The organism is Beijerinckia indica subsp. indica ATCC 9039 (assembly GCF_000019845.1).
Lineage (GTDB): Bacteria > Pseudomonadota > Alphaproteobacteria > Rhizobiales > Beijerinckiaceae > Beijerinckia > Beijerinckia indica.
Map to the genome: position 1 here is coordinate 57,051 of NC_010580.1, position 54,863 is coordinate 111,913.

The following is a 54,863-nucleotide window of genomic DNA, read 5'->3' on the forward strand; positions in this document are numbered from 1 at the left end:
TTGGTAATGCTCAATGTATCGATCATAAGGGCAATATCGCGGTTGATCACGCGTTTTAGTGAATCCATCTTTGATTATTGCCTTGTTGAAACCGGAAAACAAGCGTGCGGTCTCTTCGGGATGTTTGTATACATAGCTGTCGTAGCAGATCCGTTGTCATAGCCATCGCCGTAGCAGTCGACGGGATGGCCGTAATAATTCCTCACGAATATTGCACGATCGTCCCGGTTGGAGTTGGACACAGAACCGTGTTTTGCCGCTGGTAAAAGGGGTATAAACTTGAGCAATAATCCTAAAGCCGAAATGCGCCGCGACCGCGCTATTTCTGAAAGGTGTAGGTGGGAAGGTGTTGCCGCGTTTCATGCTGGTAAATCTTTGGAAGACAATCCTTACGAACACGATCGTTATAATTATTCTGACGAGCTCCATTATTGGCGAGATGGGTTCATGACCGCCAAGCGAGAAGCTGAAATCCCGCGTATAAGGCCTAAATCGGCGGAGGACGCCTTAAGATTAAGGGAAGAGCACGAAAAAAAATGACCGAAGCTGGGGGCGAGCCTTTTGGCCGCCAGACATAAACAAAATAGAGACATTCAATGTATGCGTAAAGTCGCCGATCGTCACAGTCGGCTAATCATCGGTGTGTGTTGTGTGCGTGGTTGAAGCGCAGGCGGAACAGAGGTTCGGGGTGGCCCAGGAACAATTGGCCGAATCCGTGGTGCAAGCGTCTTCCTCGGAGCAGCCACAGATCATGCAGACTTGGCCAAGCTGAGAGGGAACAGGGAGGATGTCCTCGTCGAGGATCTTGCTGAGAGCGTCTCCTGCAATGGAGTAAAGCGCATCCTGCAGTAGCGGCTCGACGGCGATGAACGGACGCGTCGCTTTAGGGTCAGGACTCAAATAAATCAGATCCAATAAGCTACGGTAGCGACGAGGCAGAGTGCAGAAAAGAAGTTCTGTGCGAGTTTGTCATACCGTGTGGCAATCCGCCTGAAGTCCTTCAGACGGCAGAAACAGCGCTCAACGACATTGCGTCCTTTGTAAGCCTGTTTGTCGTGGCGGATTTTCTTCTTGCGGTTTGACTTGCTGGGGATTGTGGCCTTGATGCCGTGCTCTTTGAGAAAGGTTCGTATGGCATCTGTATCGTAACCTTTATCAGCCAAAAGTTCCTTGATACCCGGAACGAGGCTGACGCAGGCCTCGGCCATTACACAGTCGGCGGTATTACCTGGCGTGAGGATGAACGCCCAGGGACGGCAGAACTGGTCGACGATCGCGTGGATTTTGCTGTTACGGCCGCCCTTCGTGAGGCCGATCGCCTGCGCTTCAGCCCCCCTTGTCCACCGGCCGCACAGCGGTGGAGTTTCACATGCGTGCTGTCCAACGCGGCCTGTTCTGGGGCTGCCTCGGGAGCGGCCGCATGCGCGAAAATCTTCTGCCAAATGCCGCGTTCGCTCCAGCGGACAAAGCGATTGTAAACCGTCTTGAAGGGACCATACTCCTTCGGACAATCTTTCCAGCGGCAGCCCGCTGTCAACACATGCATGATCCCGCTCAAGATACGGCGATCATCCCCACGCTGAGGCCCTGGCTGGTTCGTCGGCAAATGCGGGACGATCTTCGCCCATTGTTTGTCACTGAACCAGAATAAATTCGTATCCATCGACTTGGCCTCCACCCTAGACCAAGCCATTGAATCAAAATAGGGTTGATTAGGTCTTAACCCTAGGATCGTCATAGGCATCCTGGCCGTTCCAGGCAAGGATGAGCTCAAGAGCCAGTCCGCCGATCTCGATCTGGACATCTTGTGGAAGCTGAACGAAGGCCTCTCGGCCATTAAATCGACTGGAAAATCGCTGGGTCATGGGCGTGCTTTCTTTCATTCAGCGGCTTGCGAAGCCAGAAGGATTTGTTCCTCGGCATGAGACTGCATATCGTCAATAACGAGAGCGATCGCGCGGCCGACGACTGATGCGGGTGAACCGTCTTCGTCTGCATTCATGGCAGCATGCACGACCTCGAGAGGCATGCCGTATTGGAGGCCGATCGAAACACCAATCACGGCATCTCGAATGTTCGCTTCGATCTTGCTGCCGGGTTTGTTGCAGGCGATGAAGAATTCACCGACCTTGTCGTTCGGCAGGCGGGAATAGGAGACGATCCAGTGAACACCTTCAGCTTCGAACGGAATGGAGGTCGATTCACGGCGGTTCGGAAAACGGTGTTTGACGGCTTCTGTCATTCTTTCCTCCTTTTGACGTCTTCACGATGCGAGAAACAGCTCCAACGGCCTTCAATGCCGTGCAGGAGGCTCACGCCGAACCCGAAATGAGCCGGCTTGCCGCAAATCAGGCAGGTGTGAGCCTGGAGCTGGCGTTCGGTCCGAGGGGTTTCCACGGTTGTGTCCGCGTCATGTCTGGGTGTCTTTGAAAACAGATCCGGCATGGCAACCTCCTTAGAAGGAGCGGGCACGGCGCGGGTTGTGCCAGGCATTGGCCTTCCTTTCGCGCTGCACGGGAGGCAGGCCGTCATCGCGCAGCCAGCCCTCGATCCGATGCTGCGGCGGAATATCGGCGATGAAGCTCGAAGGATCGGCCAAGCCGCGCCGGTATTCGCAGTAGGTGATCGCCGCGCGGCGTTTCGCCCTTGTGATCGCCACATAGGCGAGGCGGCGTTCCTCATCGAGATCGCTGTTGCCAGCCGGGAAAATGCCGTCCTCCCAGCCCGGTAGAAAGACATGCTCGAATTCCAGGCCTTTCGACTTATGGAGGGTCATCAGCTTGAGACGGCCTTCCTCGTTCTCGTTTGGCCGGCTGCTTGCGAGAGCCGCATGGTCGAGGAGCTCATGCGCGTCGTGGAAGCTGCCGGCCAGATGCAGGAGCTCGCTGATATTCTCGAGGCGGGCTTTACCGTCTTCAGCCTTGCTGGCTTGCAGCATGGCGCGATAGCCGGTTGCATCGAGCAGCAGGGAGAGCTGGTCGGCGAGCGTCAGGCTTGGATCCTTCGCGACCTTTTCGATCGCCGCGACGAACATCAAACCGGCCTTGCGGCAGGCGGATGAGAGAGTGGCGGTCTCGATCGCCCGGAACAGCGACAGATGCCGGAAATTGGCTTCTTCCTCGAGAATGGCCATGGCCTTCTTGCCGAAACCGCGCCGCGGCTCGTTGATGACGCGCCGCAAGGCTTCATCCGATTGGCGGTCATCGGGCGTCGTGGCGATCCGCAGGAAGGCCAGAGTGTCCTTGATCTCGGCGCGCTGGTAGAAGCCGACATCGCCGACGATGACATAGGGAATCTTGGCCCGCACGAGACACTCCTCGAAGCCGCGCGAGAAGAAATTGTTGCGGTAGAGGATTGCCATTTCGGCGAAATCGACGCCTTCGGCATGCCGTTTCTTGATTTCCTCGACGATGCCATGGGCTTCGCCATCGCAATAACGGTAGGCCACGACCTCAATTGGCTGGCCATAGCCTTTGTTGGTGAAGAGGGTCTTGCCCAGCCGGTGCGGATCACGGGCGATCACGGCATTGGCGGATGCCAAAATAGCTCCGGTCGAGCGGAAATTCTCCTCGAGGCGGATCACCGAGGCCTGCGGAAAATCCTGGGTGAAGCGGCGGATATAGGTGATGTCCGCGCCGCGCCAGCCATAGATCGCCTGGTCATCATCGCCGACACAGAAGATGCGGTGATGTTCAAAGGCGAGCGCGCGCAGCCATTGATATTGGGCGTAATTGACGTCCTGATATTCGTCGGCGAGGATGCAATCGAAACGGCGCGCCCAACGGGTGCGATAGGCGGCATCACGCAGGAGCGCGCGCGTCGGCCAAAGCAACAGATCGCCGAAATCAGCGCTGTTCTGGTCGCGTAAACGCTGCTGATAGAGAGCATAGATCCTGGCGGCGTTGAAGAGGCTCGCCGGATGGATCGGCTCTCCGATTGCATTGGCCTCGGCAATCTTCTTCTGGACATAGGCAGGCGCCTCGTCCGGTGACAGAAGAAGGTCCTTGAACTTGCTGATCTGGTTGATCATCCGTTTGATCGGCTCGGGGCCGGATTCATTGTCCTGCTCATCCGTGTTCAGGTTGAGGGACTGCATGATCCTCTTGATGAGGCGCCGGCTGTCATCGGCGTCGAGGATCTCGAAATTGGGGCGCAGGCCCGCGACTTCTGGTTCTGCCCGCAGCTGGCGGGCGCCAAGTCCATGGAAAGTGCCAAGCCAGGATGGGGTACTGCCACCCTGCAGGGCCGCGCGGATCCTGTCGCTCATCTCGGATGCCGCTTTATTGGTGAAGGTCACGGCCAGGATGCGGGACGCAGAAAGGCCTTCCACGGCGATGCGATGAACCACGGCGCAGGTGAGCGTCGAGGTCTTGCCGGTGCCCGCGCCAGCCAGCACGACGACCGCGCCAGGGGCGGAAGCGGCTTCGATCTGCCGGGGCGTCAAGCCCTGTGTCAGGACCGTGAAAGCTTCGGAGGACGGGGCATACATCGGCCGATCGTCCATGAAAGACGCATAAGCGTCGGGATCGTAATGATCAAACTCGTTCGACATGGCAATTCCATCCATAAATTGTGAGGAGCTCGCCGGCAGGCTCGCAGTCGAGAGAAAACAGGGTGAAGGCGCGGTCGAAATCGTCGACGTCTTCATAGGGCTCGTCTCGATCGCCGAGGACGATGCCGGTGAAATCGGTATGGTCGGCCTCGACGTAGACAAAGGGCGTGTTGTAATCAGGCTTCCAGTAGCGCGCGCGAATGTGTGCGGGCAGGCGGGAAAAGATGGCAAGATGCGCCTCGAAGATCCGCTTTTTCTCGGTAAGGATGGGAAGATCACAAGGTTTCGACATGGCAATTCCAGGGATAGACACAGAGCAGTTCGTCGAGATGATTGTCGCTGGTCACGAGGACCGTGAATGCTGTCTCTAAGATCCAATCACCATCCGCATCCTGGTCTCCTGAGATGACAAGGCCTTCGATCGCGCCGGAACCATCATGCGGCTCGACAAACACATATGTGTCCGTCAGGCTGCTCTGGTTGGATCGCCAGGTGGGTTGGAGAGAGGTTCCTTCGGGCAGGCGGACGAAGGCGATAGAATGGCGGTCGTGCAGATTGTCGTTCGCCGTCGCAGAAGGCATGAGAGCCGTCGTCATGGGCGGCTCCTATTCTGCAGGACCTGGTTCCAGTCACCGCCCTCAATCGGCGGTCGCAGGCGCTCGAAGCGGACTCCCGCTTCCGCCGCGAGGATGGCGTGGATGCCGGCATAGCGGGCGCCGGCCGGATTAGCGTCGACGGCGCTGATCAGCACGGGATCAGAGTAACGCTCGGCCATCTGGGTCAGGAGGGACTTCAGGGCGGTGAGCGTATGCGGCCCCATGCCGCCGCTGGTTGCCGCATAGAGCGTGTCGTCGCGCTCGCCATGCATGGCGGCAAGGCTCAAGGCGTCGATCGCCGCCTCGGTGAGGACGAGACGGCGCGGAATGTCCGTCGTTCCGAACCGGAACAGCGTCTTGCGGCCACCTGTCAGGCCGCCCTTGTAGTCGGGTCCACGCACATCGATGTGGCAGACCGTCCCGCGTTCGTCACGATGCGCGAACCAGGCGCTGCCGACACGGCCATAGCGCACGACATCGGCTCGTATGGCGGAATTCAGGATGGCGGCAGGCAGACCGCGTTCCTCAGTGAGGTAGCGCCAGCCTTTCGATCCGGGCCAAAGCTCTGGCCGCCTGTTCCAGCGCCAGGACACAGGCCGATTGTCGTCTTTGACCTTGGCTGGTCGTTCGGGCGATGGCAGGGAACTGGAGAATTCAACACGAGCCAGAGGCCGCAGGATCTTGCGGACAAGGCCAAGATTGGTGCCCGGCTTGAGATATTGGACGAGGCTGATGACATCGCCCTTGACGTCGCTGTGAGGATCCCACCAGCCCTTGCCGTCGTGATTGACGATCAGGGTTTCCCCCTTGCCGCGGCGGTATTTGAGGGCATTTCGTGTGCTCTCGGCCTTGTCGAGTGTCCAAGGTTCGCCCACGCGTTCGAGGACAAGGCCACAATGGATATGTTCACGAAAGTGCATGAGTTCAGGATCACGGCTCATCGGCTTTCTCCCCTCTTCTGGCCTGGGTTCAGGCCCGCCTGAACCCCTGCCTCGCGGCGAGTAGCGGGTGTGCAAGCGGAGCGCGTGGCTTCGCGGGGAACCGGCTGCACGGAGCGCGCAGCGCGGAGGAAGCTGGGCGGAAGACAGGCCGGAGCGCGCCGAGGGCGGAGCCCTAAGCCTTTTTTCGTCAAGGAAAGAACCGATGCCGAAGAGCGCTTCGGGTGCGAAGAAGGCTGGGATATCGAAACCTCCATGATGGATCGGATCGATTTCACCAGCCGCTCACGCGAAAAAGCATGGCCGCGACGATTTTTTCGCGATTTTCTCTTGCGCTTTTTGATGGGCTTTACCGCGCCGCCGCGCGGGGCTTGGGACTTTGTCTTGAGCATCGGGATCTCCTTTTTCTGAAGACCCCTTCCCGCCACCACGGCCCGGCAGGACGCGGCAAAAGCGGCGCTTGCGCCGGGATTGCGGGAGACCAGCGCAGCGGCTCCCGCAACCCACCTTTTGGCCAGCGGACGCCGGCTGTGGTCCTTTCCTCTGTTCCTGTTTTTCCCTTTCTTTCACGTCCAGGTTCTGCTTCTGTACTCGGGCGAACGGGAGAGGCCGCGCTAAGACGAGGACAGATCCATGGAAGAGCTGGCGATCCTGCTCGAGGCCCGCGCGCCGGATTTGAACCGGCATCGGTTCTGGCGCGTCAGGATCGACCGCGATCTCTTCGGATGCTGGAATGCGCGCGTGACCTTCGGCCGGATCGGCGGAGCCGGCCGCACCCTGCGCTATGATTTCGAGGATCAGGACGAAGCCCGCGCTTTCGTGCGCAAAGGCCTCAAACGCCGCCAAGGCGCGCCACGGCGCTGCGGCGTCGCTTATCGGCTGGTCGAGGCGTCGGGCAACGCCGAGGACCTGCTCAGCAGGGAAATCTGGGCGCCAGCCTGCGAACCGCCTACTCCCAGCAGGCCCGCCTTGCCGCCATCCGGGCCAAAGCCGGGTGCATTGCTCTCCCCTGCCCTGGCGCCGACCTTATGGGACTGGCTGCGGGCACGATCAAAAAGCGGTTCATAACTCGCTTTGAGGGATTGAATGGGAGAGGCGCGGCGCTATTTGTTCTCTTTATGTTCTCATTTCGCTCGTTTCATCCCCTGCGGGTGCGCCGTGGTGCGCGGCGGCCCCTGCCCTATTTCCTCGAGGGCCTGTGCGCGGGTTTCCCCTCGCCGGCCGATGATTATCTCGACGAGAGCATCGATCTCAACGATCTGTTGATCCGCAACCAGCCGGCCACTTTTCTCTGGCGCGTCGATGGCCATTCTATGCGGGAGGCCGGGATTTTTCATGGCGATCTTCTGGTCGTTGATCGCAGCCTGGCGCCAGCGGATGGCGATATCGTCGTCGTCATCGTCAATGGCGAGCGTTCGCTCAAGCGGCTGCAGATCCGCAAAGGCCAGCTCACTCTCAGCTTTGAGAACAAGGATTATCCCGAAGGTCTCGCCTTGCATGAAGGTGATGAGATCGAGATTTGGGGCGTGGTGCGGTGTTCCATTCATTGGCATCGGGCGGGCGGATAATGAGCCGGATTTTCGCGCTGATCGACGCCAATTCCTTTTACGGCTCCTGCGAACGGCTGTTCGATCCCTCATTGGCCAAACGGCCGGTGATTGTCCTTTCGAATAATGACGGTTGCGCCGTTTCGAGGACGAGTGACGCCAAGCCCTTCGTGGCCATGGGGCAGCCCTATTTTCAGATCAAGGATGTTTGCAGGCGAGAGAATATCGCGGTCTTTTCGTCTAATTATTCGCTTTATGGTGACGTTTCAGCCAGGCTCAACCAGGTTTACCGGCAATTTTCGCCGGAAATCGAGGTCTATTCGATTGACGAAAGTTTTTTGGATTTCTCCGGCTTCGGCGATCGCAACCTTGAAGCCTATGCGCGGGAGCTCCATGAAACGATCTTCCGATGGGTCGGAATTCCGACTTGTGTTGGGATCGCACCGACAAAAACGCTGGCCAAGCTCGCCAATCGCGTGGCTAAGAGCTCACCGGACTTGGGCGGGGTCTGCGATCTTCGCGATCAGGGCAAGCGGGAGGAAGTGCTCAAACGCGTGCCGGTTGAGGATGTCTGGGGCATCGGCCGGGCGTCGGCAGCCAAGCTCCAGCGCCTGGGCGTGATCACGGCGGCCGATCTCGCGGCCCTCCCCTCGCCGTTCGCCCGCAAGCTCCTTTCGGTCGTGGGTGAGCGCATCGTCCATGAGCTTCAAGGTCAGCCCTGCTTGTTGCTCGAACAAGTGGCACCACAGCGCAAAGGCTGCGCGGTGACGCGCTCTTTCTCCGCGCGGGTGACGGAGCTCGATCAGATGCTTGAGGCAGTCTCGGCCTATGCCGTGCAGCTCGGGGAAAAATTGCGCCACCATAGTCTGGCGACGGAAGCGCTGACGGTCTTCTACCATACCTCCCCTTTCGATACGGGGCCGCAGCGCTCGGTCCAGAAATGCGTCACCCTGCCCGAGGCCTCGGCCGATACATTGACGCTGCTGCGCGCTGCGCGGGACGGGGCGCGCGCGATCTGGAAAGAGGGCTATCGCTATGCCAAGGCGGGGCTCGTAACGATGGATCTTGTCCGGCTCGAGGATGCGCCGAGGGCTCTGTTCGATGCCTATGACCGGGAGGCCTCGGCAAGGCTGATGATGGCACTCGATGCAGTGAATGCAAAGTTCGGGCGGGGAACGCTCCATCCGGCCGCGGCAGGCATCAAACGCCCGTGGTCAACGCAATTCAACATGCGCAGCCCGCGTTACACGACATGCTTAGATGAATTACCTCTCGTCTTTTAAAACACTAAGAGAAAGATTATTCATTGCACCACCACTAGCATGACACGTCTATTTTTAGTCAAACTCTTACTCCGCTGTAATATCACCAAGAAGGCTCTCAAGCTCGCTTAGACGAGTCGCAACCTGTTCTAGCTCGATTTGGAGCCGCTGCTGTTTCTTACGAAGATTATTTCTTTCTTCTTGAAGAACTGAGCGGTCGATCCTTCCTGGAGTAGCAGCTTGATATTTTATCTCTTGTCGGAGGAGGCTAATCTCGCGTCTAGTCACATTAGGGCGAATAAGATCCCTCTCATTAGCGACTTTAAGTTGGTAATCATCAAGTAGTGTGATCTGATATGCAGTACCGTAGCTACCAGGGCAACGATCGTAAGGTATTCTGCCGCTATCAACAGCTCGAGCTATTTGCCGAAACTGGGTAGCTGTAGCATCAGAAAAAGGGAATATGCGATCCGTGCCGTACCGCAGTTTTTGATACTCTAGCTTGCTGAGGATCGATTCAAGCGAAAGTAACGCCCGCCCAATAGATAAAAACGAGTCTCTAGCATCGGACCAATTCTTCTGAACCTCTGCACGGACATCGAGAATTTGTTGAAGCCGCACATCATCGGTGGCGACTGGCGTACCCGCGAAAATCTCCCTAATAGAATCAAGCAACGATCCATCGACGACGATATGGCTAGCAAATTCTGTAGCTCGCTGATCGAAAACCGGAACATCTTCTTCATCTGCTAGAAATTCTTTCAATGCAGACTTGGTTCTTGTACGCGGCGCTGTCACAGGCCCAATCTCCTACGCACGAATGCCCAAATTTCCTCAAACGAAGCCTGCCCCTTGCTCTTGGTATAATCAAGCAACGTCAGACCTTTCGAACTTGGTACGTGGACATCCTCTAATTGAGGTATCTCGACTGGGCAAACCTCTGCAAGTTTGATGAGGCGCCCTCGAACCCGCGCAAATGAGGTCGTACGACGATTAGCACGATTCAACACAATAACTGCATTTTTATTGTGCTCGATCATCACCTGAATCCAGGGCGCAACACTATCCATATCATCCTGAGTGCAAACAGCCGGCACCAGAATCATATCTGATTGACTTGAAAGTTGAGTAATAGCGGCAAGATGATCTTCGACACTCGGAGGAGTATCAACAATCAACAAGGATTTTTCTTTGCCATCAGCAATAGAAGAACGCCAATTCTTTAAATCTCCATGAACGACTTCAGCATCCACAAATTCCGGGAACTTTACTCGAGTGGCCTTACGCCGTTCTCCCCATTTACAAAAAGTACTCTGGCGATCGTAGTCAACACCAAGAACGGATATCCCGTCCTGAGCAGCACTTACCATCAGATGGCGGGCTAGAACAGACTTACCGCTGCCACCCTTCGGAGAGGAAACAAGGAGTATTTTGGTCATAGTAGAATCGGCCCGCAGCTCAGTTCATAGACCCATATCTTAGGAAAATACCCTCAATATCTAAATCACGCCTTAACATGCTAAAAACGATTAGACACTGTCTAATTGATCAGTGCCGGACAAAATAGCGGAGTTTAACCTCGCAGAGGCTATCCCGAGGAAACGATTGCCAGGGTGTGCTTGCCGCTTGATTGATGAAAGGTGACAAGACGATCAGCGACAAGCTCGCCAAGGTAAAAATGGGGGAGGGAAGGTCGAGCAAGTAGCCACTCATATCGCCGAGGCAAAACCGGGGCTGCACGGCTTCATTCGCTCCAATCTCTGCCGCATGCGATAATTCTATGAGGCTTATGTTTCGTATCCAAATGTCTCGGCGCTGCTGAGACATTTATCCTGGACGAATCACCTCTCCATCCTCTGCCAGCGCAAACGGCAGGAGAAACGGGACTTCTACATCGATCTGGCGATCCGCAAGAGGTGGAGTTCACGCTAGCTCGAACAAAGGATCAAGGGGGCTGTTCGAGCGCTCGATCCTGTAGCTCGCTAAAGTCTTGGAGGCACTTAATTGATCGGTTCGAGCCAAAATATCCGGGCAAGCTGAGCTTTTACCTAGAAGTCCTTGACCGTACCGAAAAAAGTCGCACGAGGTACCATCGATCGGAGTGCTTCTCTACGCCCACAAGGACGACGAGATCATCGAATATGCGCTGAACCGTACCCTGTCACCGACCTTGATCGCCGAATATCAGACCCGCCTGCTGAACAAGAAACTACTGCATGAATTCTGGCTGCTGGACAAGACGAGCGAGGAGGGCTCAACCTAAGCGGAGGCCACAACACAGCGCTCTGGGCTGGGAGCGGACTGGCAGCTTTCGACGTGTGATGAAGCAAAAGCGGACGGCATGCCCAGCAACGTTTATAGGGCTTTGCCTCACTACAGACGTATGGCGCCAACCACGGACTCCTGCAAAGCCACCATGCGCCCATCCAGTTGGTAGAAAGTATTCACTGAAGCGGTTTACATTCGCACCGAGCGGCTAAGATTTGTTTATTCAAACCCGGTGACCGGATGCGGCACATAGGCCACCTCGAGCGCGGTGATCTCATCGTCGGTCAGCACAATTTCCAGCGAGCCGATGGCATCAGCGAGGTGATAAGGCTTGGACGCACCCACGATCGGCGCTGACACCTCGGGCTTCGTCATAACCCAGGCAAGCGCCACCTGCGCCATAGGCACGTCGCGCGAGCCGGCGACACGCTCGACAACGCTAGAGCGGTTTTGCGTAGATTTGAATCGAAGAAGGATTCCCTGAGAGGCTTTGTTGATGCATTTTGATTGATCTCAACTGGGATGGATCATGATGCCGAGAGCCTATTCGACAGATTTGCGGGAACGTGTCCTTGCGGCGGTGGACGCAGGCATGTCAGCGCGTGCGGCGGCGCGGCATTTCTCCATAAGCCCAGCATCAGCGGTCAAATGGGTCCAGCAATGGCGGCGTGATGGGATCCGGGAAGCCGGTCCGCAGCGGGGGCATCGGCAAAGTGTATTGGACGACCACGTGGATTGGTTAATGAGTATGCGGACTGAACAGCCTGATCTCACGCTTGCCGAGATCCAGGCCCTTTTGCCGGAGCGTGGGATCAGTGCCAGCCTCAATTCGATCTGGCGGTTCTTCAAGCGCCAGGGTCTGTCTTTTAAAAAAGACCCTGCACGCCGCCGAACAGGACCGTCCAGATGTCGCTCAAGCGCGCGCCGAATGGAGCAGCAGTCAGGCCGCGCTTGATCCCAAGAGACTGGTTTTTCTGGATGAAACCGGCACGACCACGGCCATGGCACGGTTGCGTGGATGGTGCGAGAGGGCAAGCGTCTGCTTGCCAAGGTTCCTCATGGTCACTGGAAAACCATGACCTTCGTGGCGGGCCTGCGCTGCGATGGTGTCGCCGCGCCCTTTGTCATCGACTGCCCGATGAACCGCGATGTGTTCCTGACCTATCTCCGCCAATGTCTCGTTCCGACCCTGAGTGCGGGAGACATCGTCATTATGGACAATCTGCCGGCGCACAAGGTTGCTGGTGTGCGGGAGACGATCGAAGCAGTCGGGGCCAAGCTGCTTTATCTGCCCCCTTATTCACCCGACCTCAACCCAATCGAAATGATGTTCTCGAAGCTCAAGGCTCTGCTGCGTAAAGCCGCAAAACGGACCATTCCAGCTCTGTGGAAAAAGATCGGCGCACTCCTTGAGACAATCACACCACAGGAATGCACCAACTTCTTCAAACACGCTGGATATGCCTGAAACTTACCCGAAAATGCTCTAGCTTATTCGGTCCGCCGATCTGTCCAAACGATCGGGGCCACCTCAGATTATGACAAGCCTTGATTGTCTCTCAATTGAGAGACATAATAAGCTGTCTCATTGGAGGTCTCACATGGCCACTCAAACCTCGATGCTGCATATCCGTGTCGATGACCAACTGAAAGCACAGGCAACTGAGAAATTGGCCAACGTCGGTCTGACCGTTTCTGATGCTGTGCGCATCCTGCTAACCCGGATCGCCAAGGAAGGTGGCTTGCCAGCCGGCCTGACGACTGAACCGGAAGCCTATGACGCCTGGTTCCGTGCCAAGGTTCACGAGGCGATCGCCGACCCTCGTCCAGCCATCCCGCACCAGCAGGTCATGGATGAGATGCAATTCCTGATCGATAGGAAGCGCCGTGCCCGTTCTTGAGTAGCGGGAAACGGCACGTGCCGATCTGCTGGCGATTGTGGACTACATATCGGACGATAATCCAGACGCGGCCCAGCGGCTCAAGGATGACATCGAGACCAAGGTCTCGAAGTTGCCTGACTATCCAAAGCTCTACCGGGAGGGCCGTGTCATCGGTACGCGAGAAATGGTCGTGCGCTCGAATTACGTGATTGTGTATACAGAGGATGCTCGCGCTGTGACGATCTTGCGTGTTCTTCATGCGGCTCAGCAGTGGCCGCCCATAGGGGAAGAATAAGGCGGGTGCGGCTGTCCAATTTTGGCAGATACTAGGAAAGGTTCCTTTATAATCGTGTTTTATGGAGTGGCTTTTGCCGTTCTCGCCTTAAATTTCCGACCTTTGGAAGGAGCGCTTTCTCAGCGAATTACCGTTTCTGCAATGCGCTTATCCTCGTAATAAATCAGTCCGGTGATCCGAAGAAGAAATCCGCCGAATGGAAGAAAATCGGCACTGGAAAGGCTCGATTTTTTCCACAATCCGCTCATCCAGAGAAAACGACAGCGATACTAGCGGGGTCCGTTTTACCAAGGGCTCGATAAGCAATTGTTATCGAACCTTTGATATCTATCTCCTGGCAGAAATCCTACGACCGGGAATAATCAGATTATGCTTGCCGGAAGACCGTTCAGCTCAGGATTGGCTGAATTTTTCCACTGGTGATATCACCTCAAAGAAACAGTTCGAATCCTTCCTAACCTGGCATCCTCGCCGGTTTACTACACAACCCGATATTTCCGACGATTGCCACATGACACCAAGCAGCATAGAGACCATTAATTTTACTCCATAGCCCGACTGTCCGCTATTGGCGCGAGCAGCCGATGATCTGACATTCCTCTTGAGAAGTTTGGGTCGAGCCTGCGCACTTTCCAAAAGCGCTTGGTCTAGGCTCAGGACTCATTGATTGAGGAAGAAGGCGAGGCTAGCAGCGATACAGATCGCTGAGAAGAAGGTATGGGCGCATCGGTCGTAGCGTGTGGCGATGCGTCTCCAGTCCGTGAGCCTGGCGAAGAGGTTTTCAATTTTGTGGCGGGCGCGGTAGAGATCCTTGTCATAGGGCAGCGGCGCCTTGCGGCTTCTCGTTGAAGGAATGCAGGGTAGGATACCTTTGGCCTCGAGAGCTTGCCTGAACCAGTTGCTATCGTAACCTCTGTCGCCGATGAGGGTCTTGGCCGATGGCAGCGTCTCGATCAGCAGCCCAGCGCCCTTTGATCTCTCATCTGGCCTTCGGTCAGCACCATGCGGCGCGGCCTGCCAGTTTCATCACAGACGACATGCAGCTTGGAGTTCAGGCCGCCTTTGGTGCGCCCGATAAGACGGGGAAGAGCCCCTTTTTGAGGAGGCTCGCCGCGGTGCGATGCGCCTTCAGATGGGTCGAGTCGATCATGATACGCTCCGGCTTTAGCCCCTCACCGGCGAGTGCCGTGAAGATACGGTCGAAGACACCGAAGCGGCTCCATCGGATGAAGCGGTTGTAGAGGGTCTTGTGCGGTCCGTAGTCTTTCGGCGCGTCTTTCCATTGTAAGCCATGCTTGATGACATAGACGATGCCACTGATGACCTTGGGTCGTCGACGCGCGGCACGCCATGAGCCAGAGGGAAATGCATCGCAATCCGCGCCATCTGGCGCTCGCTCAGCAAAAACAAATCACCCATCACGATCTCCTTCCAAGACCGTGAATCACAGATCAATCCAAATTAATAGGTCCTGAGCCTAAATGTACCGGCGATAGTCGGAACTAATCGATTGGCCATCAGGAATATATTTCAGCACCTCTCCAACCTTACGTGCCGCGCGGATTGGCACTGGCAGGCGCTGGTTCATCTGGGTTGAGTTCCAGTTTATTTTGGTCAGCGAGAAGACTTCCTCGGCGATCTGAGCAGCTGTGCTGTCACTACTCGGGTGCGGGCAAAGCAGCAGCGGCCTGGGAACATAGAGCCCCGGATAGGTCCCGTAGTAAGGTATGCTCCCATTGGTGTAGAGGAGCCCCTTGCCGTCGAGATCGACGAAAGTACCTCGCAGGACGGGATAATCACCGTCGCGCAGAATCTTGGCGTCGTAGGATTCCTGGACCCATACCAGGTCGCGCAGCTCGGTCTCGGCTTCCTCCAGCGCACGCAGGATGCCGTCAGCCTCATCATCACGAAAGCGCGACGTTTTCAGGATGATCACCCGCGCCGGAGAATGCTTGTGATGGTCGCGATAGGCTTTGAGAGCGCCTTTCACGAGCTCGTAAGCATCCTCTTCCGTCATGTAGGGATGGCGCCCGCGGCTTTCAGTTTGGGCGCGCTTTCCCTTGAGAATGAACCCGCGCCCGCGCTCGTCGAACATCTGCGCAGCGCTGGTCCACAGCTGCTGTCCACTCACATCGCGATAGAAACTGATACCGATGTAGCAGGCGCGAAACTCGCCCTCCTTAGGGAGCCTGCGCCATGGGATGCGTCCTGACCCTTTGTAGTAGAGGGTTGTCAACAGGTTCCAGCTTCGACCTGCCTCATCCTGTATCTTACGCTCACTGCTCACCTTCACCTTGCGCGGAATCTTCGCCTTCTCGTCGATCACATCCTCCCAAAGGATCTGGATCGGGAAGTTGAGCGACATCGCCTTGGCCTTGAGGAGGCCGCGAAAGTTCGGCGCATCAGAACCACCCGAGTCATCCTTTTCGGTCGTCCCTTCAGCATCTATCTTCGCATTCCACACCCGCTCGATCAGTGCCACGGGCAAAGCGACCAGCGCGACGTCTGGCCGGTCGCCGCTATCGTCGAGCACCTGAAGCAGGTCGACGACAGCATCGACCGCCATTTCCACTGCCTTGGCGTGATTTGGCTCTTTCCTGATTTTGTCGATCTGCGCCTTGCTGAGCGTGGCAGTAGCTTCGTCTTCGATCACGAACTGGCAGCGAAACGGATTGTTGTTCTGAAGGCCAGGGAAGTGCGGGTTCATATTCGGATGGCTGTCGGCCGTAGATTCGATCCCGTCTGCTGCCTTCGCGAGGAATTGCTTTGCGGACCCCACAGTTCTTGCGTCGCCAACGACGCCGACGCGAATCTTGTCGCCGAGCGGCACCTGGAGCGGACCAGCCTCGGTCAGACCTAGGCGTGGGTCAGGATGGCTATGCTGGTCCCCAAACTCCAGCAGAGGCTCGTCAAATATCTGGCTCTCAAACTTCATCGAACAGCAGCCCCACCTGATTGTCCGGCTCCTCAATCTTCGTTTTGGGCTTACCCCACGCATCCTCCGGCACGGTTGTGGGCAAATCGATCTCTGGCGGCGCCTCGAACCGAAGTATAGGCGGTTCACCGTCGTCTTCTGACGCAAATAGGCCCGACTGCTCCTGATCACGCAGCGACAGTAGGCGATGCCACATGATTAACTGGCCACGAAGGGATGCGTTGTTATCCAAGCGCTTCTTGCCCGACAACAGTGCGTGCGGATGGCTGTGCCGATGGAAGCCGTTCGTAGTGAAGTGATAGGTTGGGCTCACCATCAGGAACCACTGATCGAGCATGCCTTCGAACTTCGGCACGAAGGCATGGTGTCGCACGTATGAGACCTTCTGCGGATCTTTCGGTTGCATCGCGACTGTGACCACATCTGCGTGCGTCTTATTCTTCGCGGACTGGTAGTGGAACGTCCGCCCCTGATTTTCGTGGAGCGCCCGGATATAAAAGAGCTTTCCCTCCTTATCCCAGGCGAGGTCGTCTCGCATCTGGTGCTGCAGGGTCTGGCGAAGCAGGAAAGCGAAGTTGTGCTGTTCGTCTATGTCTTCATGGAACGCCAGCAGGCAGGTCTCGATTGCCTCAACCTGATCGAGGTCGACAATTGCACTGGTGACGGCTTCGCGCGGGTCGTGGAATGACCAGAAGGTGCCGCCCTTGATCGTCCAGTCGAAACGTGTTGGATCGTCCTGGTCGTGGAGCTTGGCAATGGCGCGCTTGCTGTCGAGCGGAGTGCTCGCCACGAACATTTCCGTTGGCAACACGATCGGCAGGAGATTGACGAGCGCCGTCTCCCCGCCGCCCAGCGGCGGAACGTAATAGCCGAAGCCATTTTTCGGTACAGTGAGCTGCGCAAGCCGATCGACGGCTGCCTTGTCGAGCGCGTCCGTCGCCTTGTCGAAGGTCACGCGGCGCTGCTCCACACCGGGCTGGCTGGAGATCGGTCTCCAGAACAACGTTTCGTCGCTCTCGCGATAGAGAACCAGGATCACCGGAAGATTGGAGGTCCGCCAATAGTAAAGATCTTTGCTGTTAAGCAGGTAGGAGAACCCGCTGTCGGTCTCGGAGGTGTAGGTTCCGGCCCTGGTGGATTTCACCTGCACGGCGATCATCCGCGCCGTGGGCTCTCCCTCAATCATAATCTCGGCGATGCCATCGATGCCGGCCTCAAGCCGCCCGCGAAGGTCAAACTGGAAACCCATCGACAGGAAGCGCTTGCGGACAGCCGCTTCCCCAAGTTCGCCAATCAACTGACTATCGGTGATCTTCTTCGCCATGACTCATGCATAGAACATTTTGGCAACAACATTAACGTGTTTTTCGCACTGCAACCCGTCCATCGTCACGTTCGGCGGTGAGCCGCCAAAAGGGCGTCGGTACGCACACTTCACCTCGATCGATGGTCGCGCCGTCCTTATTTCCGTGATAGAATTAAGAAACGGGGCTTAAAATGACGAGGGCGAAGCTGCATCGAATAGATCAATTGCTTGCTCGTCTTGGGCAAACGGAAAAGATGCCTGACGTTTCGGTGCCGTGTTTCGAATGTGTCGCGTTAAATCGGCTGCCAGCTCAGTTGCACCCCTAACGGTTCGTCGATCGTTGCTATCTCGCCCATGACCCTGACGCTCGTCCCAATAGATCATGGCGAACTCTGCCACGGCTGGACATGGAATATCAACGACGAGGACATGCTCGCCGAGCGCGTCGCGCGCATCGTGCTCGGCCAGTATCGCCATGTCGCCAAGATCCTGAGCGGTGCGGGCGTGCCGGGGCCCGTTGCTAACACCGAACAGGCGAATGCGGCGATCAAGCAGCTGACCCTCGCCGAGGGCGATGATCCCTGGCACCGTGACGGCTGGCTGTTCCAGGCGATCTCGTGGATCGCCGCGCACCAGCAGCCTTCAGCCTCGCTCACCCGGATGCCGCATATCCGCAAGGCCGACAAAGGCTTTGACGGCATACAGCTCGAACTGAACGAAGCCGGCACTGCAGTCATCGCAGTCGTCGTCTTCGAGGACAAAGCCACTGACAAGGCCCGCGACACCATCCGCGACGATGTCTGGCCGGGTATCGTCGCTCTCGAAAAGGGTGAGCGGCTGAACGAACTCAGCCAGGAAGTGAGTGGGATGCTCGATGCGCGCGCCGCCGCCGATCCCGAGTTCGACCTCGATACCGCGATTGCCAACACGCTGTGGCACAATGCCCGGCGCTACCGCGTCAGCATCACAATCGGCAACACCCACAACAACGCCGATGCTCGCGCCAAGCTGTTCAAGGGCTTCGACAACTCAGCGCCCGGCCCTGCCAGCCGCCGCCGTGCCGACACTATTTACCTACCAGAGATGCGGAACTGGATGGCGAGCTTCGCCGCGTGCGTGATCCTCAAGATCAAGGCCATCGCCAATGTTTGATCCGACCACTGCGGCATTGATTCGGGCGGCACCTCCACTCGAGGGGCTCGACCTCGACAATCTGCCCAAGCGGCTGACCGAGGCCTTTGCCGACATCGTCTCGGCGCGCATCCGCCTGCGCGGTGCGCCCGCCGAAGCGGACGACGAAGCGTTGTTGACAACAGTGGCCGAACTTCGCCGCATCGCTGCCGCCCACGAGACCTATGCCGCCTTGCTGCCCGACCGCGAGAATCGCGCCTCGGCGGCGTTCGTCGCGGCCTCGGCACACCAAGCCGTCTCGCTGGCGCTGCGCGGGGCTGAGGCCACCAGCCAAGTCGACATGTCGGCGGTCAGCCCCGACATCTGCGCCACGCTGCTCTTCCTCCTGGCGGAAGCGCATGCCGATGCCGCCGATGCCGCCAAACGCATCGTGCCAACGGCGGATGCCGGGCCGATCGAGCGCGCCCTGCTGCTTGCGATCCGCAGCCTCGCGCAAGGGCGGCTCGGGGAGATCGTCGATGCCGACGAGCCGGAGATTGATGTCGATGGCGACGATCTCGGCTTCCGCGCCCTCGACGCGCTCCGCCTGCTGCTGCTGCGCGGCGTCACCAATCTCGCGCGGCAGCTGCGCCTGCGCGTCGACCTCGCTCCCGAGGTGGGCGGTATCGTGCCGTCGAGCGCGCTGTTCGCGCAGGTGCGCGTCCTCGCTAGCGAACCGATCGATGGCGCGGGCGTGGCCGGCGAGACGCTGCTCAGCCTCTATCCTGGCCCCTTGCATCTCGCCAATTTGCTGCTCGGGCTCGAGGGCGACCTGCTCGGGACCGCGCTCAGCCGCATTCCGACACCGGGCGGGGTCGATGATAATGAATGGTGGCAGACGCTTCGCCGCATGGCTCGGCAGCGGCCCTATCTCTGGCGCAACCACCGCGAGGCGATCGATAAAGGTTATCTTGAGCAGGGCGTGTCCTCGGCGATCAGCTTTCCGACGGGCGGCGGCAAGTCGACGCTTGCAGAGCTCAAGATCGCGACCGCGCTGTTGCGCGGAGAGCGGGTCATTTTTCTCGCGCCCACCCATGCACTCGTCGGACAGACCCAGCGCTCGCTCAAGGGAACCTTCCAAGACTACAGCATCCTTGCCGATGTCAACGAGGATGTCGGCTTCGGTGACGTCGTCATGCTCGGCGAAGTCACCGCCATGACCCCCGAACGCTGTCTGATGCTGCTGTCGGTCGATCCCGATGCCTTCGCGGACCTCGGGCTCATTGTCTTCGACGAATGCCATTTGCTTCATCCGCGCGAGGAGGATCGGAGCCGTCGCGGGCTTGATGCGATGCTCGCTATCCTCAACCTGACGCGCATCGCTCCCTCCTCCGATTTGCTGCTGCTCTCCGCTATGATGAAGAATACGCAGGAGATCGCCGGCTGGGTCGCATTTCTGACTGGGCGCCAATGCCTGACGCTTGACTTGAGCTGGAAGCCGACTCGACAGGTGCGCGGTTGCGTCGTCTACCCTGCCGAGCAAATCACTGCGCTTAAGGCTGTCCTCGCTCAGGCACACATCGACTATCCGAAATACGACAGCCCACCAGTCGAGGTGAAAAATGTGCTGCTTGCGCAGCCCTTTGGATTGTTCAGCTTGCTTCAGACTTGGTCGACCACCGACCGCAGCGACTATGCGCTCCTCCAACTGCTCGCCGATTGCCATCTGCTGTCGAGCGGCCGCGCCAAGGGCGGCAACTGGTACCTAACCCCCAACGGCAACGAGACCAGCGGCGCGATCGCCGCCGCTGCAGCGAGCGCGGGCATGAAGACGCTGGTGTTCGTGCAGACGACAGTCTTTTGTGAGAGCTGTGTCAAGAATTACCCGGCCCGCGTCGCCGCCAGCCAGATCACGCTTACCGAGGAAGAGCAGAAATGGCGCACCCTTGCCGAAGAGGAGATGGGGGGAGCCGGCTATTGCTACATGAAACTCGCGGCTGATGGCACGCTTCGAACGGGGGCCGCCAGCCATCATGCGCTGCTACTGCGCGAGGAGCGTGAACTGCACGAAAGCCTGTTTCGCCGTCCGGAAGGGATCAAGGTGCTATTTGCGACCTCGACTCTTGCCCAGGGCATGAACTTGCCAAGCGAAGTCGTCATCATTTCGGGAGATAGCCGCTTCGATCCGCAAGCCGACAAAATGCAGAAGCTTGAGGCGCACGAACTGTTGAACGCGGCAGGTCGTGCGGGACGCGCCGGCGAAGGTGCGCAGGGTTTCGTCTTGCTTGTGCCGAGCAAGGTCATCGACTTCGACGACCAGAACAACCAAATCAACGGCCATTGGATGGACCTGCAGGCAATCTTCGAGCAGGCCGACCAATGCCTCGTCATCGACGACCCGCTAAAAGTGGTGCTCGACCGCATCCACGATGGCGTCACTCAGACCGGCGCCTCAGCCTATCTTTTGAGCAAGCTGCCGCTCGCAGTCGCCGGCGCCGAAGTCGACCCGGCCGCGGTACTGCTCAACAGGAGCTTCAGCGCCTATCGCGCGCTAATGGCCGCCGACACCGACTGGCTAAGCACAAGAGTCGCCTCAGCTCTAGCCGCGCGAGCCGCTCTGGAACTCCCCGAACCCGATCGCTGGATCGAGCAGGTCTCTGGCGCAACCGGACTCTCTGTCGCGTTGCTCCAGCAGATCGTCGAACGGCTCGATGCCGGCGCCTTCTCGGGATCGGCGCTCGAGGTGGTGGCGGCGCTGCTCGACTGGCTCGACGCGCATCCGAGCCAGTTGCTCAGCTTGGTGCGGCCGGAGAGCCTAGAGGAGATGTTCGGCACGCCTTATAAAAACCTCGCGGACCATGAGGCACGCGGAAAGCATGCGTTGTTTTGGCTGCGAAAGCTTTGGCCGATTTGGATGTCTGGCGTGCCGCTGTGCGAGCTCGAAAAGGCATTTCTCGGGCGCACCACCAAGCTCAAGCAGTGCAAGAATGCCCGTCATTTCGCGTCGCGGCTCGTGCCCGACCTTGCATTCCTGGCGGGCCTTCCTGGACGCTTGCTCGCGGCGCGGCTGCGCGCCGTCGAAGACGAGACACCTGTCTCCTCCGTTTTGGCGTCACTGAGCGGCGTCGTCCGCGAAGGCTGCGATAGCCCCGACAGTTTGGCACTGCGCCTCCATTTGACACGCTCAGTATCGCGCGTTGCCGCCCGCAAACATTATGATGCTATCCGCCAGCATATCCAGCCGGGCAACCCAAACGAGGGCTTTGAAGAAACCTTGGAGCGCATCCGCCATGCCGATGTAGTCGCCAGCTTCGACGATCTCGATAACCTCGACGGGGATGGATGAACGGGAGCCTGACAAACTAAGTCTCTACACCATCGAACGGCAGCTTCGATGATTGCCATCCCAGGCGTCGAATGGCCAATATGGGGCGCAAAGCGGAAAATGCGACCGCCGAACGTCCGATATGGCCGCCGTTAGCTACGTAATCACCGCCGAGCTTTGTCGATTGCCGCACGAATCGAAATGTCTATCTATTCATCAAAGGCTTATGGTGATCTCGTAGTTCTCATCTGGTTCCGGCACGGCCCGCCAACCCCACCGATTTCCCTCTGTCGCCCGATATTCCCGCTGATTGCCGCATGACACCAAGCGGCATAGAGAACCGCCGATTCTACACCGTAGCCCGATTCTGGGTGACTCGCTTGCTACCCTGATCGCCGAAAGTCAGACTGCTACCCACGCGGTGCGTTCATGACAGAAGCTGGCCGAGAGCAGACTGACAGGATTTAGAGGCAAACTGGAAAAAGCGGACGGTGCTGAGAGGTATAGATCAAGGGCCCTGTAGCTATCGACTCGGCTCGGTAGCTGAGTTCCTCTCTTCATCAAGGACCATCCAAACGCGCTTCGAATAGACTTGAAGATCGCCCTACACGTATGCCCGATCCGCATAGGCCAGCAGATCCGCTGCATCCCCCCATCGCTCCTGGTTCCCTCTCCTGGGCCCAACACCGCCCCTGACGATCGTCAGAACCTAAAGTAGTAAGGGCATATTCGGCTCGCGCTCCTGGAGCATATAGGCTTCGCGGATCTGCTTCAAAAACTGCGCCTGCCCGCCGTAACTTGGATGCCGGACCGCAATGACCGGGAGACGGCCATCGATACGGCCAACCGCTTGTGCGGCATCGTTACCGATCGCGAAAATCCGTCGCGGACGCAGCACTTCGATCAGCAACGCGAGAATTTCCTCACCGGCGCGCCGCTCTTTCGAATTATGCGTCCGATTGGTGAAGGGTTCGCCGGGTTCATGAGGATGGAGGGGGAAGACGTTCCAGAGGAAGATGCGCGCGTCGATCTGCGCGAGCATCTTCCAGATGATCGCGGCCGTACGCTCGGCGACCACCGCGCCGACTGTGGGTCGTTCGACTTCCAAGCCCCAACGGCTCAGATGCGCACCGGCATGCACCTCGTCGGTGAGGGCGAGCCCGGTACGCCTGCCACCGCGGTAGCCGAGATCGCGCCCAACCCAGATAGCGTCGACCGGCGACGTCGACGCGCTTTCGATCATGGCCTCGAGCGCGGCCGCGCGTACCTGGGCGGCATCGGCGCGGTCGTACACGACGCAGCGGTCGGTATAGGGATTGAAGGCATTTTCGAACTGCAAGTCGCAGACTGCGCGCACGAAGGGGTGCATGGTCATACCGGTTCCTCAAGAGGCTCGTACGAGATAGTACGTGCTTCCCGGTCGCCCACGATCCAGCCGCCTTGCGCATCGCGCATCTGCCTGAAAATGGCGTAGCCGTCTAGAATGGCGCGTTCCCATAATTTGGGCGGGCACTCCGCGACTTCGTAACCTGCTACGAAGTCGCCAATCGTCTTCAGAACACCGAACGAGATGCGCGACTGATTTTCAAAGAAATTCAGTTCTTTCGCGCGAGAGAATATCCAGGCCGTAAGCCCTTCCTCCACGACGATTGCACGGCCGCTATCCTGCTCCTCGTCATAATCCCTCTTGCTCTTGCGCTTCTGCTTGATCAGCGCCCGCATGACCGGAGACCAGTGGAGGATCGCCGCATGGGCAAAATGAAAGACGTCGTGAAACCGGTATCCATCGCGATCGGCAATATTGTCGGTGAGGGGATCGCCGATGAAGACATCGTTCCATTGCAGATAGGTCCGACCGCTCGCACGCTGGCTGACCTTGATCCGAAACCTTCGCGGCAACTGCTCCTCGGCTTCGAAATCCTTGTCGAAATCGGGGAGGCTCGAAGGCTCGGGCAATAGAAACGCACCTCGGGTCTTACGAATATTCGCGCGCACGACCGTCGAGAAATTCAGCTCCGCCCCGTGCAGCGCCTCAAGGTAATGGCCCACAAAGCGAATAAGGTCTTCCTTGGCGGGAGCGGCCCCAAGGAGCGCGGTCGCGGCACGCCCAAGCTCGAACAGAGCCGAGTCGAGTTGCACCGATTCCTTGGGGAGAATGATCTGGGCCATGGCGCCATGGCTGTAATCGCTCGCAGCGGCGACATGTTTGTAGGCGCTCGCCCGGCTCGCTTCGGTGAAGATATCCTCGAGCGAGAAACCGAGCCGCTGGCAAAGCGCAGCGAAATACCAAAGGGTATCGCCGAACTCCTCTTCGGCGGCCTTCCGGAAGCCGGGAAAGGCCGCGCCCTCGCGAACATGTTTCTTGGCGGCGGACATAATACCGCCGACCTCGCCATAAAGTCCGAGAAGGACAGGTTCGAGATCGTTGCTCCCGAGGACGTCGGTGCCGTCGATTGCGGCGACATAGTCGCGAAGCATAACAGAACCGCCCTCGCCGTCAGTAGTTACCGCCGCCACGAAGCTGCCTCCATTCATAGGGTGCGTCCTGGTAGCCTGTCGCGCCGAGGGCATCGAACCAGCCCTCGAACGCGGCAATCAACCCGGGGTCATCAAAGACATTGCGGCCGATGCCCTCCTTACACAGGGGACGCCCGGTCGCATCGACCAACTTTTTGGGAATGGGCGGCCCATAGCCGCCGAAATAGACGAAATGGTCGCTCACCAAAACGCGGTTAACGCTAGTGTCACGCGCCACGTGCCGTGGATGACGCTCGCCCGCATCGGTCGTGTGGAATGAATCCCTCTGTAGCCACTCATCGTCGGCGTCATTGCGAAAATAGATGTTGTCGCCACAGCTCTGTTTGCGACTTCCGTGCCGGTAAGGCTTCTTCTTCGCGAAGCGTGGATCGGCATCATAGTCTTGGAAGCTCAGCGCTCCGGTGACGCGCAACGCGTAGACAAGATATCCGCCGCGCTTGATGCGGCGCTCGTTGCTGCCGCTTCCGACAACCCAGTCACCGATCTGAGCCGCCTTACGGATATCAGGCTTGCACGTCGCCAAGCTGCAATGACCGTAGAAGGGATTGGGCGCGAAACCACTGTCGTAGCGGACCACGTACGAATAAAGGCGCGGCATCAGCAGGGATGCTTCTTGAGCGGAACCGTGTCGCAGGGACCACCGTCGGGTTTTTCCCAACCATCCTTGCCGTTGATCGCATCGATGATCGCATCGCCGTTCCAGCCTACGACGGCGTCAGCATATTCCTCGAGCGCCGACGGCAATTCGCATTCCTTCTGGCCATGCTCCCAGACGCCGACGATACGCTTGCCCTGCTTGGCGGCATATTCGATTTCCCAATTGACCCAGTCGCTGTCTTTTGTCTCTGGTGACACATAACAGATGAATACGCCCGCCCAATTGATGGCGGGAGCTAGTATCTGAGTCTTGATGTAATTCTCGTCGGACGCATTGTTGAATTTGCCCGTGTGAATGGACGAGTCCCGTATTCCCATCCCTTTTGGCTCCAAGAGATCTTTCAATTTCTTCAGCCCCGCATCATCTTTGTGCACGTGACTAATGAAGACGTTTTTCGTCTCTGGCATATTATACCCCTTGAGAGTCCATCACTATTTAGAACAAGAAATAGGTCAGAGGAAGATCTCGCTCGCGGAATCGAAACTACAAATTGATCCTCTTTGGGCGGAGCAATCGGGCGCCGCATTGCAGTCTGCGGGTTAAATGAGCACAACTTGTCTGTGCCGATCTGCATTTGTCAAACCTCTTGAAGGCACCGAGCTCTCATGCCGCTTCCAGGAATTGATGAAGATCGGGGGCGCTTCCTGCAAATTCCTAGCGGCGGCAGCCGTCAGCCCTACTATCGAAGGCTCCCCGTGGTGTACTATGATGCACCATGGCTAACTACGAACTACTCGTACTCGGATCACCACCGCCGGGAACCGGCGACATCCTCACTACGCGACTCATGGAAGTCGCCGACCAGTTCGGCATGACGATTCCAGACGATCTCGCCGTGCGCTCGGCCGCAGACGCGGGAAACCGGAACGCCACGGCATCGATCGCAGCACTCTACTTCGGAGGTGACCCTGCAGTGGACGCAGGTCTCGTCGACGAGCTTGAGGCCGCCTGCGTCCCGATCGTGCCTGTCGTCCCCGAGGGCGGGAAAGTGTCGACGACGATCCCGGCCGAACTCCAAGCTATCAACGCCTTCTTTATCGCCCCCTCGGATGCCGGTCTGTACGCGCTCGCCGCGCTGGCGCTCGAGTGCCTCGGGCTACTCCGTCGGCAGCGGCGCGTATTCGTCAGCTACCGGCGTGACGACTCCCGGACATTGGCGGTGCAATTGCACGACGAACTCAGCGGACGCGGCTTCGACGTCTTCCTCGACACGCACGACATCCTACCCGGTGACGTCTTCCAGGAACTGCTGTGGCATCGGCTGGCCGACTGCGACGTCGTTATCATGCTCGACACCAAGGACTACTTCGGCAGCAAGTGGACCAAGCAGGAACTCGGGCGAAGTTTGGCCCAAGGCATCCAGATCCTGAGGGTCATCTGGCCGGGTCACACGCCAACGCGCCATCTTAGCCTCAGCGACGCCATGCAACTGACCGATGCGGACTTCGACCCAGGGGGTCAGCTCGTCGCGCGCCGGATAGACGAGGTCGTGCGGCGTACGGAGAGCCTACGCAGCCGCAGCGTGGCGTCGCGCCACCGTGAGATCGCTGGCTCGCTGCGTGTCCAAGTCGAGCGGATCGGCGGTAAATTCGAGGGCATAGGCGCCCACCGCGCCATGGCACTCACGCTGCCGAACGGACTTGCGATCCAGGCCTACCCGGTGGTCGGTGTGCCGACGGCCGAGCTCCTGAACGACGTTCACGATAAAGCACTCGCAGCCAAGCACGGCCGGTTCCCCTGCCTCGCGTATGACCACCACGGCATCAGACCGGCGTGGCGATCGCACCTCGAATGGCTCGATAAGCAGGTCAAGGAGGTGCGCGCCCTCAGGGTGTTCGATGCAGCATGGGAGCTCGCCGAATGGGACAGCTGAAAGCAAAGGCGGCGGTCTTCCTATCCGCCGGAGTTCCCGATCCAGCAGCCCCCCACTTCCTCGGCGAAGGCGACTCGGTGGCGATCTCGGCAGCCGTCGCCGCGCTCCTCGAGGTGACGCTCGGGCGGCGAAAGCTGGTCTGGGGAGGCCATCCCGCAATCACTCCGATGGTGTGGGCCTTCGCGGAGTCGATGGGCGTGGACTACGGCGAATGGGTGCTGCTCTACCAAAGCCGCAGGTTCGAGGACGAGTTTCCTGAGGAGACGGCCCTCTTCAGCAATGTTGTGTTCACCGAGCGGGTCGGCACCGACATTAGCGCGAACCTCGCCTTCATGCGCAGCCTAATGATCGAGGAAAACCAATTCGAGGCCGCAGTGTTCATCGGCGGCATGCAGGGAATCGTCGACGAGTACCGCCTCTTCTCGGTTCGGGCACCGAACGCGATTATCCTGCCGGTGGCCTCGACCGGCGGCGCCGCACGCGTGCTGAACGAGATGCTTGGCGGCGATCCCGCACTGGCAGGAAATCTCGATTACGTGCAACTGCTGTATGAAAGGCTCGGTATCGACCCGAACGAGCAGCGATACGCCAAGCCCGCGGACCAGCCCGCCGAGGTCGCCGCGCGGATCGAGATCCCGGGCCGATCCCGACGCTGAGCTAGAGGATAGACCGCCCGAATGGTGGCATCCGACACACGCCGAACATGTCCCAGCAAAGGGCCAGCTCACGAAACGGAATTTTTCGCACGTAAATATCACTCCAGGATCCTCGCCGCTTTCCCCAACCGGCGTTCGGCATCGTTATAATAGCGGGCGGCCTGCTGGATCGAGCGATGCTGTGACTGCTGCATGGCTTCGGGCAGGGAGACCCCGGCCCTGCCCGCCTCGGTGAGATAGCCGGAGCGCAGCCCATGCGCGGAGAACAGTCTGGGGTCGAGCCCGGCCTTGGCGCAGCGCTGCTTGAGGATCTGGTTGACCGCCTGCGGGGTCAGGGCACAAGGGGCGACATTGTCCCAGCAGTCGATCGGCCGGAACAGGGCGCCTTTGGTGATGGCAGCTACTTTCATCCAGGCGCGCAAGGCCTCGACCGGAGAGCCGACCAGCAGGACGCGGGCATCCTCATCGGCATCGCTGGTCTTTGTGCGACCGAGTTGAATCGACAGGCAGGGCAGGCGGGGAGACATGGGGTCCAGGGGATCCGCCGGCACGGGCGCTTCCTCGTGCAGCTGCTCGACGCGCAGACCCGCCACTTCGCTGCGCCGCCGCCCGCCCGAGGCGAAGGCTACAAGAAGCAAAGCCCGATCGCGGAGATCGACCAGCCTCCCGCCATGGCAGGTCTTCAACAGTTCGGTGAGCACATCCTTGGTGACCGCCTTGGCGCTCTTGCGCTGGCGCGGCCGCGGATTAGCCCGCACGGCGAGCCGCCAGGCCGAGCGCAGGGTGGGGGAGGTAAACGGTCCCTCGAGACCGCGCCAGCGGTGCAGAGTGCGCCAGCTGGCGAGCCGCCGCTCGACCGTCGCGGGCGCATGCGGCCCTTCGACCCGCAGCTGTCCAGAAGCGCGCAAGGCTGCAGACACTCCCTCCGGCATGCCGTGCTCGGGATCGATCTCGCGCCGGATCGGATCCCACAGATGATGCGCCAGGAATTTCAGGACCAGGGCTTCGGGGACCGGCCACGGCAGGGGAGAGCCCGTCGCCGCCTGCGCCCAGGCTTCGAGATAGGCACAATCGGAGGCGAGCGCCCGCAGGGTGTTGGCGCCCATCCCGATCTCGACGAGATGCTTGAGGGTCGCGACATCCTCGTCGGTCAGCTGGGTGGCCAGGCCCTCCCGCCGCTCGCCGGGCAGGATCGACGCCAGAGCATCGAGCCGCGGAACTGTCCCGGCCTCGAGAGGTTTTTCCGGCAAGGGCAGGGCGGATTTTCTCATGAGGACGCCAAAGGCCCGAGCACCGGCACCTCCTCGGCTCTCGCGGCCGCGGCGAGCTTCTGATCGGTGGTTGCCAGGGGAAGGGTCTGCGCCAGCGCCAGCGCGAGATAGCTGGCATCATAGCCGGACAGACTACGGCGCTGCGCCAGGGAGAGGACAAAGGCATCCTGATCGACAGGTTCCTCCCGCAGCGGCAGGGCGCGCAGCTGTTGCATGGAGAGGAGCGCTTCGCCCGCCCGCAGACGCCCACGCCGTTCCGCCGTCAGGAACAGATTGCGCGTCTCGAACCAGAACAGGCCGGGAACGCAGCCAGCCTCTTTGCCGAGAGCGGCCATCACTTGATCGGAGGCCTCCGACTGTTCATCCGGCAGGAACCAGGCGGCGGCGATCGAGGCATCGACGACGAAGACCATCAGAAACGCCGGCCTTCGTCGCGCCAGGCGTGGATTTCCTCGGGGGTGGTTTTCGCCCGATGCGCGCGGGCGGCCTTGATTTCGGCGATCACCGTCTCGACGCTTTTTTCCGGCCGAAAGCGCGTCAGCCGGGCAATCGGCTCGGGGCCGCGGGCGATGATCACCTCCTCACCGGCCTCGACTTTGGCGAGGAGGTCGGACAGATGGGTCTTGGCTTCCCCGATCTTGACGGTGATGGTCATGAAAAATCCTCTCCGGAGAGACGTTCGATGGTCCGGATTTACGAGGACAACCGCTATTTAGTCAAGGCTTGACCAAATGATTAACGATAAGGGGACCTTATCACATGTTTGATGTGCGCGCTAGAAAAGCCGCAAGTGATGGAAGTTAAGCTTAATATCACTTCCATTTATAAAACTATATGATAATTTATCAATGGTTTAGTTATTAATTAAAAGGTGCGCTTCAATTCTTTCCCGAAAAAGATCGCAGTTTTGCCCTTCCGCTTCCTGCTTTCAGCGCATACGGAGCACCCCTCCATGGCCAATCCGCGTGCTACCCATCCGTTTGTTCTCCGGGCCGACAAGACGATGAAGCGCGAAGCCTCGGCCGGCGCCCTGGGTCGACGTCACGCGTTCCCCCTCAATCAGGCGATCGAATTTTCTTCCAACGCCAATACCTGGCCAAGCGCGGCCTCCAGGCAGGCGTGGCGACTGGCCGAGACGGCCGCACTGTTCCGGCTGAGGAGGTCTTCGCCGGCCTTTGGCCGCGGTGAAGACCCTTCGCCGAGCCCGTTGCCCGCGATTGAATCCCTTAATCGATTGCCGCATCGAAGGAAGGACACATGATGGATTGGCAGACCTTGCCCTGGCCGCAGCTCATCGGCCCGCTCATCGCGGCTGAAGATGCTTTGGCGCGCCTCGACAGTCGCCTCGCCGCTAGCCCGATCCGCGACGGCTGGATCGCCCGCATGGATGTCCTGGAGGCTTGCGCCAGTATCAGTCTCGATGGCGGCCTCGTCGACCTCGCCGATCTCGTCCTGCGCGACGCGAACATGGACAGCGCGCCTTCGAGCGAGGTTTTGACCCGGGCGGAACAGGTTCTTGCCGCGCGCCGCCGCATCGCCAAAGCCCGGCCGCGCTGGGCTTTGAGCCCCGAGGGGCTGGCCAGCCTGACGGGGCGGTCAGGGGATCCAGAGCGGGTCTCGCAGACGGAGAGCCGGGACGGGGAAGGCGATAGGGAAGCAGGGCAGGGGGACGAGACGGAGGAGGTCTGGGCCAGTCCGTTCGCCGCGCTCGATGCGGCGATGGCCCGGGTCACCCAGCGCCTGGCCCAAGTGGAGGCCGGCCTCAAGCCGGTTTTATCAGCGACGGCGGCCGACAGGGTGCTGGCACCCTGGCTTGCGGTCCAAAAAACCACGGAGGCGTGTCCGCCGACGCTCGCCGCGGCGATCGCCTATGAAGCCTGGGTGGACCTGCGCCCCTTGCCGCAACAGGACTGGCTCGGCCGCCTGCTGGCCGCATCCTCGCTGCGGTGCCGGGGCAAGACGGAAACCCATCTCGTCTGTTTCAATGTCGGCTTGCGGGCCTTGCCGCCGCTCCTGATCCGGCCAAAAATTACGGCGGATCGGCTCGCCCGTACGCTCGACGCCTTCACTGCTGCCGCCCGCAAGGGCCTGGTCGATCACGACCGCTGGCTCACCGCCCGGGAGCTTTTCCTGCGCAAGACCGAGGGGCGCCGCTCGACCTCGCATCTCGCCGCCCTCGTTGATCTCGTTCTCCGCCGGCCCGTGGTGTCGAGCGATCTCATCGCGAAAGAATTGAAGATCACGCCGCGTGCCGCCCAGACCCTCGTGGCGACACTCGGATTGCGTGAACTAACGGGGCGGGGGCGGTATCGCGCCTGGGGGATCGTGTAGGGGAGGGTGTCGATTTGAAGATAGATCTGGGCGGCATGGCACGCCATTTACATGAGCCCGTTTAGAGCGGAAGGAACTGATCCTCTCGTTCTTGAAGAAGACCGTGTGGAGGACATCATCAATGCCCGATGGCAGCATGCCAGCGTATACGCTGGCGCCCGTCGCCATGGTCCGCTCTGCTATGCTGGATGGACACCTACACAACCAAATCATTCCAACCAGATTGGCTGCGTAGCTGATGCGTTAACTTGATTTGATGTGTTAACATGAAAATTTTTGGTTGCTTTCCGCTTTAAACAGGTAATCATCCAGCATCGCGGGGCGATTGCACGGTAAATCAACAAAACATTTCTGTTTCACTCAAGTAACAGGGGCTAATTCTTACGGTTGTCAGCAACCCGACACAAAACTTGCGGCACACCCCAAAACCTTACGCTGCAAAGTCTCATTGTATCTCTGCCTTGCGATTAGCTAGCTTAACATCCATATGAGCAAGTATATCTTCAGCGATTTTGGACGCACCATGCATAATATTACGATCTAGATCGTGTCCTGCAAAAAAATACTTCGCTGCGGCAGCATAGGGATGAGGCGTAATGATCGCGCCAGGTAACTTTCCGCTAGAAGCGTCGATTTGCATTTTATACACTTCCGTAGACACTTTATTCCTTGAAAGGTCTGAGAGGTTGATTTCTACCTGCAAATGCGTATGACCCGCACCGAAACCGATGATCGCCCGCTGTAGCCTATTGCCTTCATTGATCTGTAAAAAAGTACCGCTAACCAGCAGGCCATTCTTAGGCAAAGGCGTCCCAGCGGGCAACCGATAAGCTTCCATTCCTTTATTGGTAAGATCGTTGACGATTGCATTGCTCATCAGACTGGGTAAAGACTTGGCTTTTGCTTGCTCCATGAAAGTATGTACCTGCAAATTAGAGAAAAGACTTTCTGATTTAATACTGTTTGGCTGTAGTTCAAAATCGATAACGTAAATGACTTGGTGCTGAAATTTGACTTTTGTCGGGAGACTATAAGCTCGGACATTTTCCGCCCCCAAACACGCCGCGCCAAAACCAGCCAATATTAACACGCTGTATCTCGTTCCGTGATAGATTGATCTCGCAAATGTTTTTGTGGTCATCTTGAACTCCGTGTGTTTGTTTATAAAGGTGATAAGTTACAGAGGTATTTTGATTAAAAATACTCAGAAGATTACTCCGAGCCAGATATACGCGGACAAGCGTAGCCCTCGGCTTTCCCATATAGGTAGCAAAATGCACGGGCCGCTTTTTAGGGCCGCGTGCTAACTCTTCCAGTTTTCAGATTTTGTTAGCTTTCGGAAGTTTAAGACCGACGATAAGCTGATCGCTTTATTGACAACCGATAAAGTAGACGCCTTTGCGATCATTTACTTTGGCAAAGCATTTGCGCCAGGGGCCTTTGTCAAAGCCTTCTGGCAGGCTGATGTCAGTTCTCCCAAGTGGCTCTGCAGACAAGTCAGGATCCTCCCGCCGCCAGGCTGCACTCCGGAACAAAGCCGCGTGTAATCTCCGCGGCAGATTTGTTGTAAAGCCTGTGCTTGGGCCGGCATCTGTGCCAGAGCTGCATTTGGTCTTGCCGCAAAAACGGCCAACAGAGCTGCCGCGGTGATAAAGGGCCGATGGTTGAGTGTGATCATGACGTTTATTCTCCTGCAATAATGCAACTGGATGTGGGGCTGGTTGTGACTTCTGCTCCCCTGTCGTGGGTTGAGGAGCGCCAAGAGGGAGCTGATCCGGGTGGCGAGAAAAGCACACGGAGCTTGGCTATGAATGAGGGAGCGTGCTTCAGGTCGTGAGCGAGTGTCACCCATTCATCAAAGGCGGTGTGAAAGGGATTGAGGGTCCGCGCGCTGCCATGGAGGCCATAGCGCAGGGCTTCGTCCGTTGGCGCCTCGGCAAAGGTGCCGAATAAGCGGTCAAAAAGGATCAGGACGCCTCCATAATTTTTATCGAGGCAGGAGGAGTTTGAGGCATGGTGCACGCGATGATGCGCCGGTGTATTCAGCACCCATTCGAGCGGTCCGAGCCGCGGCGCAAGCTCTGTATGAATGAAGAACTGATAGAGAAGATTGCTGCCGAGCATTGCGGCAATAGCAACGGGATGGAAGCCGATCCAGGCGAGAGGGAGGAAGAACAGGAAATTGCCGGATAGGTTGCTCGTCCACCCAAGCCGGATAGCGGCCGTCAGATTGATTTTGGTCGGTGAGTGATGCACGGCATGTGTCGCCCACATCCAGCGGATGCGATGCGCGCAGCGATGCTGCCAATAATATTGGAATTCAGTTGCAAGGAAGAGAATGCCGATGCTGATCGAAGTCGTTGATGCGAAATCGATGAGCCGATGATCATAGACAAAAATGAAAGGCATGCTGATGAGGCCCGCTTCGAGCGGGCGGATCAGGTTGTTGCCAACCGCTATGCACAATGACGAAGCGCTTTCGGCAAGGTCATGGGTCGCCTTTTCACGATGTGCGAGGCGACTCACCAAATATTCCAAAACCATAAAGCTCAAAGCGGTCACGGGGACTAACAGGCGCATGGCCGGATAATTTGTCAAGGTCAGGTAAGTTAGCATGGCAGTGCTCTTCTTCGGCCACTATGCTGCAAAGAATAGTCATGCTCTGTCAGCCCCGTTTGAATCGGGCGCATCCTTTTGTGGCATTTTGTCGATGCAATGTAACGGTTTGTAAAATTCCATCCAGGCCCTTGATTCTTCGCGCCGAATACTTGACAAAACGGAGATGGAAACGAACATGACCACACTTCTGATTGTCGAAGACGATCCGGATATTCGTCAGCTGATCGGCGAATTGATGCGCAATGAAGGCTTCCATATCGAGGAAGCAGAGAATGCTGCCGCCATGGACGCGACCATGACCCGCATACGGCCCGATCTCTTGATCCTCGATCTGATGCTTCCCGGTGAAGACGGCTTGTCAATATGCCGTCGCATCCGGACCCATAGCATAATGCCGATCCTGATGCTGACGGCCAAAAGCGACGAGATCGACCGGGTCGTTGGGCTCGAAATGGGTGCCGACGATTATCTGGTAAAACCTTTTGGGCCACGTGAACTCCTTGCCCGTGTTCGTGCCCTGCTTCGACGAGCGGCAGCCCTGTCACCTGTCATGTCATCGCGGCGTTTCGCCTTCGACCGATTCATTATTGACCTGGACGCACGGCAGGTAACCGACGACAAAGGCTTGGCACTTACATTCACCAGCGCAGAATTCGATCTTCTCGCCTGCTTTGTGCAAAGACCCCGCCGGGTACTCACACGTGATCAGATTCTCAACCAGATACGTGGGCGCATCACGGATCCATTCGATCGCACAGTCGACATGCTGATCTCACGCATTCGGCGGAAGCTCGATGCGGCATGCCCTGGCTCCAATTTGATCAGCACGATACGCAACGGAGGCTATCTTTTCACAGCTCCTGTCAAACCGGCACCGCAATGCTCCGGCTGAGCCTTGCTGCTCGCCTCTCGATGATTGTCATCATTGTCCTGATGGCCGTCTGGCTTGCGGCATTGGCCAGTTTCTATCGATCACGCTTGTCGAGCGATCAATATACGCAACCCAAAGCGCAGCAAATTGCGGCCATAGTAAATCTCGTCGAAGGCGTGCACCCTGAACAAAGGCCTTTGATCCTTGATGCTGTCACATCGAGTATTCTAGAGATCAAGCTGGAAACTGGGCAAACGCAAATGCGACAAAAGCCAGCCAGTTTGCCTAACCAGCAGCTTTTCGATAATGCTCTGTTACAGAATTACATAGATGCGTTGGGTGAGCACCCTTTCACGATCACCTCGGTACGCAAGACCACAGAGAAATGGCGCTTGCTGCGCTTTTCCTGGATGATTCCGAATGCGCTGGAATTTCGGATCACCTTGAAAACAGGCGATCTCTTGATAATCGATGCACAAAGCCCTCTAGCCATGACCCGGCTTGGCTGGCCGGTCGGTTTTGGCGCCGGCTTGCTTGGAACCTTAGTTGCTCTTGTCGCACTCATCCTCATGTATCGGGAAACACGGCCTCTGTCACGTCTTGCTGCCGCCGTGGACCGTATGGATCTGATCGACACACCTGTGGTCCTACCCAAGGCACGCACCTCGGCATTGGAAGTCCAGGCGCTTATTGCGGCTTTCAACCGACTGCAGAACCGTCTGGCGCAACTCCTGCGCGCCCGTATGGCGATGCTCGGAGGCATTTCGCACGACGTTCGCACCTTCGCGACACGACTGCGCCTGCGGGTCGAACAGATCCCGGAGGGCACGGAACGGGATCGGGCAATCGGGGATATTGCAGATATGATCCGTCTTCTGGATGATGCGCTTCTCGCAAGCCGCGCCGGAGCCGGCGAATTCTCAGAAGAGCTTGTCGAATTGGACCAAATCGTGCGTTCCGAAGTTGAGGACAGGAAAGCGGCGGGCGCCTCAATTGACCTTTCTATCAGCAGGGGCGCGGTTGGCATTCCCGTTCTGGGCGACCGCCTGGCACTTCGGCGTATTGTTTCGAACCTTGCCGATAATGCCTTGCAATATGGTCATAGCGCGTATCTCACTGTCGAGATCGAGGCGCAAACACTTGTCCTGAGCGTAGACGACGAAGGAGCTGGCATTCCATCTGAACTATCCGAGATCCTTCTTGAACCCTTCGTGAGACTGGAGACTTCACGCAATCGGCGCACAGGTGGCGCAGGCCTCGGACTTGCCATTGTTCGAACACTTATTGAGGCCCATAGCGGAACGATCTCTATTGGTGCGGCTCCAACGGGAGGTGCTCGATTCATCGTACGGCTGCCGATATTCACCGTATCCTCAATAAAATCAAAGTATTGATGATAGGCCGGATGGACAAAATCAGCCGTTGACTGTTTGGGAACAGACCGCCGTTGATACAAATTGTTACATGGTATTGACAAGACACCAAAAACACATATGCCCAGATCAAACGGCAATGACATTGCAATGGCATTCTCCTTAGCACGGCTTCCAATTTAAGCGGTGTGGCATGTATTCATAAAGGAGCTCTCCATGAGGTGAGAAAACCTGAAGATGGGGGAAACCTTGAATCAGGATGAGTATGCCTATCAATGCAATGTGGAGATTAATATCAGATGGGATCCATGAAACCAGAGCCACAGTGCTGCCAATATATTTTTACTCTCGTTGCTAGCAGCTTCATATGCGTCTTAAGCTGGGGACTGTCAGCTCACGGGGACGCAGCCATTCAATTTCGCACAATGCCTGAACCAGTAGCCACATTCGATACGACTGATAGGGTTCGAGGCATTTGTATGCCTGAAATCTATGCTTACCTCGACATCGAAAACCTTGCCGAGGCTCTCGGTCCAGATGGTGCTATCGTCGTTGATGCCCTTGAAGACCTTGGCAAACAGGTCCACGATTGCCTAAGTATGCAGTTTTCCGATAATTTCGAGCTCTTTCCCTGGTTCTCAAACATAGAAGCTTCGACGCACAGGCAGGAACGCCAGCAGAAGATACAAGATCAGAACGTGTGACTCCCATCTATTCCTGGAAACAGGCGGGTTTTGGAGTGAATTCCTTCACGCATTCCCAGAAAATCAGATCAGTCTCAAAGCCGGTGCTTAACTTTAAGTCCAAAGTTCCAAAGAATCCAAATTCGCAGACCATTAACAGGAACACCTGGAGAATGGTCGTCTAGCAGTCACAATGACAATATGGAATCGGAATTTACGAAATGAAACATGTCTTTTATGCGATAAGCATATTGATGTGCAGCATTGCTTTTGCCCCTAACCAAGCCAATGCTGTTGTCTGTGCGCGGGGTGTCTACAGAGCAGGATGCATAGGGCCGCATGGCTCCGTCGGTGTGCGACGTACAGTTGTCGTCCACCACCCAATCGCGGTTCCCCGCACTGTTGTGATTAGGCGGTCGGTTTATCCACGCTAGGGTCGGATTGATCCGAAAAGTGGGTAACCACTTTTCGGTTTGCTCGTCTATCACTACTTTGGCAAAATTTTGAATTTGCTTTGCTGTTGGGGTTCACTGGCGCTAATTTCCTGATTCAAGGGTAACCGCTTTGCGGAGCGGCTACCCTTGAAGGACGACATCACGCTCTGAGATGCTTTTATCTCCCTTTGGCACAGAAGCTATTTCAGAATTGGGTGCTTTCTGACGGATGTTCTCGAATTTTGGGCCATGACGTTGCACATACATAAATTCGAGAATAAGACCGAGAGGAGTTCAAATGCCTCACGATATGAAAGCATCGAATGTTCAAATGAATGCAAACCTAAGGCTCAAAACTATCGCTTATGCGTCGAAGCACGAAACCGAGAGTTTCAAAAGGCTAAACGATATCGCCAGCCGGCCATCGCCAGCCAACGGACGCATAATATTTCTTGAGCTGCTCGACGATAGCGATCGAGGTTCCGCGGATCGGCTTGTTGAGCCCGTCTCGTAAGCCGGTCACGACACGGATACCACCGCCTACAGCCAGAGTAACAACATGCGCCGTGGCAAGAGCGGCTCCGCCTGGCACGATGAGGCCTGGCATGAATCCACTATCGCTCGACGTCTTGAACGCAGTCATCGAATGAACCGGAGCTGAATCGTCATTCACAAAGTCAGCTTTCGCCTGTAATTCGGCTCGACCAACACCAAAACCAATGACCAGCCGCGTAACAGGATTGCCTTTATCGGCTTTCATAATCGCGACATGGAGGATGGCGGCGCCGGGATGCCGTATTCCCGGCACAAAGGGTTCAGTCGTAAGTTTTGCCTCCTGTAGCCTTTTGATAAGATCTGCCTTGAGTTTGGTGGCAACCTCCTCGGCAAGTTTCATCTCGGAGGTATTTGGGACCGGGACGACATCCACATCGACTAGAATCTGCGCCGGCTGTGGACCTGTAACTTTTGTTGAGGCAATATTGGTGATCTGTGCACCAGCACACCCGCCAAGTAGTGTCATAATCAAGCTTATTGCGGTAACCTGCGGCAATAAGCAAAGACGCCTAGGATTCCACCAGTCTGCGCCCGGCATGCCAAAGCTGTTGGCAATGTCTGAGTGTCTATCCATCACCTTTTGCATATGATCTCACTGCTCGGTCGGAGGCAGGGCCTGAACGGCCTAAGAAGATGCTAGAGTATCGGATATTCAAATTGGCTTGCTGCGATACTCCATATTTTGAAAACGCATCGCTTTTTAGAACAGCCGGTGCGTACTTATTTGAGCGATGCTTCAGCTTCAGTAATGGCTTTATCGCCTAACCCAAAACGAGCTGCTTCTACTGGCTTTAATGCTATTAATTTTATAAAAGCACCGCTTTTTCGAGGTATGGGTGGAACTGTCAGCGATACAGAAAAGCATCTGTATCAACGCACATAGATAACGCGTGGAGTCGTATAAACGACCGGAGGCGTAACATAGACAACTCGCGGAGGCGCATAAACAACCGGCGGAGGATAAGCAGGCTTAGATGCGGCTGCACCGATGGCTGCTCCTGCCGCTAGCCCTGTGATAGCTCCGGCGGCAACGGCTCCTCCTCCATAACAGCAGCCATGATACCCCTGATATACGCCAGGATGGCCCCATACGGCGCCACCGTGTCCCCAGGCAGCCCATCCCCCGGCCTTAGCCGGAGAGTCGATAAGGCAGGCCGCGCCGGTAGCCAGCAAAGATGCCAGGATAAGTTTACGAACCATTGACTAAACTCCTCAGCAATCGATAGTGTCAACATCCTACGAGATTGTTATGCGGTTGAATTAGCACCTGCGGCGCAACCACTATCGCGATCCATTCCGATCATTTATTATCACTATAGCCTCGTGGACTTTGGCTATTGCAAAGAATATAGTTAAACCTTGTCAGCACAGTTTGATCTTGGCGCATCATTTTATGGCATTTTGTCTGTGGCTTGTAACAGATTGTAAAAAGCACAAATCTGAGGAGACAAAACCCTGTCATCTGGCATCGCGTTGAAAATAAAATGGTAGCTCGAATAAACCCTGATAGCTGCGATCGCGGGTGTGTCGCATACTTTGTATGCGGTAGTAGAAGTATTCGGGAACCAAGAAAGCCAAGTCTTTAGACTTATCACAGTACAAGTAGGAAATTTTAATATCAGCGTCGGTGGGAAAATCGTGGATGGTGTTCCACGAATTGGTACAGCTTTTATTCCAAATTAAGCTCGATCAAGAAACATGACATAGGCATGATGCCACTGAATGATCTAGAGCGCACCGTCCTAGGGTCAGGACTCAAATAAATCAGATCCAGAAGGCTACGGTGGCGACGAGGCAGAGTGCGGACAAGAAATTTTGTGCGAGTTTGTCATACCGTGTGGCAATCCGCCTGAAGTCCTTCAGACGGCAGAAACAGCGCTCAACGACATTGCGTCCTTTGTAAGCCTGTTTGTCGTGGCGAATTTTCTTCTTGCGGTTTGACTTGCTGGGGATTGTGGCCTTGATGCCGTGCTCTTTGAGAAAGGTTCGTATGGCATCTGTATCGTAACCTTTATCAGCCAAAAGTTCTTTGATACCCGGAACGAGGCTGACGCAGGCCTCGGCCATTACACAGTCGGCGGTATTACCTGGCGTGAGGATGAACGCCCAGGGACGGCAGAACGGGTCGACGATCGCGTGGATTTTGCTGTTGCGGCCGCCTTTCGTGAGGCCGATCGCCTGCGCTTCAGCCCCCCTTGTCCGCCGGCCGCACAGCGGTGGACTTTCACATGCGTGCTGTCCAACGCGGCCTGTTCTGGGGCTTCCTCGGGAGCGGCCGCATGCTCGAAAATCTTTTGCCAGATGCCGCGTTCGCTCCAGCGGACAAAGCGATTGTAAACCGTCTTGAAGGGGCCATACTCTTTCGGGCAATCTTTCCAGCGGCAGCCCGCTGTCAACACATGCATGATCCCGCTCAAGATACGCCGATCATCCCCGCGCTGAGGCCCCGGCTGGTTCGTCGGCAAATGCGGGACGATCTTCGCCCATTGTTCGTCTCTGAACCAGAATAAATTCGTATCCATTGGCCTCCACCCTAGACCAAGCCATTGAATCAAAATAGGGTTAATCGGGTCTTAACCCTAATTGCGATGTGTGACGTCAATCCAGAGAACTCTTCCGCCCTTCGAAGCCAAATAAGTAGGGCAATGGCTAAGAACCGAAGAAACACTGGCCACGGGTTTTTTACGGATCTCGCAACAGCAGAGACTTCGCAACGCATCAAAACAAGGCAAATATATTCTACGGAACCCGGTTTAGATGCGGAAATAGAAGGCTTTCTAGACCCGATGTTGTTTGTACTTTTATAGATGAGGATGGTGTTATCTAATCATTAGAAGGTGCAGCGACCAGAGATGATACAACTAATATCAACTTTTCTGAAGTAGCATTCAAACTAATATAACTCACTTAATATGTAAGTTACTTATGAATACCACTTATTATAGATAAATTGAACATTATCGGATGTTTTATCATCCAACAAGCGCGGCGATTAAGCCGCCTTTTTGATGATAAACCGCCGTCTTGGTCTAGGCTTCGCGCATGGCTTTGTCCGACGATTTTCCGCCTCCGCCGCCCGCCTGCCCCGTTGTTCCCGCCTGGGCACGCAGGGCCGATGTGCCGGAAACCCCTTTAGCGGCTGGGGTTTGCCGCCGGAGCGGCGCTCGCCGCGCTCGATCCGATCGCCCGCACCACGCATCCGCTCGGCCAGCTCCTGCGCCGTCTGACCCTCGCCCAGGCGGCGCGGCTGCTGCGCCTGGTGGGGCGGGCGGAAGAGGAACCCGCCTTGCGCGATGCCTGGGTGCTGCGCCGCGCCGGCGATGATCCCGGTCCGGCCGGGCGGGTCCTCGGCCTTTGGCGCGCGCTCGGCGAGCCGTCCGCCTTGCCGGACACAGGATGGACGGAGAGGGTGGCGAGGCTATTCGACCTCGGGGGCGACGAGCGGCTCGAGGCGATCCTTGCCCTGGTCCTGAAACAGAGGGCAGGGGAAGGGAGTGCCGTGACGGACGCCGCCGCCATCGCCACGGCCAGCCTGCGCCTCATGCCGGACGCCATCCTCCTGGCGTTGTGGCTGGCCGATGCCATGCTCGCGCATCGCCTGCACTGGCCCGCGCCCATGCCCCTGCTCGCCGCTCCGATCCGGCCAGCCGAGCTGCACGCCATCGCGCGCTCCGGCAAGAGCGGGGACGGCTGGTTGCTTGTCTGCAGCCAGGCTTATGCGCGTGCGGCGGCAGCGGCCGTGGATCTTTATGCGGACCTCCTCCCGCGCGCCCATCGCCTGCTCGCCGTGGCGCCGCGGCTGCGCGGCAAGGATGCCGCGCATTTGGTCCGGCTTCTCCTCAGCGAGGATGCACTGGCGGCCGCGGCCGGACCGCAAGGCAGCGATCGTAGTGCCCGCCGTCTGTTCGATCGGCTGGTCGCCCTCGGCACCGTGCGCGAGCTCACCGGCCGCGCGGCCTTCCGGCTCTATGGGTTGTAGCCATGGCGAAACGGTCCCGCTCCGATACCGCCCTCGATCGCGAGCTCGAGGACCTGCCACCGCCTTTGCGCTGGCGGGAATGGATGCGGCGCGTCGAAGCCCTGTTGTTTGCCGCCAGCGAGCCAGTCTCGCGCGAGGTGCTCGCGCGGGTCGTCGGCGTATCCTGCGCGATCGAAGCCCTGATCGGCGATTTGCGCGCGGATCTGCGCGGCCGCCCCTATGACGTCGTCGCGGTCAATGGCGGCTGGCAGTTGCGCACCCGGCCCGCGCTCGCCCCCGTGCTGCGCGCGGCAGGGTTCCTCAAGAAGGGGGAGGGGGACTTCAGTCCGAAGGAGGCGCTCCTGTTGCTCGCCATCGGTCATTTCCAGCCGATCACCCCCGCGCGTCTGGGGGAATTCTTTGGCCGCGAGATCAGCCGCGATACGCTCGCCTGGCTGTGCGCCCAAAAATGGACCGGATCCGGCCCGCGCAGCCCCGAGCCGGGGGCGCCGATCACCTATGTCACGACACGGGAATTCTTGGAGCAGTTCGGCTTCGCCAGCCTCGCCGATCTGCCGGGGCAGGGGCTGTTTGCTGGCGCCTGGACGGACGGAGAAGAAGCATTCGGGCCTTTATTACCACAGCCGGATGACAATAATCAAAATGAAGAAAAACTTTATCCGCAGTAGAGTAGAGCATAGAGATTTTGTGAGCATACGGGGTAATTTGAGATATTAGGATTATATCACTGGTTATTTCGTAGAAAAGCTACAAACCTTGATCGTTTGAAAAGGCTACAAGCATGGTCACTCCCGAGGCAATGAACCTATTTCACGATATTATTACACACGAAATGTTTGAGATGAATCGGATACTCGAGGAAGTTCAACAAGTAACATTATCAAATTTAGCTTCACGGGGATTAACGCAATCTGGCCCAGCAATGCAGCTCGTAATCCAAAATGCTACGAATTCCCTCAAAACGCGGGCACAATTTATTCTTGGTCAATTGCTACGTTGTTTGGCTTCTTTCCATGTTCCACTAGATAAAGAGACAATTACAGAAGCATTATCACTCTTACGGGATACGATAGAAATGCAAGCGGACGACATAGGGAGACGAGTTTACCAATATCCAGTTTTTTCAATCCGTGGCTTAGAACAAGCAAAGCATCAGCTGCAGGCACAATATGCCCAAGAAGGACCGAGATTGATTGATCGGCTTAGTGCCGAACTGAAACTTGCTGCTGCAGCTTCACAGAATTCGCGCCCACAAGGCGCACCTAGTTTTACGTTTCATGGCCCTATCGGACTCGTTCAAACTGGAGACGGCAGTCAAGCTACAGTTCGCCAGCATATCAACACTGACGTGAAAAATCAGATTACTACTGCATTGCAGCTCTTTTTGGATCAATTGGATATGCCGGATAGCAACTCCATTGGTAACCGAACGGAACTACGCGAGCTGATTGCGGAGGCAAAAGCTGAAGTGGAAAAACCGGAATGTAATACCTTAAAGCTCGGATCCAGTTTGCGTACAATCGCAGAGACCACGAAATTTGTTGGTTCACTAGCCCCAGCCTATTCCGTCTTGAAGCCCCTAATCAGCTATTTAGGGATACATCTTCCTTAGTGCTGTCATTTCAATTGAGACGTTTTCAACCTTTGCAACAGCCCACGGCTCGCATGGTCGGCATCGATCCAGCGACGCTAAAGACGGGCACTTAATGGAAAAAATAACTTCGATGTGGTCTGCATTAGCCAGTTTTCTTCTTGGTGTTCTTGGGTGGGTAGTTCCAAAACTCCTCATCGAACCGGGCAAGGAGATTTTCGATCTTCGTCGGGAAACACAGGAGAGTTTAATCATCTATGGCGATTTGCCAAAAGATGCCCCAGCAGACGAGAGACGCTTAGCTGCGGAAATATTCGAGACCGGCAAAAAGCGGGGGGTCAGGCTGCTTTAAAAGGCCTGTCGTTAGGCAAGGTCAATTCTGTGGGTCGTGAAATACCGCATACACGTTCAAGGTTGCCGTTGAAATAGGCGGTGCGATTATGCAGCATCAGCTGAGCACCCCAGCGAGACCACCGCATCTGGCGTTTCTTGCACATGCGGTGATTGATGAGCTGATTGACGGTGGACTCGATATGGGCCGTAGATATCGGCTCCCCGTGATGCCAAGCACGACCATAATCCACCAATGATCTGATATTTCCGCGAGTATAATGTTCGAGGTCCTGGAACCGTTTGTAGGCTTCTCTGATCCGTGTCGGATCGCCACCCGCGCCTTGAGTTGCATGGTGGCAAAGGATTTGCGCACCCAAATGCGATAGAGCGATCAGCCATCGGCCATGACGGATCGGCCGTGGTGCCAGAGGTTCCGCCTGACACTGTGCAAAGAGCGTTGGTAAGTGGCTCGCAGGGTCTGGCTATCGGGATCGGCATAATCGATCGTCCAGGAAAGGTTTCTGCCGAGCCATTCCATTCTCCGCCGCAGATGAAACCAGTCGAGCCGATGTTCGATCTGACCTGCGCCTTGGCGCTGGACCTGACCGTTCAGCCATTGGCCAGCCATCAGCCGCATGGCATCCTCCCCGTCAGACAGAATAGTCAGCCTTGTGGCTGGTCCGCGTCCCGCTGTACGAAGGGCTGAACGCACCCGTTCGCGTGCATGAGCGTCAAGATCGCGAACCGCGGCAAAGACTTTGGGCGATTGTTCAAGCGGTTCGATCTTGCCAAGGACGATTTCGAAATGCCGGCGTTGATTTTTCGAGCTTACCGCCCGGACAAAAGCGCCATCGATCCCAACAGTCATCTGCTCAACAGGCTTTTCGGCAAGCGGCCTGGTGGCGATTTCTGCTTGTATTTCCTCTTCGATCACCTTTCCGATCGCCACGACGCGATTGCGGGTGGTCGCCGCATTGAATGAGCCAATATCCGGCAGGAATTCGTTGAGGATAGCGGCAGCTTGCCGATAGGAATAGATGCTGCCCAGCTTGGCTTGCAGATACCGTAATTCAGGCGTTGAGCGATGAGGGAAAAGAGCCCCAACCGGAGAGGCGGCATTGGAAGCCCCACAACGGCAGTCTTCATAGCGGGGAGCATGCAGGCGCAAGTGACCAAAAATCGTATCGACTTTGCGGCGCCGATGATCTTTGATGGGTCACGCACGATCACAGCTGCTGCAAATCCGTGCCTTTGCGATGAAAGCCTGAACCTGATCGCAGGTGACCTCCGTCTGGATTTGACGGATCAGATATTTGCCGTCCTCATGCGTGAGGCCGAGGTCGGCTTCGGAGGCCAATTCCGGACGCTCGATATGGCCAATGGCCCTCGACTGGAGAACCCCTTCCTCATCTATGCGCTCAAGCTTCAAGGTCCATTGCATCGGAAACTCCGCGATAATCATCTCTCAAAAATAGCGGAGTTTCCCCTAGCGACCCCCAGCTTTTTGCCGGTCTCGGTTTTCTGCTTCATTCCTGTCATGGAGGCAAATTCTCACGGTTATCGGCAATCCGACAGCCATACGTTCTTTTCGGTCCAGGCTGATTGAAACTGGCGCAGGATATCCTTGCTTTCCTTGAGGGTGGGCCCGAAATCCTCGGCCGTCGCCGTTGCAAACTGCCGCTCCAGCTGACCGACTTCGTACTCGATCACCTCACCCCAACCGGTTGTCGCCTCCAGCTTGATCCGCCCCTGCATGACTTTCCTTCCCCTCGGGAAAGCCAATCATGCATCAGCAGAACTGTTGCCCTAACTTTTTTTCCCCATAATGACCCGGCAGGAGGCTTGACATATTCATAAATCAGAGTGATTTAATATAACCAAAGATAGATATAAATAACTTTTGAGGGAACGCCATGAGACTGAGGGGCATTCTGCTCGGCGCTTGCGCCGCCTTGACTTTGGCCGGACCGGCTGGAGCGGAAACGCTGACGATTGCCACCGTGAACAACGGTGACATAATCCGGATGCAGAAGCTGACGGATGATTTCAAGGCCAAGAATCCGGACATCGACCTGAAATGGGTTACGCTCGAAGAAAATGTGTTGCGGCAAAAGGTGACGACCGATATCGCGACCAAGGGCGGCCAATTCGACATTATGACCATCGGCAATTACGAGGTGCCGATCTGGGCGAAACGCGGCTGGCTGCTGCCGCTCGATAATCTTGGCGCGAATTATGACGAGGCCGACTTGCTGCCGTCGATCAGGGAGGCGGTGTCCAGCGGCGGCAAGCTCTATGCCTCGCCCTTCTATGGCGAAAGCGCCATGGTCATGTATCGCACGGATCTGTTTGCCAAGGTGGGCCTGACGATGCCGGCCGATCCGACCTGGGATTTCATCGCCGAGGCGGCGCGCAAGATCACCGACAAGAATGCCTCGGTCTATGGCATCTGCTTGCGCGGCAAGGCGGGGTGGGGCGAAAACATGGCCTTCCTCACGGCGCTTGCCAATTCCATGGGGGGCCGTTGGTTCGATGAGCAGTGGAAGCCGCAATTCGATCAGCCGGAATGGAAAAACGCTGTCGATTATTACGTCAAGCTGATGAAGGATGCCGGCCCGCCCGGAGCCTCCTCCAATGGCTTCAACGAGAACCTTGCGCTCTTCCAGACCGGCAAATGCGGTATTTGGATCGATGCGACAGTCGCGGCCTCTTTTGTCTCCAATCCCAAGGATTCCACGGTTGCGGACAAAGTCGGATACGCTCTGTTTCCTACCTCCGGCACATTCGATAATCATGGCAATTGGCTGTGGGCCTGGAGCCTGGCCGTGCCCGCTGGAACCAAGAAGGATAAAGCGGCGCAGAAGTTCATCACCTGGGCGACCGACAAGGCCTATATAGAACTCGTCGCCAGCAAGGACGGATGGGCGAATGTGCCGCCCGGCACGCGCGCCTCGCTTTATGACAATCCGCACTATCAGCAGGCCGCGCCTTTCGCCAGCCTGACGCTTGCGGCGATCAAGGCCGCCAATACCGCTAAACCTGCCGTCAAGCCTGTGCCTTACATAGGCGGACAATTCGTGGCCATTCCGGAATTCCAGGGCATTGGCACGGCGGTCGGCCAGCAATTCTCGGCTGCTCTTGCCGGTCAGGTGACCACCGACCAGGCGCTTCGGAGCGCCCAGCAATTGGTTACCCGGGAAATGACCAAAGCGGGCTATATCAAGTAAGCTTTCGAAGCATCTGGCTTGGACGGGCAGAAAACCCATGTTCCCGTGCTGCCGGCCTGAAACCGGCAGCACCTCCGCCGCGTGCGAGCTCGATGCAATGCCGATCCGTTCAATCTACCCAAGGTTCGCCATGGCGACGTTACACACCCGTTCGGCCGCGCGTCTGATGATGGCGCCCTCCGTTCTCCTCCTGCTGGCCTGGATGATCATCCCGCTGGCCATGACCATCTACTTTTCCTTCCTGCGCTACAATCTGCTGATGCCGGGCACGGAGGAATTCGCGGGTCTCGCCAATTATCAATATTTCTTGACGGATCCGGCTTTTTTCACGGCTCTCGCGAATACATTGTTGATCGTCGGCGGAGTGCTTCTGATCACGGTGATTGGCGGGATCGCCCTCGCATTGCTGCTCGATCAACCGATGTATGGGCAGGGCATCGTGCGCATTCTGGTGATCGCGCCATTCTTCGTGATGCCGACGGTCTCCGCGCTCGTCTGGAAGAACATGTTCATGAATCCGGTGAACGGCCTGTTCGCCTGGATCGCCGGTAGCTTTGGGCTGCAACCAATCGACTGGCTGGCGAGCGTGCCCTTGTTGTCGATCATCATCATCATCGCCTGGCAATGGCTGCCCTTTTCCACCTTGATCCTGCTGACAGCGCTTCAGTCCCTCAATGAAGAGCAGAAGGAGGCGGCGGAAATGGATGGCGCCGGCGCGATCTCGACATTCATTTACATCGTCCTGCCGCATATGGCGCGTGCCATTACCGTCGTCGTCCTCATTCAGACGATCTTCCTTCTCTCGGTCTTCGCCGAGATCCTCGTCACCACCAATGGCGGGCCTGGGGTGCAAAGCACCAATCTCACCTTTCTGGTCTATACGCAGGCTCTTCTTCAATTCGATATCGGCGGCGCATCGGCGGGCGGCATCGTCGCTGTCGTGCTCGCCAATATCGTCGCTGTCTTTCTGATCCGCCTCATCGGCAAAAACCTGGAGGCTTGAACATGGCGCGCCGCTATTCAGCTCGCCGCGAACTGGCCATGACCATCATCGCATGGACAGTTGGGCTTGCGATCTTTTTCCCCATTCTCTGGACCGTGCTGACGAGCTTCAAGACGGAAGCCGAAGCTGTTGCTTCCCCGCCTTCCTTCCTGTTTTTTCATTGGACGACCGAAAATTATGCCGAGGTCCAGAGCCGCTCGAACTATCTGGCTCATTTCATGAACTCGGCTGTTATTTCGCTTGGCTCGACCCTGGCCGCATTGGTGATCGCCATTCCCGCCGCATGGGCCATGGCCTTCTCGCCCACCAAGCGGACCAAGGACGTGTTGATGTGGATGCTCTCCACCAAGATGATGCCGCCGGTCGGCGCACTCATTCCGGTCTATCTCATTTTTCGCGATACCGGCCTGCTCGACACACGCCCGGGCCTCGTCATCGTGCTGACATTGATCAACCTGCCGATCGTCACCTGGATGCTCTACACCTATTTCAAGGAGATTCCGGGTGAGATCCTCGAGGCGGCGCGCATGGATGGGGCCTCGCTCCTCAAGGAGATCGTCTATGTCCTGACGCCGATGGCCGTGCCGGGCATTGCCTCGACGCTTCTGCTCAACGTGATTCTGGCCTGGAACGAAGCATTCTGGACATTGAATCTGACAACCTCGGAAGCTGCGCCGCTGACGGCTTTCATCGCTTCCTATTCGAGCCCCGAGGGCCTCTTCTACGGCAAGCTGTCGGCGGCATCCACCATGGCCATCGCACCGATCCTGATCCTTGGCTGGTTTTCGCAAAAACAACTCGTTCGGGGTCTCACCTTCGGCGCCGTCAAATAGGAAGAGCCCCATGGGCAGTATCTCACTTCAGAAAGTTGCCAAACATTTCGGCCCCTTGAAGGTCATTCCCTCGATCGATCTTGAAATCAACGATGGTGAATTCGTGGTCTTCGTCGGCCCTTCGGGCTGTGGCAAATCCACGCTCCTGCGGCTCATCGCCGGGCTGGAGGATGTCAGCAGCGGCAAGATCGTCATCGATGGCAAGGATGCGACCTACGCACCCCCGTCTCAGAGGGGGCTTGCCATGGTGTTTCAATCCTACGCGCTCTATCCGCACATGAGTGTGCGTTCCAACATCGCCTTCCCGCTGAAAATGGCGGGCATGGCGAAGGAAGAGATCGACCGCAAGGTGAACGACGCGGCCCGCGTCCTCAATCTTACCGATTATCTCGACCGTAAGCCGCGCCAGCTTTCGGGAGGCCAGCGCCAGCGCGTGGCCATCGGCCGGGCCATCGTTCGCCAGCCATCGGCCTTCCTGTTTGATGAGCCGCTCTCGAATCTCGACGCCGCTTTGCGCGTCAATATGCGCCTGGAGATCAGCGAACTGCACCAGACGCTGAAGACCACGATGATCTATGTCACGCATGATCAGGTGGAAGCCATGACGATGGCGGACAAGATCGTGGTGCTCAATCGCGGTCATATCGAACAGGTCGGATCGCCTTTGGAGCTTTACCGTAAGCCGGCCAATCTGTTCGTCGCGAGCTTTATCGGATCGCCGAAGATGAATTTGATCGGCGGTGCCTATGCGAGATCCAAACATGCGGCAACGGTGGGAATAAGGCCCGAGCATATCAAATTGTCGCGCCAGGGCGGTGTATGGAGCGGCACCGTCAGCGTGGTGGAACATCTCGGCTCGGATACGTTCTTTCACATCGATGTCGATGGCATCGGTCCCGTCACGGCGCGAACGGATGGTGACTTCGACGCCCACCACGACGACCGGCTCTTCCTCATTCCGGATGAGACCAAGCTTTACCGCTTCAATGAAGAGGGCGTCGCTCTATAGGAGTCATTCGCCCGAATGAAAGACAAAATTCTCCAGATGAACCGGCGGCTCTCCATCGCGCCGTTCCGGTTCCCAACTATGTGAGGACCGAGATATGACAGGCAAGCTCTCGCTCGCGGCATTGAACGAGATCGCGGCACCGACGGCGGTTCCCACCTATGCGCGCGAAAGCCTCTCCGCCGGCATTGTGCATTTCGGCGTCGGCAATTTTCACCGTGCGCATCAGGCGGTCTATCTTGACGAATTGTTCAATGCCGGTCAAGATCTTGACTGGGCCATCATCGGCGCGGGCGTCATGCCTTCCGATGCGCTGATCCGTGAAAAGCTGCTCGCGCAGGATTGCCTGACGACGATTGTCGAGCAGGACAATAACCGGACCGCCGCCCGCGTCACGGGGGCGATGATCGATATTTTGCCGACCGGCGATGCGGCGGCGATCATCGAGAGGCTGGCCGAGCCGGCGATCCGCATCGTCTCCATGACCATTACCGAAGGCGGCTATTACCTCGACGCGAATGGCGCTTTCAACCCGAAGCATCCGGCGATCGTCGAGGATGGCCGTCATCCCGAGGCGCCGCGAACGGTGTTCGGGCTGATCGTCGCCGGCCTCAAGGCCCGCAGGGAGAAAGGCATCGAGCCCTTCACGGTTCTGTCTTGCGACAACATTCCGCATAACGGCAAAGTCACCTATAACGCGGTCACGGGACTCGCGCGGCTCGCCGATCCTGATTTCGCCAACTGGATCGCCGCGAATGTCTCTTTTCCCAATTCCATGGTCGACCGCATCACGCCGGCGACAGGCCAGCGTGAGATTGATATTGCCCGTGAAGATTTTGGCATTGAGGACAATTGGCCGGTCTTCTGCGAAGAATTTCGGCAATGGGTGATCGAGGATAAATTTCCTGCGGGGCGTCCGGCTTTGGAGAAAGTGGGCGTCCAATTCGTCCTCGATGTTTCGCCCTACGAACTCATGAAGATCCGTATTCTCAACGGCGGCCATGCGGCTATCGCTTATCCCGCGGCCCTGCTTGACATTCATTTCGTTCACGAAGCGATGGAAGAGCCGCTCATCCGCTCCTTTCTCGCCAAGCTCGAACGCGAGGAAATCATTCCGGTCGTTCCACCCGTGCCGGATACCGATATCGACGCCTATTTCCAGTTGATCGAGCGGCGTTTCTCCAATTCGAAGATCGGTGACACGATCCCCCGTCTGGCGCAGGATGGTTCCAATCGGCAGCCGAAATTCATTTTGCCGACGACGAAAGACCGGCTGGCGCGTGGCGACGACGTCATCGGCCTTTCGCTGGTCTCCGCACTCTGGTGTCGTTATTTCGCGGGAACATCGGATAGCGGCAAAGACATTGTCTTCAACGATGCGAGCGCCGAGCGGCTGCATGCGGCTGCGCTCGAAGCGAAAACAGACCCATCGGCCTTTCTCGCCCTCGAAGATATTTTCGGCACCATCGGCCATTCGGAACTGTTTGCCCGACGTTTCTCTCACGCCCTCAAGACATTGTGGGAGAAGGGAACGCGCGAGACGCTGACGCTTTATCTAGGGTTAAGACCTAATCAACCCTATTTTGATTCAATGGCTTGGTCTAGGGTGGAGGCCAAGTCGATGGATACGAATTTATTCTGGTTCAGTGACAAACAATGGGCGAAGATCGTCCCGCATTTGCCGACGAACCAGCCAGGGCCTCAGCGTGGGGATGATCGCCGTATCTTGAGCGGGATCATGCATGTGTTGACAGCGGGCTGCCGCTGGAAAGATTGTCCGAAGGAGTATGGTCCCTTCAAGACGGTTTACAATCGCTTTGTCCGCTGGAGCGAACGCGGCATTTGGCAGAAGATTTTCGCGCATGCGGCCGCTCCCGAGGCAGCCCCAGAACAGGCCGCGTTGGACAGCACGCATGTGAAACTCCACCGCTGTGCGGCCGGTGGACAAGGGGGGCTGAAGCGCAGGCGATCGGCCTCACGAAGGGCGGCCGTAACAGCAAAATCCACGCGATCGTCGACCAGTTCTGCCGTCCCTGGGCGTTCATCCTCACGCCAGGTAATACCGCCGACTGTGTAATGGCCGAGGCCTGCGTCAGCCTCGTTCCGGGTATCAAGGAACTTTTGGCTGATAAAGGTTACGATACAGATGCCATACGAACCTTTCTCAAAGAGCACGGCATCAAGGCCACAATCCCCAGCAAGTCAAACCGCAAGAAGAAAATCCGCCACGACAAACAGGCTTACAAAGGACGCAATGTCGTTGAGCGCTGTTTCTGCCGTCTGAAGGACTTCAGGCGGATTGCCACACGGTATGACAAACTCGCACAGAACTTCTTTTCTGCACTCTGCCTCGTCGCTACCGTAGCTTATTGGATCTGATTTATTTGAGTCCTGACCCTAGAAAACCGCCTAATCGAAGAAGTTGAAGCTCAGATCTATCCGCAGGAACATGAAATCCTCGATATGCTCAAAAGCCATCGTGTGGAAGAAGCACGGCCACTTCTGGCCGTCTGGCTGGCCGAGCAGCGTGACCGCGGGACAATCGTTCTGGACGATGTTCATAGCGGCGCCCGTATGCTGATTGACATGATCTTTAGCGCGATAACTCCTAAACCGGACGACGAATGGCCTGATCGTGATGCCCGGCAGGCGCATATTCACCGGTGCATCGGCATCTTTCTCAATGGTGTGCTTCAGCGGGCACATTGAGTATCAGGACCGTATATCTGAAGGTCAAACCCAAAAGCAGCTCTCACCTTTAGAAGCAATCTGTATTTTCGGACCTGTCGCAAACTGTACATGTATCCGTAAAGATACCTCAGATTATTTGAGATGCCTTTGTCCGAGCCCGTCTTACCTCATCCCTCATCGGCCCCAACACAAGAGTCCTCAAAGGCGCTCTCATCCGGGTCCCAATGCTGTCAGGAATGATCATTATGAAGTCAGTCTTTGAGAGGCAAAATCGGTATTGCCCCCATCCCCTCTTGCAAAGCGGGCCACCTAATGCCTTAAAAACGGGTCCATCAGTGCAGCTACGGCGTCGAGACGTTCTGCTGGCCAGCGTAGGATCTCTAGTCGCCTACGGCATTGCCGGAGCCGCTCCATCGATCGAGACGGCGACCAGTCCAGACGTTGCTAGATTTATGGATATCTCACATTCCTTGACAGACCGCTCTAAGCTTGATCCGCGGATCGGAGCCGCGCTTTATGCGGGAATCGTCAACTCGGCGCCTGAGCGGAAGGCCCAGCTTACCAAGCTTCACGCCCTCATGAACACTGGGCGCCTGACCACCTCGGCTGACCTTGCCAAAACCGCCGAAAAGGTTGATCCGGCCCTGAAGGACGTGATCCATGACATCATGACCGGCTGGTACCGGGGTGTCGCAGATGGTAAGGTCGTGGTTTACCGATCCGCCCTGATGTTCGACATCACGAAGGACGCCATCTACCCCAAAACCTATGCCGCTGGCGGTCCATTCTACTGGACAACCCAGCCGCCCGAAGTCGCTCAGCCGTCCGGGCAGCCTGTGCTTTCGCCGTCCTCGTTCGTCGTGGAACCCACCTGAAAAATCCGGGACACTCTCATTCATGTCTTCCGATCAGAATGTTTCTGCCGATGTCGTGATCGTCGGCTCCGGTGTCGCGGGCAGCTCCATTGCTAATGAATTGGCGCGGGCCGGAATTTCCGTCATCGTTCTTGAAGCTGGCCCCCGCGTGGACCGTCAGCATTTCGTTGAGAACTTTCGTAACCTTGAGAACAAGCCGTCCTATCAGGGGCCGTTCCCGTCCACACCCTGGGCTCCGCATCCGCCGAACCAGATGACGCCCAACCAATACCTGCATACGACGGGTCCAAATGCCGAGGCCTATCAGCAGGTCTATCTTCGAATGATCGGCGGTACGACGTGGCACTGGGCCGGATGTGCCTGGCGCTTTCTCCCCTCCGATTTCGAACTCAAGACCCGTTACGGGCAGGGGCGCGACTGGGCGCTGAAATACGATGACCTCGAGCCGTTCTATTACCAGGCTGAGGTTATGATGGGTGTCTGCGGACCGGACCCTAAGATTGAGGATCTTGGCTCTCCGCGTAAGCAGCCCTACCCCATGTCGGCGCTGCCCATTTCCTACGCCGCGCAGCAGTTCCGCAAGCTCATCAGCAAGCAGACGCCATGGCGCATCGTGCATGAGCCACAGGCCCGCAATACGCAGCCCTATGACGGGCGTCCCACCTGCGAAGGCCATAACAACTGCATGCCGATCTGCCCGATCGGAGCCATGTATAACGGCAGCTATTCCGTCTATCACGCAGAGGCCGCCGGGGCGACGTTCATCCCCAATGCTGTCGCCTACAGGATCGAGCGTGATGCCGCCAACAGGAAAGTGACGGCGGTTCACTATTACGATCCGGATAAAGGGTCGCACCGCGTCGCGGGAAAGTATTTCGTCATTGCCGCGCACTGCATCGAGACGGCGAAGCTGCTTCTCGTCTCGGCGGATGACAAGAGCCCAGACGGTGTTGCGAATAGCTCGAGCCATGTCGGCCGGAACATGATGGACCATACCGGGGTGCAAGTCACGTTCATCAGTGGCGATAAAGCGCTCTGGCCCGGTCGTGGCCCGCTTTTGACGAACGTGATCGACACCTTTCGCGACGGCGATTGGCGTGGGGAGCACGGCGCCTATCTGGTGCATATGGTGGACGATAACCAAGTGGACCTCGCGACGCAGCTCGCGATCTCCAAGGGGTATGTCGGACACGATCTGGAAGAACAGATCCGCTATCTGGCCTCCCATACCGTTCGTCTGTTCAGCCATAACGAGGCCTTGCCGGATCCCGACAACCGCCTGACCCTCAGCAAGACGCACAAGGACGCGCTCGGTATCCCGCATCCGGAAGTCTATTATAAGCTGCCAGACTATACGGTGCGAAGCTGCGAGCATACGCGTGGTGTGTTCAGGCAACTCATCGGTCTTATGCACGGAACCGATGAGCAATGGACGCCGGGATATTT

At 57.2% G+C, this 54,863-nt stretch carries 58 protein-coding genes and 4 pseudogenes (2 of these 62 cut by a window edge); 32 read left to right on the plus strand and 30 right to left on the minus strand.

Features of this window, described 5'->3' with window-relative positions:
• Together BIND_RS21500 and BIND_RS21505 are read left to right on the plus strand one after the other, a co-directional pair.
• Window positions 1-7, plus strand: partial view of a hypothetical protein gene (locus BIND_RS21500; protein WP_148210827.1) — the 3' portion only. Its footprint begins 485 nt before the window's first position; only the last 7 of its 492 coding nucleotides appear in the window; its start codon lies beyond the left edge, outside the window; the stop codon is at window positions 5-7.
• A gap of 272 nt (window positions 8-279) precedes the next feature.
• Window positions 280-540 (plus strand): hypothetical protein, encoded by a 261-nt coding sequence (locus BIND_RS21505; RefSeq protein ID WP_148210828.1) that lies wholly within the window; start codon window positions 280-282, stop codon window positions 538-540.
• Window positions 541-630: 90 nt separating this feature from the next.
• On the opposite strand, the gene BIND_RS20940 is transcribed toward BIND_RS21505, so the two are convergent.
• The 8 genes from BIND_RS20940 to BIND_RS19020 form a co-directional block, all read right to left on the minus strand.
• Window positions 631-900: a hypothetical protein gene (locus tag BIND_RS20940; RefSeq protein ID WP_012382905.1), complete on the minus strand. Its 270-nt coding sequence runs from the start codon at window positions 898-900 to the stop codon at window positions 631-633.
• A 5-nt stretch (window positions 901-905) separates the two neighbouring features.
• Window positions 906-1,663, minus strand: a protein-coding gene (locus BIND_RS20340; RefSeq protein ID WP_085938765.1) for an IS5 family transposase whose coding sequence is annotated in 2 segments (ribosomal slippage) — window positions 906-1,330 and window positions 1,330-1,663 — 759 coding nt in all. Because the reading frame shifts where the segments join, the coding sequence is not laid out codon by codon here.
• A 49-nt stretch (window positions 1,664-1,712) separates the two neighbouring features.
• Entirely contained in the window at window positions 1,713-1,865 is a 153-nt protein-coding gene (locus BIND_RS21725) for a hypothetical protein (protein ID WP_158304409.1), read from the minus strand.
• Window positions 1,866-1,879: 14 nt separating this feature from the next.
• On the minus strand, window positions 1,880-2,242 hold the full coding sequence (locus BIND_RS18995; RefSeq protein ID WP_012382907.1) for a hypothetical protein: 363 nt from the start codon (window positions 2,240-2,242) through the stop codon (window positions 1,880-1,882).
• Window positions 2,243-2,455: 213 nt separating this feature from the next.
• The gene (locus BIND_RS19005) at window positions 2,456-4,552 is read right to left on the minus strand and encodes an ATP-dependent helicase (protein WP_244396049.1); all 2,097 of its coding nucleotides are present in this window, start codon (window positions 4,550-4,552) and stop codon (window positions 2,456-2,458) included.
• Entirely contained in the window at window positions 4,536-4,844 is a 309-nt protein-coding gene (locus tag BIND_RS21510) for a hypothetical protein (RefSeq protein ID WP_041779070.1), read from the minus strand. The genes BIND_RS19005 and BIND_RS21510 overlap by 17 nt, the downstream gene beginning before the upstream one ends.
• Complete coding sequence (locus BIND_RS19015; protein WP_012382910.1) at window positions 4,828-5,148, minus strand: hypothetical protein; 321 nt, start codon at window positions 5,146-5,148, stop codon at window positions 4,828-4,830. Before BIND_RS19015 ends, BIND_RS21510 begins: the two co-directional genes overlap by 17 nt.
• Window positions 5,145-6,089 carry a DUF3991 and toprim domain-containing protein gene (locus tag BIND_RS19020; RefSeq protein ID WP_012382911.1) on the minus strand — a complete coding sequence of 315 codons (945 nt, stop codon included), beginning with the start codon at window positions 6,087-6,089 and terminating at the stop codon, window positions 5,145-5,147. The genes BIND_RS19015 and BIND_RS19020 overlap by 4 nt, the downstream gene beginning before the upstream one ends.
• 630 nt (window positions 6,090-6,719) lie before the next feature.
• Between BIND_RS19020 and BIND_RS20345 the strand changes: the two genes are divergently transcribed.
• The 3 genes from BIND_RS20345 to BIND_RS19040 are packed head-to-tail and all read left to right on the plus strand — an operon-like array spanning window position 6,720 to window position 8,916.
• Window positions 6,720-7,154: a WGR domain-containing protein gene (locus BIND_RS20345; RefSeq protein ID WP_012382913.1), complete on the plus strand. Its 435-nt coding sequence runs from the start codon at window positions 6,720-6,722 to the stop codon at window positions 7,152-7,154.
• A gap of 50 nt (window positions 7,155-7,204) precedes the next feature.
• Window positions 7,205-7,654, plus strand: coding sequence for a LexA family protein (locus BIND_RS19035; protein ID WP_012382914.1), 450 nt, complete (start codon window positions 7,205-7,207; stop codon window positions 7,652-7,654).
• Window positions 7,654-8,916: a Y-family DNA polymerase gene (locus tag BIND_RS19040; RefSeq protein WP_012382915.1), complete on the plus strand. Its 1,263-nt coding sequence runs from the start codon at window positions 7,654-7,656 to the stop codon at window positions 8,914-8,916. The genes BIND_RS19035 and BIND_RS19040 overlap by 1 nt, the downstream gene beginning before the upstream one ends.
• A 66-nt stretch (window positions 8,917-8,982) precedes the next feature.
• On the opposite strand, the gene BIND_RS19045 is transcribed toward BIND_RS19040, so the two are convergent.
• Window positions 8,983-9,693 carry a hypothetical protein gene (locus BIND_RS19045; RefSeq protein WP_012382916.1) on the minus strand — a complete coding sequence of 237 codons (711 nt, stop codon included), beginning with the start codon at window positions 9,691-9,693 and terminating at the stop codon, window positions 8,983-8,985.
• The gene (locus BIND_RS19050) at window positions 9,690-10,334 is read right to left on the minus strand and encodes a ParA family protein (protein WP_012382917.1); all 645 of its coding nucleotides are present in this window, start codon (window positions 10,332-10,334) and stop codon (window positions 9,690-9,692) included. Before BIND_RS19050 ends, BIND_RS19045 begins: the two co-directional genes overlap by 4 nt.
• Before the next feature lie 379 nt (window positions 10,335-10,713).
• Between BIND_RS19050 and BIND_RS22400 the strand changes: the two genes are divergently transcribed.
• Together BIND_RS22400 and BIND_RS22085 are read left to right on the plus strand one after the other, a co-directional pair.
• Window positions 10,714-10,827, plus strand: coding sequence for a hypothetical protein (locus tag BIND_RS22400; protein ID WP_425277062.1), 114 nt, complete (start codon window positions 10,714-10,716; stop codon window positions 10,825-10,827).
• Between the two features lie 169 nt (window positions 10,828-10,996).
• The gene (locus tag BIND_RS22085; RefSeq protein WP_244396050.1) at window positions 10,997-11,158 is read left to right on the plus strand and encodes a hypothetical protein; all 162 of its coding nucleotides are present in this window, start codon (window positions 10,997-10,999) and stop codon (window positions 11,156-11,158) included.
• A gap of 224 nt (window positions 11,159-11,382) precedes the next feature.
• Here BIND_RS22085 and BIND_RS19060 read toward each other — a convergent pair whose 3' ends face one another.
• Window positions 11,383-11,661, minus strand: a complete 279-nt coding sequence (locus tag BIND_RS19060) for an aldo/keto reductase (protein ID WP_081433839.1) — start codon at window positions 11,659-11,661, stop codon at window positions 11,383-11,385.
• A gap of 34 nt (window positions 11,662-11,695) precedes the next feature.
• Here BIND_RS19060 and BIND_RS19065 point away from each other — a divergent pair.
• The 3 genes and pseudogenes from BIND_RS19065 to BIND_RS19075 all read left to right on the plus strand — a co-directional run.
• A pseudogene (locus BIND_RS19065) lies at window positions 11,696-12,631 on the plus strand (IS630 family transposase).
• 133 nt (window positions 12,632-12,764) lie between these two features.
• Window positions 12,765-13,064, plus strand: a complete 300-nt coding sequence (relB, locus tag BIND_RS19070; RefSeq protein ID WP_012382918.1) for a type II toxin-antitoxin system RelB family antitoxin — start codon at window positions 12,765-12,767, stop codon at window positions 13,062-13,064.
• Window positions 13,065-13,068: 4 nt separating this feature from the next.
• Window positions 13,069-13,341 (plus strand): annotated as a pseudogene (locus BIND_RS19075) (type II toxin-antitoxin system RelE/ParE family toxin); the annotation flags it as partial.
• A gap of 660 nt (window positions 13,342-14,001) precedes the next feature.
• Here the strand turns inward: BIND_RS19075 and BIND_RS20960 are convergent.
• The 3 genes and pseudogenes from BIND_RS20960 to BIND_RS19090 form a co-directional block, all read right to left on the minus strand.
• Window positions 14,002-14,760 (minus strand): annotated as a pseudogene (locus BIND_RS20960) (IS5 family transposase).
• A gap of 58 nt (window positions 14,761-14,818) precedes the next feature.
• Window positions 14,819-16,276, minus strand: a complete 1,458-nt coding sequence (locus BIND_RS19085) for an argonaute/piwi family protein (RefSeq protein ID WP_012382921.1) — start codon at window positions 16,274-16,276, stop codon at window positions 14,819-14,821.
• Window positions 16,266-17,600 (minus strand): DUF4365 domain-containing protein, encoded by a 1,335-nt coding sequence (locus tag BIND_RS19090; RefSeq protein WP_012382922.1) that lies wholly within the window; start codon window positions 17,598-17,600, stop codon window positions 16,266-16,268. The genes BIND_RS19085 and BIND_RS19090 overlap by 11 nt, the downstream gene beginning before the upstream one ends.
• Window positions 17,601-17,936: 336 nt before the next feature.
• On the opposite strand from BIND_RS19090, the gene BIND_RS19095 reads away from it, so the two are divergent.
• Window positions 17,937-18,734 carry a hypothetical protein gene (locus BIND_RS19095; protein ID WP_012382923.1) on the plus strand — a complete coding sequence of 266 codons (798 nt, stop codon included), beginning with the start codon at window positions 17,937-17,939 and terminating at the stop codon, window positions 18,732-18,734.
• Complete coding sequence (locus tag BIND_RS19100) at window positions 18,727-22,038, plus strand: DEAD/DEAH box helicase (protein WP_012382924.1); 3,312 nt, start codon at window positions 18,727-18,729, stop codon at window positions 22,036-22,038. The genes BIND_RS19095 and BIND_RS19100 overlap by 8 nt, the downstream gene beginning before the upstream one ends.
• A gap of 688 nt (window positions 22,039-22,726) precedes the next feature.
• Here BIND_RS19100 and BIND_RS19105 read toward each other — a convergent pair.
• From BIND_RS19105 to BIND_RS19120, 4 genes are read right to left on the minus strand one after another with little or no spacing between them, the layout of a single operon-like run.
• On the minus strand, window positions 22,727-23,392 hold the full coding sequence (locus BIND_RS19105; protein ID WP_012382926.1) for a uracil-DNA glycosylase: 666 nt from the start codon (window positions 23,390-23,392) through the stop codon (window positions 22,727-22,729).
• Window positions 23,389-24,495, minus strand: a complete 1,107-nt coding sequence (locus tag BIND_RS19110) for a nucleoside triphosphate pyrophosphohydrolase family protein (protein WP_012382927.1) — start codon at window positions 24,493-24,495, stop codon at window positions 23,389-23,391. The genes BIND_RS19105 and BIND_RS19110 overlap by 4 nt, the downstream gene beginning before the upstream one ends.
• A gap of 19 nt (window positions 24,496-24,514) precedes the next feature.
• Window positions 24,515-25,153 (minus strand): Nmad2 family putative nucleotide modification protein, encoded by a 639-nt coding sequence (locus BIND_RS19115; protein WP_012382928.1) that lies wholly within the window; start codon window positions 25,151-25,153, stop codon window positions 24,515-24,517.
• Window positions 25,153-25,620 carry a TIR domain-containing protein gene (locus BIND_RS19120; RefSeq protein WP_012382929.1) on the minus strand — a complete coding sequence of 156 codons (468 nt, stop codon included), beginning with the start codon at window positions 25,618-25,620 and terminating at the stop codon, window positions 25,153-25,155. The genes BIND_RS19115 and BIND_RS19120 overlap by 1 nt, the downstream gene beginning before the upstream one ends.
• 380 nt (window positions 25,621-26,000) lie before the next feature.
• On the opposite strand from BIND_RS19120, the gene BIND_RS19125 reads away from it, so the two are divergent.
• Window positions 26,001-27,086, plus strand: coding sequence for a toll/interleukin-1 receptor domain-containing protein (locus BIND_RS19125; protein ID WP_158304410.1), 1,086 nt, complete (start codon window positions 26,001-26,003; stop codon window positions 27,084-27,086).
• Window positions 27,074-27,742, plus strand: coding sequence for an SLOG domain-containing protein (locus BIND_RS19130; protein WP_012382931.1), 669 nt, complete (start codon window positions 27,074-27,076; stop codon window positions 27,740-27,742). The genes BIND_RS19125 and BIND_RS19130 overlap by 13 nt, the downstream gene beginning before the upstream one ends.
• Before the next feature lie 98 nt (window positions 27,743-27,840).
• On the opposite strand, the gene BIND_RS19135 is transcribed toward BIND_RS19130, so the two are convergent.
• From BIND_RS19135 to BIND_RS19145, 3 genes are read right to left on the minus strand one after another with little or no spacing between them, the layout of a single operon-like run.
• Entirely contained in the window at window positions 27,841-29,013 is a 1,173-nt protein-coding gene (locus tag BIND_RS19135; RefSeq protein WP_012382932.1) for a tyrosine-type recombinase/integrase, read from the minus strand.
• Window positions 29,010-29,426 (minus strand): type II toxin-antitoxin system VapC family toxin, encoded by a 417-nt coding sequence (locus tag BIND_RS19140; protein WP_012382933.1) that lies wholly within the window; start codon window positions 29,424-29,426, stop codon window positions 29,010-29,012. Before BIND_RS19140 ends, BIND_RS19135 begins: the two co-directional genes overlap by 4 nt.
• On the minus strand, window positions 29,426-29,668 hold the full coding sequence (locus BIND_RS19145; protein WP_012382934.1) for a type II toxin-antitoxin system Phd/YefM family antitoxin: 243 nt from the start codon (window positions 29,666-29,668) through the stop codon (window positions 29,426-29,428). The genes BIND_RS19140 and BIND_RS19145 overlap by 1 nt, the downstream gene beginning before the upstream one ends.
• A gap of 297 nt (window positions 29,669-29,965) precedes the next feature.
• Between BIND_RS19145 and BIND_RS19150 the strand changes: the two genes are divergently transcribed.
• Window positions 29,966-30,274 carry a hypothetical protein gene (locus BIND_RS19150; protein ID WP_012382935.1) on the plus strand — a complete coding sequence of 103 codons (309 nt, stop codon included), beginning with the start codon at window positions 29,966-29,968 and terminating at the stop codon, window positions 30,272-30,274.
• Window positions 30,271-31,344 carry an RHE_PE00001 family protein gene (locus BIND_RS19155; protein ID WP_012382936.1) on the plus strand — a complete coding sequence of 358 codons (1,074 nt, stop codon included), beginning with the start codon at window positions 30,271-30,273 and terminating at the stop codon, window positions 31,342-31,344. The genes BIND_RS19150 and BIND_RS19155 overlap by 4 nt, the downstream gene beginning before the upstream one ends.
• A gap of 445 nt (window positions 31,345-31,789) precedes the next feature.
• Here BIND_RS19155 and BIND_RS19160 read toward each other — a convergent pair whose 3' ends face one another.
• From BIND_RS19160 to BIND_RS19170, 3 genes are all read right to left on the minus strand, one after another.
• Window positions 31,790-32,485, minus strand: a complete 696-nt coding sequence (locus BIND_RS19160) for a DUF4410 domain-containing protein (RefSeq protein WP_012382937.1) — start codon at window positions 32,483-32,485, stop codon at window positions 31,790-31,792.
• A 267-nt stretch (window positions 32,486-32,752) separates the two neighbouring features.
• Window positions 32,753-33,022 (minus strand): cysteine rich repeat-containing protein, encoded by a 270-nt coding sequence (locus BIND_RS22405; protein WP_012382938.1) that lies wholly within the window; start codon window positions 33,020-33,022, stop codon window positions 32,753-32,755.
• Between the two features lie 5 nt (window positions 33,023-33,027).
• A complete protein-coding gene (locus tag BIND_RS19170) occupies window positions 33,028-33,870 on the minus strand; it encodes a sterol desaturase family protein (RefSeq protein WP_425277061.1) in 843 nt (280 codons plus the stop codon).
• Between the two features lie 268 nt (window positions 33,871-34,138).
• On the opposite strand from BIND_RS19170, the gene BIND_RS19175 reads away from it, so the two are divergent.
• The 3 genes from BIND_RS19175 to BIND_RS19185 all read left to right on the plus strand — a co-directional run bounded on the left by BIND_RS19175 (window position 34,139) and on the right by BIND_RS19185 (window position 36,911).
• Window positions 34,139-34,855: a response regulator gene (locus BIND_RS19175; protein ID WP_012382940.1), complete on the plus strand. Its 717-nt coding sequence runs from the start codon at window positions 34,139-34,141 to the stop codon at window positions 34,853-34,855.
• Window positions 34,843-36,228: a sensor histidine kinase gene (locus tag BIND_RS19180; RefSeq protein WP_012382941.1), complete on the plus strand. Its 1,386-nt coding sequence runs from the start codon at window positions 34,843-34,845 to the stop codon at window positions 36,226-36,228. Before BIND_RS19175 ends, BIND_RS19180 begins: the two co-directional genes overlap by 13 nt.
• 458 nt (window positions 36,229-36,686) lie before the next feature.
• Window positions 36,687-36,911 carry a hypothetical protein gene (locus tag BIND_RS19185; protein WP_012382942.1) on the plus strand — a complete coding sequence of 75 codons (225 nt, stop codon included), beginning with the start codon at window positions 36,687-36,689 and terminating at the stop codon, window positions 36,909-36,911.
• 813 nt (window positions 36,912-37,724) lie between these two features.
• Here BIND_RS19185 and BIND_RS19190 read toward each other — a convergent pair.
• Entirely contained in the window at window positions 37,725-38,465 is a 741-nt protein-coding gene (locus tag BIND_RS19190) for a DUF4410 domain-containing protein (protein WP_012382943.1), read from the minus strand.
• Between the two features lie 96 nt (window positions 38,466-38,561).
• Between BIND_RS19190 and BIND_RS21525 the strand changes: the two genes are divergently transcribed.
• The gene (locus BIND_RS21525; RefSeq protein ID WP_148210830.1) at window positions 38,562-38,762 is read left to right on the plus strand and encodes a hypothetical protein; all 201 of its coding nucleotides are present in this window, start codon (window positions 38,562-38,564) and stop codon (window positions 38,760-38,762) included.
• Between the two features lie 881 nt (window positions 38,763-39,643).
• On the opposite strand, the gene BIND_RS20980 is transcribed toward BIND_RS21525, so the two are convergent.
• A protein-coding gene (locus BIND_RS20980) for an IS5 family transposase (RefSeq protein WP_085938766.1) occupies window positions 39,644-40,401 on the minus strand; the annotation gives its coding sequence in 2 pieces (ribosomal slippage) (window positions 39,644-40,068 and window positions 40,068-40,401; 759 coding nt in all).
• 659 nt (window positions 40,402-41,060) lie between these two features.
• Here BIND_RS20980 and BIND_RS19210 point away from each other — a divergent pair.
• From BIND_RS19210 to BIND_RS19225, 4 genes are all read left to right on the plus strand, one after another.
• Window positions 41,061-41,858, plus strand: coding sequence for a DUF1403 family protein (locus BIND_RS19210; protein WP_244396053.1), 798 nt, complete (start codon window positions 41,061-41,063; stop codon window positions 41,856-41,858).
• Between the two features lie 2 nt (window positions 41,859-41,860).
• Entirely contained in the window at window positions 41,861-42,526 is a 666-nt protein-coding gene (gene scpB, locus BIND_RS19215) for an SMC-Scp complex subunit ScpB (RefSeq protein ID WP_012382945.1), read from the plus strand.
• A 113-nt stretch (window positions 42,527-42,639) separates the two neighbouring features.
• Window positions 42,640-43,470: a hypothetical protein gene (locus BIND_RS19220; RefSeq protein ID WP_012382946.1), complete on the plus strand. Its 831-nt coding sequence runs from the start codon at window positions 42,640-42,642 to the stop codon at window positions 43,468-43,470.
• Window positions 43,471-43,564: 94 nt separating this feature from the next.
• Complete coding sequence (locus BIND_RS19225) at window positions 43,565-43,801, plus strand: hypothetical protein (protein WP_148210831.1); 237 nt, start codon at window positions 43,565-43,567, stop codon at window positions 43,799-43,801.
• A 372-nt stretch (window positions 43,802-44,173) separates the two neighbouring features.
• Here BIND_RS19225 and BIND_RS19230 read toward each other — a convergent pair whose 3' ends face one another.
• The 3 genes from BIND_RS19230 to BIND_RS19240 form a co-directional block, all read right to left on the minus strand.
• Window positions 44,174-44,950: a hypothetical protein gene (locus BIND_RS19230; RefSeq protein WP_041779081.1), complete on the minus strand. Its 777-nt coding sequence runs from the start codon at window positions 44,948-44,950 to the stop codon at window positions 44,174-44,176.
• A gap of 48 nt (window positions 44,951-44,998) precedes the next feature.
• Complete coding sequence (locus BIND_RS19235; RefSeq protein WP_148210832.1) at window positions 44,999-45,223, minus strand: hypothetical protein; 225 nt, start codon at window positions 45,221-45,223, stop codon at window positions 44,999-45,001.
• A 116-nt stretch (window positions 45,224-45,339) separates the two neighbouring features.
• Window positions 45,340-45,537, minus strand: coding sequence for a hypothetical protein (locus BIND_RS19240; RefSeq protein WP_012382948.1), 198 nt, complete (start codon window positions 45,535-45,537; stop codon window positions 45,340-45,342).
• Window positions 45,538-45,695: 158 nt separating this feature from the next.
• Between BIND_RS19240 and BIND_RS19245 the strand changes: the two genes are divergently transcribed.
• The 6 genes and pseudogenes from BIND_RS19245 to BIND_RS20350 all read left to right on the plus strand — a co-directional run bounded on the left by BIND_RS19245 (window position 45,696) and on the right by BIND_RS20350 (window position 52,230).
• Complete coding sequence (locus tag BIND_RS19245; protein WP_012382949.1) at window positions 45,696-47,009, plus strand: ABC transporter substrate-binding protein; 1,314 nt, start codon at window positions 45,696-45,698, stop codon at window positions 47,007-47,009.
• 130 nt (window positions 47,010-47,139) lie between these two features.
• Complete coding sequence (locus tag BIND_RS19250; RefSeq protein WP_041779083.1) at window positions 47,140-48,012, plus strand: carbohydrate ABC transporter permease; 873 nt, start codon at window positions 47,140-47,142, stop codon at window positions 48,010-48,012.
• A gap of 2 nt (window positions 48,013-48,014) precedes the next feature.
• Window positions 48,015-48,845: a carbohydrate ABC transporter permease gene (locus BIND_RS19255; RefSeq protein ID WP_012382951.1), complete on the plus strand. Its 831-nt coding sequence runs from the start codon at window positions 48,015-48,017 to the stop codon at window positions 48,843-48,845.
• Window positions 48,846-48,855: 10 nt separating this feature from the next.
• Window positions 48,856-49,854, plus strand: a complete 999-nt coding sequence (locus BIND_RS19260) for an ABC transporter ATP-binding protein (protein ID WP_012382952.1) — start codon at window positions 48,856-48,858, stop codon at window positions 49,852-49,854.
• Between the two features lie 94 nt (window positions 49,855-49,948).
• Window positions 49,949-51,409 (plus strand): annotated as a pseudogene (locus BIND_RS19265) (mannitol dehydrogenase family protein); the annotation flags it as partial.
• A gap of 63 nt (window positions 51,410-51,472) precedes the next feature.
• Window positions 51,473-52,230 (plus strand): IS5 family transposase gene (locus tag BIND_RS20350; protein ID WP_085938765.1). Its coding sequence is split into 2 segments (ribosomal slippage): window positions 51,473-51,806 and window positions 51,806-52,230, totalling 759 coding nucleotides; the frame shifts between segments, so codons are not numbered across the junction.
• Window positions 52,231-52,260: 30 nt separating this feature from the next.
• On the opposite strand, the gene BIND_RS21735 is transcribed toward BIND_RS20350, so the two are convergent.
• Window positions 52,261-52,557: a hypothetical protein gene (locus BIND_RS21735; RefSeq protein ID WP_041779084.1), complete on the minus strand. Its 297-nt coding sequence runs from the start codon at window positions 52,555-52,557 to the stop codon at window positions 52,261-52,263.
• Between the two features lie 230 nt (window positions 52,558-52,787).
• Between BIND_RS21735 and BIND_RS19280 the strand changes: the two genes are divergently transcribed.
• Entirely contained in the window at window positions 52,788-53,417 is a 630-nt protein-coding gene (locus BIND_RS19280) for a sorbitol dehydrogenase family protein (RefSeq protein WP_012382954.1), read from the plus strand.
• Window positions 53,418-53,439: 22 nt separating this feature from the next.
• Window positions 53,440-54,863, plus strand: the 5' portion of a protein-coding gene (locus BIND_RS19285) for a GMC family oxidoreductase (protein WP_012382955.1). Its footprint extends 214 nt past the window's final position; only the first 1,424 of its 1,638 coding nucleotides appear in the window; it begins with the start codon at window positions 53,440-53,442; its stop codon lies off the right edge, out of view.

What these genes read in the sequence shown, in the direction of transcription:
- BIND_RS19130 (WP_012382931.1), top strand. Translation starts at nt 27,074, where the DNA reads ATGGGACAGCTGAAAGCAAAGGCGGCGGTCTTCCTATCCGCCGGAGTT.
- BIND_RS19110 (WP_012382927.1), bottom strand. Translation starts at nt 24,495, where the DNA reads ATGCTTCGCGACTATGTCGCCGCAATCGACGGCACCGACGTCCTCGGG.
- BIND_RS19180 (WP_012382941.1), top strand. Translation starts at nt 34,843, where the DNA reads ATGCTCCGGCTGAGCCTTGCTGCTCGCCTCTCGATGATTGTCATCATT.
- BIND_RS19250 (WP_041779083.1), top strand. Translation starts at nt 47,140, where the DNA reads ATGGCGACGTTACACACCCGTTCGGCCGCGCGTCTGATGATGGCGCCC.
- BIND_RS19040 (WP_012382915.1), top strand. Translation starts at nt 7,654, where the DNA reads ATGAGCCGGATTTTCGCGCTGATCGACGCCAATTCCTTTTACGGCTCC.
- BIND_RS19220 (WP_012382946.1), top strand. Translation starts at nt 42,640, where the DNA reads ATGGTCACTCCCGAGGCAATGAACCTATTTCACGATATTATTACACAC.
- BIND_RS19185 (WP_012382942.1), top strand. Translation starts at nt 36,687, where the DNA reads ATGCCTGAAATCTATGCTTACCTCGACATCGAAAACCTTGCCGAGGCT.
- BIND_RS19090 (WP_012382922.1), bottom strand. Translation starts at nt 17,600, where the DNA reads ATGGCGAAGAAGATCACCGATAGTCAGTTGATTGGCGAACTTGGGGAA.
- BIND_RS19235 (WP_148210832.1), bottom strand. Translation starts at nt 45,223, where the DNA reads ATGCAATGGACCTTGAAGCTTGAGCGCATAGATGAGGAAGGGGTTCTC.
- BIND_RS19175 (WP_012382940.1), top strand. Translation starts at nt 34,139, where the DNA reads ATGACCACACTTCTGATTGTCGAAGACGATCCGGATATTCGTCAGCTG.
- BIND_RS20345 (WP_012382913.1), top strand. Translation starts at nt 6,720, where the DNA reads ATGGAAGAGCTGGCGATCCTGCTCGAGGCCCGCGCGCCGGATTTGAAC.
- BIND_RS19015 (WP_012382910.1), bottom strand. Translation starts at nt 5,148, where the DNA reads ATGACGACGGCTCTCATGCCTTCTGCGACGGCGAACGACAATCTGCAC.
- BIND_RS19160 (WP_012382937.1), bottom strand. Translation starts at nt 32,485, where the DNA reads ATGACCACAAAAACATTTGCGAGATCAATCTATCACGGAACGAGATAC.
- BIND_RS21725 (WP_158304409.1), bottom strand. Translation starts at nt 1,865, where the DNA reads ATGACCCAGCGATTTTCCAGTCGATTTAATGGCCGAGAGGCCTTCGTT.
- BIND_RS19190 (WP_012382943.1), bottom strand. Translation starts at nt 38,465, where the DNA reads ATGCAAAAGGTGATGGATAGACACTCAGACATTGCCAACAGCTTTGGC.
- BIND_RS19100 (WP_012382924.1), top strand. Translation starts at nt 18,727, where the DNA reads ATGTTTGATCCGACCACTGCGGCATTGATTCGGGCGGCACCTCCACTC.
- BIND_RS19225 (WP_148210831.1), top strand. Translation starts at nt 43,565, where the DNA reads ATGGAAAAAATAACTTCGATGTGGTCTGCATTAGCCAGTTTTCTTCTT.
- BIND_RS19145 (WP_012382934.1), bottom strand. Translation starts at nt 29,668, where the DNA reads ATGACCATCACCGTCAAGATCGGGGAAGCCAAGACCCATCTGTCCGAC.
- BIND_RS18995 (WP_012382907.1), bottom strand. Translation starts at nt 2,242, where the DNA reads ATGACAGAAGCCGTCAAACACCGTTTTCCGAACCGCCGTGAATCGACC.
- BIND_RS19240 (WP_012382948.1), bottom strand. Translation starts at nt 45,537, where the DNA reads ATGCAGGGGCGGATCAAGCTGGAGGCGACAACCGGTTGGGGTGAGGTG.
- BIND_RS19150 (WP_012382935.1), top strand. Translation starts at nt 29,966, where the DNA reads ATGGCCAATCCGCGTGCTACCCATCCGTTTGTTCTCCGGGCCGACAAG.
- BIND_RS19085 (WP_012382921.1), bottom strand. Translation starts at nt 16,276, where the DNA reads ATGAAGTTTGAGAGCCAGATATTTGACGAGCCTCTGCTGGAGTTTGGG.
- scpB (WP_012382945.1), top strand. Translation starts at nt 41,861, where the DNA reads ATGGCGAAACGGTCCCGCTCCGATACCGCCCTCGATCGCGAGCTCGAG.
- BIND_RS19135 (WP_012382932.1), bottom strand. Translation starts at nt 29,013, where the DNA reads ATGAGAAAATCCGCCCTGCCCTTGCCGGAAAAACCTCTCGAGGCCGGG.
- BIND_RS19155 (WP_012382936.1), top strand. Translation starts at nt 30,271, where the DNA reads ATGATGGATTGGCAGACCTTGCCCTGGCCGCAGCTCATCGGCCCGCTC.
- BIND_RS19255 (WP_012382951.1), top strand. Translation starts at nt 48,015, where the DNA reads ATGGCGCGCCGCTATTCAGCTCGCCGCGAACTGGCCATGACCATCATC.
- BIND_RS22405 (WP_012382938.1), bottom strand. Translation starts at nt 33,022, where the DNA reads ATGATCACACTCAACCATCGGCCCTTTATCACCGCGGCAGCTCTGTTG.
- BIND_RS21510 (WP_041779070.1), bottom strand. Translation starts at nt 4,844, where the DNA reads ATGTCGAAACCTTGTGATCTTCCCATCCTTACCGAGAAAAAGCGGATC.
- BIND_RS19260 (WP_012382952.1), top strand. Translation starts at nt 48,856, where the DNA reads ATGGGCAGTATCTCACTTCAGAAAGTTGCCAAACATTTCGGCCCCTTG.
- BIND_RS21735 (WP_041779084.1), bottom strand. Translation starts at nt 52,557, where the DNA reads ATGTGCCCGCTGAAGCACACCATTGAGAAAGATGCCGATGCACCGGTG.
- BIND_RS19125 (WP_158304410.1), top strand. Translation starts at nt 26,001, where the DNA reads ATGGAAGTCGCCGACCAGTTCGGCATGACGATTCCAGACGATCTCGCC.
- BIND_RS19280 (WP_012382954.1), top strand. Translation starts at nt 52,788, where the DNA reads ATGAAGTCAGTCTTTGAGAGGCAAAATCGGTATTGCCCCCATCCCCTC.
- BIND_RS19035 (WP_012382914.1), top strand. Translation starts at nt 7,205, where the DNA reads ATGTTCTCATTTCGCTCGTTTCATCCCCTGCGGGTGCGCCGTGGTGCG.
- BIND_RS19005 (WP_244396049.1), bottom strand. Translation starts at nt 4,552, where the DNA reads ATGTCGAACGAGTTTGATCATTACGATCCCGACGCTTATGCGTCTTTC.
- BIND_RS19020 (WP_012382911.1), bottom strand. Translation starts at nt 6,089, where the DNA reads ATGAGCCGTGATCCTGAACTCATGCACTTTCGTGAACATATCCATTGT.
- BIND_RS19115 (WP_012382928.1), bottom strand. Translation starts at nt 25,153, where the DNA reads ATGCCGCGCCTTTATTCGTACGTGGTCCGCTACGACAGTGGTTTCGCG.
- BIND_RS19140 (WP_012382933.1), bottom strand. Translation starts at nt 29,426, where the DNA reads ATGGTCTTCGTCGTCGATGCCTCGATCGCCGCCGCCTGGTTCCTGCCG.
- BIND_RS19120 (WP_012382929.1), bottom strand. Translation starts at nt 25,620, where the DNA reads ATGCCAGAGACGAAAAACGTCTTCATTAGTCACGTGCACAAAGATGAT.
- BIND_RS19105 (WP_012382926.1), bottom strand. Translation starts at nt 23,392, where the DNA reads ATGACCATGCACCCCTTCGTGCGCGCAGTCTGCGACTTGCAGTTCGAA.
- relB (WP_012382918.1), top strand. Translation starts at nt 12,765, where the DNA reads ATGGCCACTCAAACCTCGATGCTGCATATCCGTGTCGATGACCAACTG.
- BIND_RS19095 (WP_012382923.1), top strand. Translation starts at nt 17,937, where the DNA reads ATGACCCTGACGCTCGTCCCAATAGATCATGGCGAACTCTGCCACGGC.
- BIND_RS19245 (WP_012382949.1), top strand. Translation starts at nt 45,696, where the DNA reads ATGAGACTGAGGGGCATTCTGCTCGGCGCTTGCGCCGCCTTGACTTTG.
- BIND_RS19050 (WP_012382917.1), bottom strand. Translation starts at nt 10,334, where the DNA reads ATGACCAAAATACTCCTTGTTTCCTCTCCGAAGGGTGGCAGCGGTAAG.